This window comes from Pelagicoccus sp. SDUM812002 (assembly GCF_031127835.1).
Lineage (GTDB): Bacteria > Verrucomicrobiota > Verrucomicrobiia > Opitutales > Opitutaceae > Pelagicoccus.
The window spans coordinates 1-55587 of sequence record NZ_JARXHX010000011.1 but is presented as its reverse complement, the minus strand read 5'-3'; the positions used below and the strand labels follow the sequence as shown (position 1 = coordinate 55587).

52 protein-coding genes and 1 pseudogene (1 of these 53 only partly in view) are annotated in these 55587 nt (G+C 55.1%); 26 read left to right on the top strand and 27 right to left on the bottom strand.

The window, feature by feature from the left end; genetic code table 11:
• Positions 1–1828, bottom strand: partial view of a DNA translocase FtsK gene (locus QEH53_RS15755; protein WP_309024177.1) — the 5' portion only. Its footprint begins 29 nt before the window's first position; 1828 of the gene's 1857 nt are visible here — the first part of the coding sequence; its start codon is at positions 1826–1828; its stop codon lies off the left edge, out of view.
• Positions 1829–2010: 182 nt separating this feature from the next.
• The gene (purN, locus tag QEH53_RS15750) at positions 2011–2604 is read right to left on the bottom strand and encodes a phosphoribosylglycinamide formyltransferase (protein WP_309024176.1); all 594 of its coding nucleotides are present in this window, start codon (positions 2602–2604) and stop codon (positions 2011–2013) included.
• Positions 2605–2773: 169 nt separating this feature from the next.
• On the opposite strand from purN, the gene QEH53_RS15745 reads away from it, so the two are divergent.
• The gene (locus QEH53_RS15745) at positions 2774–3448 is read left to right on the top strand and encodes a hypothetical protein (RefSeq protein ID WP_309024175.1); all 675 of its coding nucleotides are present in this window, start codon (positions 2774–2776) and stop codon (positions 3446–3448) included.
• Between the two features lie 85 nt (positions 3449–3533).
• Here the strand turns inward: QEH53_RS15745 and QEH53_RS15740 are convergent, their stop codons facing one another.
• The 3 genes and pseudogenes from QEH53_RS15740 to QEH53_RS15730 all read right to left on the bottom strand — a co-directional run bounded on the left by QEH53_RS15740 (position 3534) and on the right by QEH53_RS15730 (position 5802).
• Positions 3534–4322 (bottom strand): undecaprenyl-diphosphate phosphatase, encoded by a 789-nt coding sequence (locus QEH53_RS15740; RefSeq protein WP_309024174.1) that lies wholly within the window; start codon positions 4320–4322, stop codon positions 3534–3536.
• 60 nt (positions 4323–4382) lie between these two features.
• Positions 4383–5252: pseudogene (locus QEH53_RS15735) on the bottom strand (fructosamine kinase family protein).
• Positions 5253–5325: 73 nt separating this feature from the next.
• Positions 5326–5802, bottom strand: a complete 477-nt coding sequence (locus QEH53_RS15730; protein ID WP_309024173.1) for a low molecular weight protein-tyrosine-phosphatase — start codon at positions 5800–5802, stop codon at positions 5326–5328.
• 129 nt (positions 5803–5931) lie between these two features.
• On the opposite strand from QEH53_RS15730, the gene QEH53_RS15725 reads away from it, so the two are divergent.
• The 4 genes from QEH53_RS15725 to QEH53_RS15710 all read left to right on the top strand — a co-directional run bounded on the left by QEH53_RS15725 (position 5932) and on the right by QEH53_RS15710 (position 9733).
• Positions 5932–6261: a hypothetical protein gene (locus QEH53_RS15725; RefSeq protein WP_309024172.1), complete on the top strand. Its 330-nt coding sequence runs from the start codon at positions 5932–5934 to the stop codon at positions 6259–6261.
• 95 nt (positions 6262–6356) lie between these two features.
• Positions 6357–8015, top strand: a complete 1659-nt coding sequence (locus QEH53_RS15720) for an AarF/UbiB family protein (protein ID WP_309024171.1) — start codon at positions 6357–6359, stop codon at positions 8013–8015.
• Between the two features lie 123 nt (positions 8016–8138).
• Entirely contained in the window at positions 8139–9245 is a 1107-nt protein-coding gene (gene holA / locus QEH53_RS15715) for a DNA polymerase III subunit delta (RefSeq protein WP_309024170.1), read from the top strand.
• A 5-nt stretch (positions 9246–9250) separates the two neighbouring features.
• Entirely contained in the window at positions 9251–9733 is a 483-nt protein-coding gene (locus QEH53_RS15710; RefSeq protein ID WP_309024169.1) for a hypothetical protein, read from the top strand.
• Between the two features lie 7 nt (positions 9734–9740).
• On the opposite strand, the gene QEH53_RS15705 is transcribed toward QEH53_RS15710, so the two are convergent.
• Both QEH53_RS15705 and QEH53_RS15700 read right to left on the bottom strand, forming a co-directional pair.
• Positions 9741–11162, bottom strand: coding sequence for a tetratricopeptide repeat protein (locus QEH53_RS15705; protein ID WP_309024168.1), 1422 nt, complete (start codon positions 11160–11162; stop codon positions 9741–9743).
• Positions 11163–11220: 58 nt separating this feature from the next.
• Entirely contained in the window at positions 11221–12498 is a 1278-nt protein-coding gene (locus tag QEH53_RS15700) for a VCBS repeat-containing protein (RefSeq protein WP_309024167.1), read from the bottom strand.
• Between the two features lie 216 nt (positions 12499–12714).
• Here QEH53_RS15700 and QEH53_RS15695 point away from each other — a divergent pair, with 216 nt between their 5' ends.
• Entirely contained in the window at positions 12715–13065 is a 351-nt protein-coding gene (locus tag QEH53_RS15695) for a hypothetical protein (protein ID WP_309024166.1), read from the top strand.
• A gap of 131 nt (positions 13066–13196) precedes the next feature.
• On the opposite strand, the gene QEH53_RS15690 is transcribed toward QEH53_RS15695, so the two are convergent.
• Genes QEH53_RS15690 through QEH53_RS15680 form a run of 3 tightly spaced genes read right to left on the bottom strand, consistent with a single transcriptional unit; the run spans position 13197 to position 17571 of the window.
• On the bottom strand, positions 13197–14288 hold the full coding sequence (locus QEH53_RS15690) for a lipocalin-like domain-containing protein (protein WP_309024165.1): 1092 nt from the start codon (positions 14286–14288) through the stop codon (positions 13197–13199).
• Positions 14285–16882: an FtsX-like permease family protein gene (locus QEH53_RS15685; RefSeq protein WP_309024164.1), complete on the bottom strand. Its 2598-nt coding sequence runs from the start codon at positions 16880–16882 to the stop codon at positions 14285–14287. Before QEH53_RS15685 ends, QEH53_RS15690 begins: the two co-directional genes overlap by 4 nt.
• A gap of 2 nt (positions 16883–16884) precedes the next feature.
• The gene (locus tag QEH53_RS15680; RefSeq protein WP_309024163.1) at positions 16885–17571 is read right to left on the bottom strand and encodes an ABC transporter ATP-binding protein; all 687 of its coding nucleotides are present in this window, start codon (positions 17569–17571) and stop codon (positions 16885–16887) included.
• 190 nt (positions 17572–17761) lie between these two features.
• Between QEH53_RS15680 and QEH53_RS15675 the strand changes: the two genes are divergently transcribed.
• From QEH53_RS15675 to QEH53_RS15655, 5 genes are read left to right on the top strand one after another with little or no spacing between them, the layout of a single operon-like run.
• On the top strand, positions 17762–18217 hold the full coding sequence (locus tag QEH53_RS15675) for a DUF4174 domain-containing protein (protein WP_309024162.1): 456 nt from the start codon (positions 17762–17764) through the stop codon (positions 18215–18217).
• The gene (locus QEH53_RS15670; protein ID WP_309024161.1) at positions 18214–19584 is read left to right on the top strand and encodes an MFS transporter; all 1371 of its coding nucleotides are present in this window, start codon (positions 18214–18216) and stop codon (positions 19582–19584) included. Before QEH53_RS15675 ends, QEH53_RS15670 begins: the two co-directional genes overlap by 4 nt.
• Positions 19581–20324 (top strand): SDR family oxidoreductase, encoded by a 744-nt coding sequence (locus QEH53_RS15665; protein ID WP_309024160.1) that lies wholly within the window; start codon positions 19581–19583, stop codon positions 20322–20324. The genes QEH53_RS15670 and QEH53_RS15665 overlap by 4 nt, the downstream gene beginning before the upstream one ends.
• An 11-nt stretch (positions 20325–20335) precedes the next feature.
• Entirely contained in the window at positions 20336–20881 is a 546-nt protein-coding gene (locus QEH53_RS15660; RefSeq protein ID WP_309024159.1) for a lipocalin family protein, read from the top strand.
• A gap of 59 nt (positions 20882–20940) precedes the next feature.
• Positions 20941–22014: a mechanosensitive ion channel domain-containing protein gene (locus tag QEH53_RS15655; protein ID WP_309024158.1), complete on the top strand. Its 1074-nt coding sequence runs from the start codon at positions 20941–20943 to the stop codon at positions 22012–22014.
• Positions 22015–22016: 2 nt separating this feature from the next.
• Here QEH53_RS15655 and QEH53_RS15650 read toward each other — a convergent pair whose 3' ends face one another.
• Positions 22017–22775, bottom strand: a complete 759-nt coding sequence (locus QEH53_RS15650) for a hypothetical protein (RefSeq protein ID WP_309024157.1) — start codon at positions 22773–22775, stop codon at positions 22017–22019.
• Between the two features lie 108 nt (positions 22776–22883).
• On the opposite strand from QEH53_RS15650, the gene QEH53_RS15645 reads away from it, so the two are divergent.
• Positions 22884–23762, top strand: a complete 879-nt coding sequence (locus tag QEH53_RS15645) for a hypothetical protein (RefSeq protein WP_309024156.1) — start codon at positions 22884–22886, stop codon at positions 23760–23762.
• 801 nt (positions 23763–24563) lie between these two features.
• Here the strand turns inward: QEH53_RS15645 and QEH53_RS15640 are convergent.
• From QEH53_RS15640 to QEH53_RS15630, 3 genes are read right to left on the bottom strand one after another with little or no spacing between them, the layout of a single operon-like run.
• On the bottom strand, positions 24564–27647 hold the full coding sequence (locus tag QEH53_RS15640; RefSeq protein ID WP_309024155.1) for a transglutaminase domain-containing protein: 3084 nt from the start codon (positions 27645–27647) through the stop codon (positions 24564–24566).
• A complete protein-coding gene (locus QEH53_RS15635; RefSeq protein WP_309024154.1) occupies positions 27644–28714 on the bottom strand; it encodes a DUF58 domain-containing protein in 1071 nt (356 codons plus the stop codon). The genes QEH53_RS15640 and QEH53_RS15635 overlap by 4 nt, the downstream gene beginning before the upstream one ends.
• Positions 28715–28766: 52 nt before the next feature.
• Positions 28767–29711 carry a MoxR family ATPase gene (locus tag QEH53_RS15630; RefSeq protein ID WP_309024153.1) on the bottom strand — a complete coding sequence of 315 codons (945 nt, stop codon included), beginning with the start codon at positions 29709–29711 and terminating at the stop codon, positions 28767–28769.
• 194 nt (positions 29712–29905) lie between these two features.
• Between QEH53_RS15630 and QEH53_RS15625 the strand changes: the two genes are divergently transcribed.
• Both QEH53_RS15625 and QEH53_RS15620 read left to right on the top strand, forming a co-directional pair.
• Positions 29906–31102, top strand: a complete 1197-nt coding sequence (locus tag QEH53_RS15625; RefSeq protein WP_309024152.1) for a glycosyltransferase — start codon at positions 29906–29908, stop codon at positions 31100–31102.
• Between the two features lie 84 nt (positions 31103–31186).
• Positions 31187–31831: a DUF2959 domain-containing protein gene (locus tag QEH53_RS15620; protein ID WP_309024151.1), complete on the top strand. Its 645-nt coding sequence runs from the start codon at positions 31187–31189 to the stop codon at positions 31829–31831.
• A 30-nt stretch (positions 31832–31861) separates the two neighbouring features.
• Here QEH53_RS15620 and QEH53_RS15615 read toward each other — a convergent pair whose 3' ends face one another.
• Entirely contained in the window at positions 31862–32734 is an 873-nt protein-coding gene (locus QEH53_RS15615; protein ID WP_309024150.1) for a hypothetical protein, read from the bottom strand.
• Between the two features lie 295 nt (positions 32735–33029).
• Between QEH53_RS15615 and QEH53_RS15610 the strand changes: the two genes are divergently transcribed.
• The 9 genes from QEH53_RS15610 (at position 33030) to QEH53_RS15570 (ending at position 42233) form a co-directional block, all read left to right on the top strand.
• Positions 33030–33662 (top strand): hypothetical protein, encoded by a 633-nt coding sequence (locus tag QEH53_RS15610; protein ID WP_309024149.1) that lies wholly within the window; start codon positions 33030–33032, stop codon positions 33660–33662.
• A gap of 19 nt (positions 33663–33681) precedes the next feature.
• Entirely contained in the window at positions 33682–35124 is a 1443-nt protein-coding gene (locus QEH53_RS15605; RefSeq protein WP_309024148.1) for a methyl-accepting chemotaxis protein, read from the top strand.
• A gap of 176 nt (positions 35125–35300) precedes the next feature.
• The gene (locus QEH53_RS15600; protein WP_309024147.1) at positions 35301–35681 is read left to right on the top strand and encodes a cupin domain-containing protein; all 381 of its coding nucleotides are present in this window, start codon (positions 35301–35303) and stop codon (positions 35679–35681) included.
• Between the two features lie 9 nt (positions 35682–35690).
• Positions 35691–36050 carry a rhodanese-like domain-containing protein gene (locus tag QEH53_RS15595; protein ID WP_309024146.1) on the top strand — a complete coding sequence of 120 codons (360 nt, stop codon included), beginning with the start codon at positions 35691–35693 and terminating at the stop codon, positions 36048–36050.
• Positions 36051–36863: 813 nt separating this feature from the next.
• Entirely contained in the window at positions 36864–37166 is a 303-nt protein-coding gene (locus tag QEH53_RS15590) for a DUF3817 domain-containing protein (RefSeq protein WP_309024145.1), read from the top strand.
• Between the two features lie 202 nt (positions 37167–37368).
• Positions 37369–39645: a formate C-acetyltransferase gene (pflB, locus tag QEH53_RS15585; protein WP_345785733.1), complete on the top strand. Its 2277-nt coding sequence runs from the start codon at positions 37369–37371 to the stop codon at positions 39643–39645.
• A gap of 32 nt (positions 39646–39677) precedes the next feature.
• Positions 39678–40454, top strand: coding sequence for a pyruvate formate-lyase-activating protein (pflA, locus tag QEH53_RS15580; protein ID WP_309024143.1), 777 nt, complete (start codon positions 39678–39680; stop codon positions 40452–40454).
• Positions 40455–40466: 12 nt separating this feature from the next.
• Complete coding sequence (locus QEH53_RS15575; protein ID WP_309024142.1) at positions 40467–41717, top strand: OFA family MFS transporter; 1251 nt, start codon at positions 40467–40469, stop codon at positions 41715–41717.
• 174 nt (positions 41718–41891) lie between these two features.
• Positions 41892–42233 (top strand): pyrimidine/purine nucleoside phosphorylase, encoded by a 342-nt coding sequence (locus tag QEH53_RS15570; protein ID WP_309024141.1) that lies wholly within the window; start codon positions 41892–41894, stop codon positions 42231–42233.
• A 16-nt stretch (positions 42234–42249) separates the two neighbouring features.
• On the opposite strand, the gene QEH53_RS15565 is transcribed toward QEH53_RS15570, so the two are convergent.
• The 8 genes from QEH53_RS15565 to QEH53_RS15530 all read right to left on the bottom strand — a co-directional run bounded on the left by QEH53_RS15565 (position 42250) and on the right by QEH53_RS15530 (position 48918).
• Positions 42250–42978, bottom strand: coding sequence for a DUF2071 domain-containing protein (locus QEH53_RS15565; RefSeq protein ID WP_309024140.1), 729 nt, complete (start codon positions 42976–42978; stop codon positions 42250–42252).
• Positions 42975–43397, bottom strand: a complete 423-nt coding sequence (locus QEH53_RS15560; protein ID WP_309024139.1) for a hypothetical protein — start codon at positions 43395–43397, stop codon at positions 42975–42977. Before QEH53_RS15560 ends, QEH53_RS15565 begins: the two co-directional genes overlap by 4 nt.
• Before the next feature lie 10 nt (positions 43398–43407).
• Positions 43408–43851 carry a plastocyanin/azurin family copper-binding protein gene (locus QEH53_RS15555; RefSeq protein ID WP_309024138.1) on the bottom strand — a complete coding sequence of 148 codons (444 nt, stop codon included), beginning with the start codon at positions 43849–43851 and terminating at the stop codon, positions 43408–43410.
• A gap of 223 nt (positions 43852–44074) precedes the next feature.
• A complete protein-coding gene (locus tag QEH53_RS15550; protein ID WP_309024137.1) occupies positions 44075–44962 on the bottom strand; it encodes a mechanosensitive ion channel domain-containing protein in 888 nt (295 codons plus the stop codon).
• A 194-nt stretch (positions 44963–45156) separates the two neighbouring features.
• Positions 45157–45465 carry a hypothetical protein gene (locus QEH53_RS15545; RefSeq protein ID WP_309024136.1) on the bottom strand — a complete coding sequence of 103 codons (309 nt, stop codon included), beginning with the start codon at positions 45463–45465 and terminating at the stop codon, positions 45157–45159.
• Positions 45466–45558: 93 nt separating this feature from the next.
• A complete protein-coding gene (locus tag QEH53_RS15540; protein WP_309024135.1) occupies positions 45559–47634 on the bottom strand; it encodes an endo-1,4-beta-xylanase in 2076 nt (691 codons plus the stop codon).
• A gap of 135 nt (positions 47635–47769) precedes the next feature.
• Complete coding sequence (locus QEH53_RS15535; protein WP_309024134.1) at positions 47770–48156, bottom strand: DUF2809 domain-containing protein; 387 nt, start codon at positions 48154–48156, stop codon at positions 47770–47772.
• A 75-nt stretch (positions 48157–48231) separates the two neighbouring features.
• Complete coding sequence (locus QEH53_RS15530; protein ID WP_309024133.1) at positions 48232–48918, bottom strand: hypothetical protein; 687 nt, start codon at positions 48916–48918, stop codon at positions 48232–48234.
• A 99-nt stretch (positions 48919–49017) separates the two neighbouring features.
• Between QEH53_RS15530 and QEH53_RS15525 the strand changes: the two genes are divergently transcribed.
• Positions 49018–50205, top strand: a complete 1188-nt coding sequence (locus QEH53_RS15525) for an MFS transporter (protein ID WP_309024132.1) — start codon at positions 49018–49020, stop codon at positions 50203–50205.
• A 7-nt stretch (positions 50206–50212) separates the two neighbouring features.
• Here QEH53_RS15525 and QEH53_RS15520 read toward each other — a convergent pair whose 3' ends face one another.
• A complete protein-coding gene (locus QEH53_RS15520; protein WP_309024131.1) occupies positions 50213–50698 on the bottom strand; it encodes an FKBP-type peptidyl-prolyl cis-trans isomerase in 486 nt (161 codons plus the stop codon).
• Positions 50699–50746: 48 nt separating this feature from the next.
• The gene (locus tag QEH53_RS15515; protein ID WP_309024130.1) at positions 50747–52228 is read right to left on the bottom strand and encodes a nitronate monooxygenase; all 1482 of its coding nucleotides are present in this window, start codon (positions 52226–52228) and stop codon (positions 50747–50749) included.
• 341 nt (positions 52229–52569) lie between these two features.
• Here QEH53_RS15515 and QEH53_RS15510 point away from each other — a divergent pair, with 341 nt between their 5' ends.
• Positions 52570–52998 (top strand): hypothetical protein, encoded by a 429-nt coding sequence (locus tag QEH53_RS15510; protein ID WP_309024129.1) that lies wholly within the window; start codon positions 52570–52572, stop codon positions 52996–52998.
• A gap of 178 nt (positions 52999–53176) precedes the next feature.
• On the opposite strand, the gene QEH53_RS15505 is transcribed toward QEH53_RS15510, so the two are convergent.
• Positions 53177–53719: an energy transducer TonB gene (locus tag QEH53_RS15505; RefSeq protein WP_309024128.1), complete on the bottom strand. Its 543-nt coding sequence runs from the start codon at positions 53717–53719 to the stop codon at positions 53177–53179.
• A 499-nt stretch (positions 53720–54218) separates the two neighbouring features.
• On the opposite strand from QEH53_RS15505, the gene QEH53_RS15500 reads away from it, so the two are divergent.
• Positions 54219–55208, top strand: coding sequence for a hypothetical protein (locus QEH53_RS15500; protein ID WP_309024127.1), 990 nt, complete (start codon positions 54219–54221; stop codon positions 55206–55208).
• Here the strand turns inward: QEH53_RS15500 and QEH53_RS15495 are convergent.
• Positions 55191–55587, bottom strand: a 397-nt coding sequence (locus tag QEH53_RS15495; protein ID WP_309024126.1) for an integrase core domain-containing protein, incomplete at its 5' end; no start/stop codon positions are given. The two genes, QEH53_RS15500 and QEH53_RS15495, sit on opposite strands and share 18 nt — an antisense overlap.

Sequence of the window (55587 nt, the reverse complement as noted above, 5' to 3'; positions counted from 1 at the left end):
AGACTTCGCGGGGGGTGGAGCCGTTTTGGGGGCCGATGTGGAAACGGTCTTCCATTTCCTCGATAAGCGTCGCGGCGCGGTTGTAGCCGATGCGCAGGCGGCGTTGCAAATAACTGGTGCTGGCTTTTTGGGTTTCGGCCACGATGGCGAGGGCCTGCATGTAGAGGTCGTCAGCTCCGTCGGCGAGGGACTCGGCGGTGCCTTCGGCCTTGGATTCGAAGGCGGCGAGATCGACGCGGTTGCGGTCGGGCTGCTCGGAGGACACGTGGGTGACGACGCGGGTTAGCTCCTCGTCTTGCACCATAGGACTTTGGATACGTACGAGGCGGGCGAAACCAGGTGGATTGAAGAGCATGTCGCCTTGGCCGAGGAGAGACTCGGCGCCTTTGCAGTCGAGGATGGTGCGGGAGTCGACGATGGAGGAGACTTGGAAGGCGATGCGGGTCGGGTAGTTGGCTTTGATGACGCCGGTGATGACGTTGACGGAGGGGCGCTGGGTGGCGATGATGGTGTGGATACCGACAGCGCGGGAGAGTTGAGCGATACGGGCGAGGGAGGCTTCTGCCTCACCTTTGGAAGTCATCATGAGGTCGGCCAGCTCGTCGATGATGACGACCATGAAAGGCAGCTTGTCGAATCCTTGGGCTTCGGCCTTGGCGTTGTAGCTGGCGATGTTGCGGACCTGCTTCTCGGCGAGGATCTCGTAGCGGTTCTCCATCTCCTTGACCACCCACTTGAGCAGGAGGACGGCGGTCTTGGGATCGCCGACCACGGGATGGATGAGGTGGGGAACTTCTTTGAACAGTCCGAACTCGACGCGCTTGGGGTCGATCAGTACGAGCTCCATTTCCGCAGGGGAAAATTTGTAGAGCAGGCTGACGATGAGGTTGCTCATGCACACGGACTTACCAGAGCCGGTGGCGCCTGCGATGAGGAGGTGCGGGGCTTTGGCGAGATCGGCTACGATGATTTTACCCTGGATGTCCATGCCGATAGCGAGCGGGATGGTTTCGCTGCCGTGCTGCCAGGCCTTGGACTCGAAGACGGAGCGAAGGCGGATGGGCAGGGTGTTGCCGTTGCCGATTTCCACGCCGACGAAGGGTTCGCCCGGGATGGGGGCTTGGATGCGGACGTTGGTTTGGGCGAGGTTGAGGGAAATGTTCTTCTGTAGGCCGCTGATCTTTTCGACGCGCACGCCGATGCCGGGGCGAATGCGGAACTGGGTGACGCGGGGACCCACCACGGCGTCGTAGACCATGGCGTCGACGGCGAAATTATCGAGTACGCCTTGCAGTTTGAGCTCTTGTTCTTCGAGGGTTTCTGGGGAAACGAGAATGGCGTCTTCGATGCTGGATGCTTCGAGCAGCTCTAGGGTGGGAGTGTGGTAAGGACCGGCGGGTATGGGCTCGGCGATTGGCACGGCTGGTGCCTCCGGCTCTTCTTCGGCTTCCTCGGGCTCCTCAATTGGAGGTCGGCCAGCCAGCTGGGCCTTGGCGCTTTCGAGCATGAGCTTGAAGCGGGACTGGCGCTCGGTGGCTAGGTCGGCGAAGTAGGCTTGGCGTTCTTCGCGGTCACGGAGTGTGGCCTCGAGCTCGCTGCGCCATTTTTCGATTTGGCGGTGTTCGGCTTCGAGGTTTTCGCTCTCTAGTTGGGCGATGCGGACGAGGTCGTCGGGGAGGTCATTGGTGTCAACGACGGGGGGCTCGCTCCTTTGGGCTTCCTCGTCGTCAGCTTCCTCTTGCTCTCCAGCCATGGTTTCGAGAAAGCGGCGGACACCGTCTTTGACTCGTTTGATGGATTTCTGGGATTGCTTGGTGGGACCGGGCATCTTGGCTGTTCGAAGGGAAGTCGATGACGCTGTCGAAGCCGGGCGTGGATTCAAGGATTAGTTGAGGGAATTTTGCGGGCACGATTTTCGCTGGGGTGGACGCTGAAATCGTGAACGTGGAAGTCCTTAGGGGGCCGATGATTTAGATCGGAGAGTTGGGAATCCTGCCTCGCTACAGCTTCCTACGGAAGCTGGATATCGCCTCTGGCGATTTTGGCGATGGTGTCGGGGTAGAGCTGATGCTCTTGGGAGAGAACGCGGGCTTGCAGGGTTTCGGGTGTGTCGTTGGAAAGGACAGGAACGCGTGCCTGTTGCAGGATCGGACCTTGGTCGTATACTTCGTCGATGAGGTGCACGGTGGCGCCGGATTCGGTTTCGCCAGCAGAGATGACGGCTGTATGCACGTGCATGCCGAACATGCCTTGGCCGCCGAACTTGGGAAGGAGGGCTGGGTGAATATTGAGGATTCGGTTTTGGTAGCTGGCGAGGAGCTGGGGTCCGATTTTCTTCATGTAGCCAGCGAGGATGACGAGGTCGACTCCAGCGTTGCGCAGGGCGTCGAGGATGGCGGCGTCGAGGTCCGACGGATCGGGGTGGGTCTTGCCGTTGAGGACTCGGGCTGGCATGCCGGCGTTCGCGGCGCGATCTAGGGCCCCCGCTCCGGGATTGTTACAGATGAGGAGGGCGGGGGTCGCGGGAATGCTGCCTGCAGCGCATCCGTCAAGGATGGCCTGCATGTTTGAACCGCCGTGTGATGCGAGGAATCCGAGTTTCATTTTAGAGGAATGAAAGAAGAATGCAGATGGGGGAAAGGGAAAGCGTTAAAACCGCAAAGGGCCGGATTGAGGAAGGGAATGAGGGGATTCCGAGCGCGAGCCGAGGGGAAGGAGAATATTTGGGGGTAGGGCGGAGGATGTCGTAGGTTGGGCGCTAAGTTCGTGTAATATGGTTAGCGAGCGAGTGGAGAGAGTGAAGAGCGGTGAGTCTAAACAGCATCAAGAGCTGAAGGGGTTGTCGCTGGAGTGGCTGAAGGCGCAGGGATGTCGGGCGAGGGCGACGGAGGTGCGATTGCCGCTTTCGCCCTATCGGGTGGACGTTGCTGGTTATCGAAACTCTGGGAGAATGGGTGCTTTAGGCGAAACCTTTGTTTTGGAGTGTAAGCAGAGTCGGGCGGATTTCTTGAGGGATGCGAGCGTGGAAAAAGCGGTGGCTCATGAGCAGGCTGGCTTGGCGGAGGATGTCGAGCGTTTGCGGGAGCTCCTAGGGATGCATCTGCCGGAATGTCGGCAATGGGTGTCGTTGTTTAGCGAATACGATGAATACGACTTCGGCGAGCTGAGGCACGAGCGCTGGCGGCGGCTGGTAAGCCGGCTGAGCTTGCTGGAACGCAAGTTGGCGGATGGGGTGAAGTTTTCGCGGATCGCCCGTTATGGGGCGTCGAACTTCTGCTACCTCGTGGTCGATGAAGGGGTGCTGAAACGCTTTGATGAGATTCCGCTGGGCTGGGGCTGCCTTGTGCGGGAGGAGGAATGCTTGCGGTTAGAGCGGGTAGCGAAACGGCTGGTCAGCGCAGACGCGGCGAAGCTGGCGTTTTTGGAGAGGGTAGCTGCGAGGAGGTAGGGCAACCCTGCAGCACGGTCTGCAGCGAGCTGCAAGCCCATGGATTGGCGATCTTGCAGGGAGGACGGAGTGGAAACCGTCCCTCCTAGGCGAGGTAGTGCGCAGCGATGGCGATGGTGCCGGCGGTGAAGCAGTAGTACGCGAAGTAGATGAGCTTGCCGCGAGTGACGACGGAGATCATCCATTTGCAGGCGAGCACGCCAGATAAGAACGCGGCTATGGCTCCGGCGATGAGAGGGAGCGGCGCTACAACGGAGTTGGCCATGCCGCCGTCGATGATGTCTTTGCAATTGGCCCCGATGATGGGGATGAGAACCATAAGGAAGGAAAAGCGGGCGACCTTGCTTTTGTCGACGCCGAGTAGAAGTCCGGTGGCGATGGTAGAGCCGGAGCGGGAGATGCCGGGCATGACGGCGATGGCTTGGGAAATGCCGATGATGATGGCTTTTTTGAAGGTGACTGGGCCGCCTTCTTTGGGCGAGTAGTACGTGAAAGATAGCAGGGCTCCGGTGACGAGGAGCATGCAACCGACGAGGAGAACGTTGCCGGTGAAGAGGCTTTCCACCTCTTCCTTGAAAAATAGTCCAACGATGACGACGGGGATCGAAGACCAGAGGAGCAGGGCGATATAGGTTTTGGATTCATTCCAACTGGACGTGAAAAGCCCTCGAAGAAGGTCGAGGATGTCACGCCAGAAGATGACGATGGTTGAGAGGACGGTGGCACCGTGTACTACGACGGTGAAGGTGACGTCTTCGGTCGTTTCTATGCCGAGGATCGCTTTGCCTAGCTCGAGGTGGCCGCTGCTGCTGACGGGAAGGAATTCGGTGAGGCCTTGGATGATGCCGAGTAGGATGGCTTCGAGTAGGGACATGGGTGGGAGTTGTGGAGAGTGAAGCGTGAAGAGTGAAGTACTTTTCGACTTGTTGGAGACTTATTTTGAGAGCAGTTGACGGGCCATGTGCTCTGCTTGGTGGGCGTAGCTCGCTCCAAACAAGTAGAGGTGATTGAGGCAATGGTAGAGGTTGTAGAGCGTTTTTCGCTGCTCGTATCCGGAATCCAATGGCTATTCTTTTTGGTAGGCGCGGTAGAACTCTGACGGGAAACCTCCGAAAAACTCAGTAAATGCGAGGTCGGCTTCTCGGTCGCCGTAGTAGCTGGCGGGATCGTAGACGAAAGGAATTCCCTCGCTGGTGAAGGAGACGTTGCCGGACCAGAGGTCGCCGTGCAGGAGGCTGGGACTGGGCTCGTGGTCTACGAAGAAGGAGGGGACGGCTGCGAGAAGTTTGTCAGCGAAAGGTAGCTGGTAGCCTCGGCTAGAGCAGAGCTTGAGCTGGTGCTCGAGTCGGTATGTTCGGAAAAACTCGGACCAAGAATCAGTCTTTGGGTTGGGTTGTGGTGTAGCACCGATGCTGTTGTCTTCTTGCCATCCAAAGTGCGCTTGTTGGATGCGGTGGAGCTGAGCGAGCTTGCGGCCGAGGGACTTCCAGTTTCCGGAGCTTGAGGGGCGGGGCTCGATGTATTCGAGGATCAAGTACGATTGGGTTTCGCCCTCGATAAGATCGACGACTTCTGGCACTCGGATGGTTTCCGTCGCAGCGAGTTCGCGGAGGGCGTTGGCTTCTGAGGCGAAAGCGTGCAGAAAGGACGTTTCGTTGGCTTTGACGAAGAATTGTTGGTCGTCACCTCGGACTCGGTAAGCGTCGTTGATGCAACCACCTCCGATTGCTTCTTGGGCCTCGATGGTGAAGAGGCGTCCGCTGTGGTGAGAGATTGCGTCTTCGATGAGGTCGCGGTCAGGCATATTTACGGCTAGCGAACTTCTGCGGGCGTGTTGCAATTGAATTTGGAGCCCTGACGGGTGATCCTCAGTTATCCTATCTTATTTGCTTCAGGATTTGGCGGCAGCCGTCTTCGAGGAGGTCGAGTACGTGTTCGAAGCCTTGGGCACCGCCGTAGTAGGGGTCGGGGACTTCGGTATCCGAATGCTGGATGCAAAAGTCACAGAAGCGTTTGATCTTATGGCGGTTATCAGGATTGGAGAGACGCTCTAGGTCTGCGAAGTTCTCGTTGTCCATGGCAAGGATGAGGTCGAAACGCTCTAGGTCGTCCGCGGTGACTTGGCGAGCGGAACCGGTCATGGGGAGACCGCGCTTGCGACCAGCGGAGCTCATGCGGGGGTCAGGCGGATTGCCGGTGTGGTAGCCGATGGTGCCGGCGGAATCGCAGACCACACAGTTGTTGAGGCCGGCATCTTCGAGCAGCTTACGCATGACGTTTTCTCCGGAAGGCGAACGGCAAATGTTGCCCATGCAGACGAAGAGAATGGAAGAGATCGAATTTGCTTCAGCCATGCTAGGGAGGAATAGGGGATAGATGGGGTGGAGCAATTGGTTTTTTTGAGATCTGGATCATAGGGAGACTCGTCTGAGGGTGGAATTTTGCGTTGCTGTCGTCTCCGCTTCCTGATTAGGTTTTGGTCTATGATCGATGCCATTAAGAAAGTAATGCTTGCTGGAGTAGGTGCAGCGGCGATTAGTACGGAAAAGGCAGAAAAGGCCCTTAACGAATTGGTCGAGAAAGGAAAGCTCTCCGCGACTGATGCGAAAGACGCTGCCAAGAAACTGGCCGACGAGGGGAAGCAGGAGTTTGACGAGGCTTCCAAGTCCTTGGAAGAGCGTTTCGACTCTATGCTCAAGAGGTTGGGACGTGGACAGGCGGAGCGTATCGAGAGCTTGGAGACTAAGTTGGCTGTTCTGGAATCCCGACTCGCCGTGCTCGAGAAGAAGGACGCCGCAGGGGTCGCCGAATAGCCCTACTGTTGCCAGCTAATAATTTCCTTTTGTAACGACGTGGGTCGAATGTGATTCCACGACGCTGATTTTGTGTATTCCCCAGTCCCGCAGGTATGTCATTAACGCCCTTTGAGTTCATTGCAAATGCGGTGAGAGCCAAAGAAATCGTAACCGTTTTGGCCCGTTACGGTTTTACGGATTTACTGCAGAAGTTGGACTTGCCGCCTCGCTTGATGAGCGCTCTCGGCAAGATGGGTGCAGAGAAGCAGAGCCAGTGGGAGCGGCTGCGAATCGTGATGGAGGAGCTGGGGCCAACGTTTATCAAGTTTGGGCAGCTTTTGAGCATGCGGCCTGACGTGGTGCCCGAGGCCTTGATCAAGGAACTACGAAAGCTGCAGGAGGAAGTGCCACCTGTATCCTACGAACAGATACGTCCCATTCTGGAGGAAGGGATAGGGCAGGATTTAAACTCCGTCTTCTCCGATTTCGACGAAGCCGCGGTTGCGGGTGCTTCCATGGCTCAAGTGCATCGTGCTCGGCTAATTTCCACGGGCGAGTGGGTAGCGGTAAAGATTCAGCGACCCGGTATAGAGAAGGTGATCGATGCGGACTTCGACATATTGATGTGGTTGGCCAAGCAAGCTCACGAGCGGATCGAAGACCTGCGTCCGATCAATCTACCCGATGTGGTGGAAGCGATGCGAGATGGCTTGGAGAGGGAGCTAGACTTTCGAAGGGAGGCGAGAGGGCTTTCGTTCTTCTCGCGGAGAAACGCCTATCCCGAAGAGGTTTGCTCACCGAAGATATTCGAAGATTTTTGCACCCGGCGCGTGTTGGTGATGGAGTGGATAGACGGTCGTCGTCTGGAGTCGATCATCCCTGGTAGCGAAGAGGCGAAACGCCTCGCTAAGGCGGGCGCCCGTTCGATGTTTCACCAGATCATGATACAAGGGTATTTCCATGCGGATCCGCACGCTGGAAACATTCGCGTGATGCCGGATGGAAAACTTTGCTTTTTAGACTGGGGAGCGACGGGGCAATTGACCCAGCGCATGCGCTATGGGTTGGTGGACCTTTTTCGCGCTTTCGTGAAGGCCGATGCGGAGCAAGTGACGAGGATCGGTATAAATTTAGCGGATACAGGAGAGTCGATCGACCGGCGGCGCATGGAACGTGATGTCAATCTAGCGATTCGCCAACACTACAATGCGGATACGGGCGAGGGCGATGTGGGCCGTGCCATTTTGAGCCTGCTTTATGTCTTTGGCAGGAACGGGATCGATCTGGCTCGCGACTACTCCTTGATGGCGAAGGCGATCCTATGTGTGGAGGAGACAGGGACGACCTTAGATGAAACGTTTAACATAAAGGATGAGTTTGAGCCTGTGCTCAAGAAACTGATATTGGAGCGCCGGAATCCTAAGAGGGTGGCTGCGGCTTTTCGCGATTCCCTTTTCTTGGGGATCGAGCAGTTGCAAGGAATACCGGAGGAAGGGCTGCGGATTCTTAAGAAAATTGAAAAGGATAACCTTAAGATCAATCTGCAGCATCGAGGCTTGGAGGATCTGGATGACGCTATCAGCGATGCGAGCAACAAGATCACGCTCGGCATCATTATCGGTTGTTTGCTGGTGGGATCTTCGCTAATTGTGACCTCCAATACGCCACCCATTGTATTTGGATTTCCGATACTTGGAATCGTTGGCTATGTGCTCTCTTTCTTGCTCGGGTTGTACGTGGCCTTTGATATTTTGAGGGGGCGACCTAAGTAGGGCCTGCTGCGGCCGAGGTTGGAAGCTTTATGCTTCGGTTTGATCCTGAGATTTGGCCGAGGTGGCACTCGTCCCTCCAGATTTTTCTTTTCTCAGCTGGAGGTGTGGGCATTGTTCGGTGCCATGTCTAGCGCTCCCTTCATCTACGTTTCCGGTCCCGATGACTACTTGGCCAATCGGTTGGCTAAGGACATCTGGGCGGAGATTAAAAAGGATGTGACGGATGACTTTTCTATCGAAGTCATCAGCGGCCAAGCAGGAAAGGTGGACGAGGTAGCCGATGCGGTAAACCGTTTCCGCGATGCCGTCCAGACTTTGGGACTCTTTGGTGGCAGGCGCGTTGTGTGGTTGAAAGACATCACTTTCGTTGCCGACAACCAGGTCGGACGAGCGGAAAGCACCGTGAAGCTTTGCGAGGACCTGCAGGAGGTTTTGGAGTCAATCAATCCGGACGAGGTAGGCGTTTTGATATCGGCGTCGCCGGTGGACCGCCGCAAGCGATTCGCTAAGTTTCTCGAGAAGACAGGCGACTATCGCCCCTCCGGTGGCGTAGATTCGAAAGGCGGCGGCGTAGAGGCGCTGGTGGCGGCGCTCAATCGCGAGTGCGAAGCCATGCAGGTGACTATCGCCAGAGATGCGGTCGAAGTATTGATCAGCAAGGTGAACGGCAATTCGCGGCTTTTGATCGAGGAAACAAGGAAACTCGGCACTTACCTCGGTGAGCCTGGAAAGCAAATTACGAGCAAGCTGATCGAGGAGCTGACGCCCAATTTTGGCGAAGGGGACTTCTTCGAGAGCACGGAAGCTTTTTTCTCCCGCGATATCAACTGGACCCTTTCGGCTTTGCGTCGCCATTTTTTCAGTGGAAACGATGCGCGCCCTGTGATTGCGTCCTTGCAAAATCGAAACCGCCTCTTGATCCAGCTGCGTTCCTTGGTGGACGGTGGTGAAATAACGACCAGTGGGTCGAGCATCAGTAAGCCGATGTTCGAGCGAGCGGCGGCCAAGTACACCGACTTCTATGACGGGCTGAAAGCGAAAAGCGGATACAATATTTTCACCCAGAATCTTTGGTATATGGGAAAGCTTATTGGTTCGGGCAAATTTCCACCTCTGAAGACCTTGATCGATCATCAGCTCGAGTTTATCCGTGCCTTCGAGGAAATTGTAGAGCGGCCCAACGAGCAAGAGGAAGCTCTGCGAGCGATGGCGATTCGCTGTCTGGCTTAATCTCGATGGGGGCTCGTCTCTTCGTGGATGGCAGCTGCGATCCGCATTCAGGAATTGGATACGGTGCTGCCTTGTATCTTCCCGCAGGGTGCGAGGAGGCTGTTGCGGATGAGATGCGGTCGGAGATTGTAGTACGGCGCTTCGCGTCGTGTCGTTCTTCCTCACTGGAACTCAAGGCTTTTCTCTGGGCACTCGAGCGTTGGGGAGGCTCTACCCCCGAATTGGAGGTGCACAGCGATTCGCAAACTATAACTGATCTACCCAGTAGACGTGCTGCGCTGGAAGAGAGCAGCTTTTGCTCGAAAAGCGGAAAACCCCTATCGCAGGCGGGGTTGTATCGAGAATTTTATGACGCTTTCGACCGCTTCGCTCCATCGCTAATCAAGCGAGATGGGCACAAGCGGGCGGGTGAGAAATCCCAGGACGATCTGCTTTTTGCGCTCGTCGACCGGGGAGCCCGAAGGGCGTTGCGCGAGGCGCTTCGTTGAGTCGCACCTATTGGGGTGGCTCGCTGCGGAAGGCTTGACGGTACATGTTCTCCAGCGGGTCGACTCCGGTGACACCGATGCGCGGGAGTTGGCGAACTCTTGCGAACCAGTAGTCAGATTCTTTTTTGTCGGAGCGAGAAATGGCATCGTAGAGCACGGCTGTGAGGGCGATCAGATTGTGCGGTTCTCTTTGCAGGGCTTCCCTCATTTGCTCGACGCCTTCTTCCACGCGATTTTGCGCGAGGTAGGCTTGAGCGAGGGAGATGTAGCCGACGGCTTCCTGGGGGCGCACTTCGATGGATTTCTTGTACGCGGCTATCGCTTGGTCAAATTGTTTTTGGGCGAGGAGGAGGTCTCCTTTCTCTATATTGAGGGACGGAGAGTCGGGTGCGGCTCGCAAGGCGCTCTGGAGGGTTCGACGTACGAGGGTGGGGCTTTGTCGTTGTTTGGCGATTTCGATAAGTCCCAGCCAGGCGTCAGCGAAATCAGGCTGGAGTTTTACGCACAGTTGGTAGTGGGTTTCGGCGTCGTCGATTTGGCCGAGCTTCATATAGACTCCAGCTAGCTGGAAGTGAAGGGTCGAAGAGTCAGGGTCGAGCTTAACGGCACGCTGTACATAGCGCAGACCGGTCCGGACGTCACCTTGATGGACCGTCCATCCACCAGCGATCGATACTTGGTAGGCGTCGTAGGAGTCGTTCATGAGCGAAAGTGACCACGGATCTGGAATGTCGGCGTAGCTTCCCCAGACGATTGTTTGCAGGATGCGATTTTCTAGGTGGGGTAAGTTGAGCCTTTTGTAGACGTCGCCCAACAGATCGGCTCCGATCTGGTAGTTCGTGAGGCTTACTGCCTTTTCTAGATGGGTTCGCGCTTGCGACCAATCTTCGTTTGAGATTGCGACCCGAGCGAGCCCTACAAGGGCGTAAGCGTTCGAGTCGTCTTTCGAAAGGGTATTGGCGTAGACATTTTTGGCTTCCTCGAAGCGATTTTGTTTCAGGAGCGTATCGCCGAGCCGGATACGTGCAGGGATGTAGTCGGGAGCGAGCTCTCTCGCTTTTTCGAAATACGGCGTCGCTTCTTCGAGTTGGCCGTACCCGGCGAGGATGCGTCCGAAGTGATAGGGCCAGCGCGCTTCGCTTGGCTCGGCGAGGACGAGAGCGGCGTAGCATTGCCAGGCTTCCCGTGTGAAGCCGTTTGCGTGATAGAGTCGGCTGAGCTCGGCGAGGCCTTTGACGGCTTCGGGACCTTCTTTGGCCTGTGTGGTAGCAGTTTGGATACGGTTGAGCAACTCTGGGTTCTCGACTGAGGTGGGAATGTCGGGAGTTGCATCAGAGACGAGGGCTGCCGTTTTACTGGCCTTTTGCCAAAGGAGGAATCCGGTAGCGAGACCTGCAAGTACGAGGACGATGGGAATGACTTTCTTCAAGGGAATAGGGAAGGGCTTGGGTTGTATGTGAACGCCTAGGGATTCTTCGTTCGGAGCACTATTGGGGTTGCCAGATCATGAAGCGGCTCATGCGCTCGTAGGGTTGGTAGGCATGGAATCCGCCGGAGACGATGCTTTGTCTCCCGCTTCCATCAAAGTCCCCGACATCGATGCAGAGCAATTGGATGGGGTCGTGGGCGAGGACGATGGATTGGAAGTTCATGGATCCGTCGTTGCAGTATAGCATGAGAGACTCGGCTTTAGGGTTGGCCCAATCGTTGAAGCTGGAGAGAGCGAGCACGTCCATGTCTCCATCGTTGTCGATGTCCACCGCAACGGGTGAGTAGGCGCCGCCGAGGTCGGCGATACGGTGGTACTTGAAGAAGCCGGAGCCTTTGTTTTCTAGCCACTGCACGCCATGCCAAGGGCGGGGGCCTGGTACAGGATTAGGGCCGAAACCGTCTCCATTTGTGAAAACAAGGTCAGGCTTTCCGTCGCGGTTTAGGTCGGCCGAGCACATGCCAGAGATAGCATAGTCGTCGTTGGTTGAACCCCAGATTGCTCGGCTCTTTTTGAAGCCGCCGTTGCCATCGTTTTCGAAGAGGTGAATCTCTTCCCACTGCTGAGAGACGAGGGCCGCGAAGTCGAGCCAGCCGTCGCCATTGTAGTCCTCGATCGTCACGTTGATGGTTCCTGAGAGTTGCAATACGCTCTCGGACTCGAATTTCCAATTGCCAAGATTTCTCATCCAGCGGACTTCACCTTGGTCGTATCCAAATTGCCCTACGACGAGATCGAGGTCGCCGTCCTTGTCTAGATCTGCAGCTCGGGCGTCGGTGACGCGGTCCACGTTTTCTAGAAGGATTCGCTTGGTAAAGTTTTGGGAGCCGTCGTTCTCGAGCACCATGAGGGTGCCGATCTTGTCGTTGTTTGGGAAGACGACATTCATGCAAGAGAGGAGAACGTCGAGGTCTCCATCGCCATCGAAATCATAGGCCTCTGCGTGGACAGGGGCTTGGGCTTGAGTAGCGATGGCGATCTCCTTGAAGCCGCCGCTTGGCAACTGGCGGAGCCAGACGACCTCGCTGTCCTTGGATTCGCATGCAATGGCGTCGAGGAGTCCATCTTGATCTAGATCGACCGAACGTATGTGGGCCACCCATGGGCGACGGTCTCCGATGGTATCTCCGATTTCGCTGCCTACAAAACGAGTTAGATCGACCTGAGTCGTAGCCTCAGGCGGAGGAGGCAACTTGAGGTCGTCAGCAGAAGGAGCGCAGCCTCCGAGGAACAGGAGCGGGAGTGCAGCAGTTATTAGATAGGGGCTTCTCTTCATGGGAAAAGGCAATGCTAGAGGCTTAATGCGTGAGTGTGAATGGCGAACTGGACTTTTTTGGGGATTGGATTGGCTCAAACTTGATTCAGCGGCGGGGGGCTGCGCTTTTTTGATCTGTGAAAGGCGGTTTATATGATTGGCGCGGGCGTTGCTAGACTGAGGGTGCTGAAACGCTAATTTTTTCAGTTCAACTAAAACCAAGTGAAAGGACATCTAATGAGCACGCACGCAATGAAAGGGACCCCAGCTTTAAACGGAACTTCTACCGTTGCGGCCCGACAGGCGAGCGAATTGAAGGATTCCTTGAGCCGACAGTTGATGGGGCTTCTCGACGCGACAATGCGTGAGACTTGGCTCCCGATGGGGTTCCGCGTTTTGGTTGTTCAAGAATTTCCATCGATGCGCCGCATGCTCGAGCGAAACAATTTCCGTTCCTCGCTACGATCGCACGTCGAGCATCTTCTCGAGGAAGCCGAGCCATACGGCGTGTTTTCCAAGAGGTCCGCAGCGCTGCGCGCTCTACGTGGATTGCAGGCTGACTTGCTGATCACCGATTTGGCTGCCTAGCAGTTTGTATAATAATTTCAGTTACGGGGTATAGTGGGTCGTGGTGCCGATGTGGTGCTGCGACCCATTCGTGTTTTCGAGATGGGATTGGGCGACACAGGAGAAACCGCCCCCGAGCAAGAGCCGAAAGCTTAGAATTTCCCCTTTAGGGATTCCGTGTAACCGGTGAGTTCTGTGTAGCCGATTCCGATTTGGACATTCTCTTCGTCGAAGACGCGGCAGGCGCCTTCCCAGTATACGAAGTCTCCGATAGAGCCGGCTAGCTCTTGGTCGTCGGCGAATGGCTCGATGCGTAGCTTGCGGTCTCCCCAAGAGATTTCGTACTCAACGGGATAGGAGGCTTCGGAATGGGGGCTGTTCCAATTGCGGAGGGGAGCCCAGCGGAAGGCTGAGCCCTTGAGTTCGGTCTTCTCTCCGTCGTGGGAGATGAGGGTGAGTCGGGAGTTGGGGTCGACTGCACCATCCTCACGTCGCATCACGTAGGCCATCAACTCGCTTCCATCGTCCAAGATGAGGCTGCTCCAGTTCCAGCCAATTTGGTCCGAGCTGAGCTGGCTCGAGCTGAATTCGTGGTCCATCCAAGCGAGGCCGCTGACGGAGGTAGAGGTTTGCTGGTTTTTGAGCGTTCCGCTCACTTTCAAGCGAGTAAAAGTGATATAGTGGCTGGCAGCTCCTTTTTCGTCGCCTTTCTTTGAATAGCCGTCCTCCCCGAATAAGGTTTTCTGCTTCGCTGGGGTGAGAGTGAGTTCCAGCACGCCGATGTCTTTGAGCGAGAAGCGGGTCTTCATTTGCTCGCTTTGCGGGTCGAGCATTTTTAGGTACCAGTTTCCATTGTAGAGATCGAGGGTCCCGACTTTTGCCGCTGCGTTCCAGTCATCGGAATTGAGTCGCTCTTCGTGGATGAAGCGTCCGCTGCGTTTGTCGACGATTGCGGCATGGGCGAGATATACCTGCTCCGTAGTTGATCCAGGAGTATCCTTGCTGGCAGAGCGAAAAAAGGTGATCTGGAATCCCAGCTCCTGTCCTAGCGAGTCCAGATGTCCGGTGATGTACCACCACTCTGTCTTGAACTGCGGATGACTACCGTGGTCGCGTGGAAATTGTAGCACTGTTTCGGGGCGAGCGATTGCGAATCCAGTATCGGGTTCGACGGGAAAAGGCGTCTCCGCGCAATAGGCTGCGACAGAAGCCCAGCTAACGAGAATGGTTGCGAGCAGTTTCATTCTTCTGACAAGGGTGGAAGTTTGGCGGACCATCGTCCGACGAAGTAGGATACGACGCTGGCTCCGGTCGCCGTCAAAAGGCTGAGCCCTGCGAGGGTGCTCCAAGGAATGGATACGGCAAGGGTCCAGCCGAAGGATTGCTTGTTTATGATAAAAACAAGGGTCAGTCCCAACAGTAGACCAAGGAAAAGGCCGGCGACGATTCCAAGAAACGCCAGGACGAGCCCTTCCCAGAGGCTTGAGAGGGCTATGGTTCGGACGTCGAATCCAATACGCTGCAAGGTGCTGATTTCGCTACGGCGTTCGATAAGCAGGGAGGCGAGCATGGAACCGAGTCCGACCACGGAAATGAGCAAGCCTATACCCTCGAGGGCGTATGTAATCGAGAATACACGATTGAAGATCCTCAGCGTTTCCTCGCGCAGCCAGCGATTGGTCATCACCGCGAGGGCAGGATGGGCTTCCTGAAATTCGCGTGCGAAGGCTTCGATCTCGTCCGAGTTGCCGATATGTAGGGCGACCGCACTCGGACGGGTGATTCCGGTTATGCGTTTAAACGCTTCATCGTCTATGCCGAGGCTGCCGTTCTCGTTTCCGTAGTCGGCCATGATGCCAATGATACGCAGCGGCAAGGGACCATCGCTGGTCGGCAGTTCGATGGTATCGCCGACGGACTTCTGGAATCGACTGGCGAAGGCTTCGTTTACAGTTGCAGTGTTGCCGGATTGAAGGTCGAGAAGGTTGTCTGGGCGGTTGACCCAAGTGGTGTGGTCGATTCTTTTGAGATACTCTGTGTCGAAGCCGATTAATTGGGTCGGAAGATTCTGGATACGGGTGGCTGTGCGGTAAATGATTCCAACGTCGGATACGCGGGAGTCACTCCGCATCGCGTCGATCGTCTCCTCGTCGATTCCGGGAACCTCGTGGGAGGTGCTGACAGATTTTGGGCGGATGAAGAGGTCGGCCTGTAGTGTATTCCCGATCCAAGCTCGCACGGTAGATTCGAAGCTTCCGATGAGGAATATCATGGAAGCGGTCATGCCTACTGAGAGTACGACCCCAGCGAGGGCAAGGCGGTGCCTGGTAACCGGAAGCCGAAATTGGCTCAAGGCCAGACGTAGGCTCGTGTAGCGATTACCCAGTAAGGTGCAGAATCGGCCGAGGGACTCGAGGGAAAGGCAGGCGAGGGTTGCCACGAGTCCGATGAGGAAAATGGCCAAGGCGTAGCCTCCTGCGGGGATGGCGTGTCCATTCTCGGCCCGTAATGGCTGTATCAAATAAGCAACTACGGAAAGGACGGCGAAGACCGCTGCGGCGATCCAGTAGGAGCCTCTCGCGTAGCTCGAGCGATGATTGCCTTGGCGAATCGTTTCGACGACTGGAGCTCGGGCCGCTTGGCGAGCGGGCCACCACCCTGCAAGGGTACAGAAGACAGTGGTAAGAGTCCAAGCGAGCGCTGCCTCGCTGGGAGCGTATTGGTGGAAGACAGCTCCAGCATTATAGTAGAGCGTGTTTATGGTTTGGCCCACCATTTGTGTTGAAACGCGTGCCATTGCGTCACCGAAAATGAGCCCGAGACCTCCGCCGAGGAATCCGATAAGGCAAGCGTCGGCGAACCAAAGAAGACGTGTCAGCTTAGTGGATACGCCGAGAGAGTGCAGGGTTGCTACTTCTCCTTGGCGCCTTGCGACGGTGCTGTCCATGGCTTGGAATACGAGACAGATAGCGACTAGCAGTGAAAGAACGGACAGGGCCCGCAGATTCATGCGCAAGGCCAGCGTCATGGTGGCCCCCGTGGCTTGGCGTTGCCCTTGGGACTCGATGACCCAGTTGCCGGGATTCGCCGTTTCAAGCTGTTTGGTGGCGTATTGTAATTCTGAATCTGTCAATTCCTCCTTGGCCCAGACTATGTCCACCCGGTTAGCGTGCAGCGGTTTGGACTGAAGATCGCTCAAGTCTCGCCAGTCCATAATCAGCACGTTGGAGGCAGCTTGCTGGTCGGTCTCCAGTTCAGGAAGTTCCCCTATCCAAGGGAGTTCAACAATCTTGTCCTCAATGAAAAGGCTCAGGGCGCTCGTTTCACCCCAGGTGTAAGCGGCGGAGGTTTCGGCTTGAGCATACACACCGTTGGGTCGGTCTAGAGGACCGTCGCCGTCAGCGGGATTGGTAGAGAGGAAGGTGTTGTCCGCATCGTGACGGAGGAGAAAGTTGGATGCGGCGAGCAGGTCCATGCCTACGAGGGTGAAGACTGATTCGATATCAGAGACGTCGGGCCGATCGTTGAGGCGGACGCTGGTGACTATCTGAGGGACGAGGGTTGCTTCTGTATCCAGTAGGGCGATACGGATGTTTCGTAGGTCCTCGAGCGAGAGTTCGGCGAGAGTGGGGGTGACGACGAGCTGGCTTTGCCCGGAGACGGTTTGGGCGAAGCGGTCAAAGCTTTGCGTGGATGCCCGATTGGCTAGACCGATGGCCAGGAAGGCTCCAGTGCCGAGGGCGACAATCGAAACCAACAGCACGAGCTTAACCCAATGGCGAAACCAATACCGGATGCCGAAGCGCCATAGGAGGCTCGCGAACAGCGGAGCAGTCATGGTTAGAGGGCGGCGGGGGACGTTTCGGTAAGAACTCCATCGGCGAGATGGAGTTGGCGCTGGCAGATGCGGGCGGCTTCGTCGCTATGTGTTACCATTAGTAGAGCGGCTCCCTCCTCGTCGGTGATCTCCCGCAGTAGTTGAAGCACGCTCGCTCCGGATCGACTGTCGAGGTTGCCTGTCGGTTCGTCGGCGAAGAGGACAGGCGGACGGTGAGCGATAGCCCGGGCAATAGCGATACGTTGCATTTCGCCTCCCGAAAGAGTGGAGGGAAAGGCGTCTGCTCGGTCGGTTATTCCCATGCGTTCGAGCAACGCGTCGACGCGCTGATGCCTCTGTTTTGACGTCTGGCCGAGCAACTGTAGAGGCAGCTCAATATTTTCCCGTGCGGTGAGGGTGGGCAACAGGTGGAAAAACTGGAATACGGTGCCGATTTTCAGGCGGCGGCATTGGGCAAGCTCCTCTCGACCGAGGCTGTCGAGACGCTCGCCACCAAGCCAAACGCTGCCTGAATCTGCTGGCATGACTCCGCTCAGGCAGTGCAAAAGGGTCGATTTGCCGGAGCCAGACGCGCCCAGCAGCGCCAAGCGTTCGCGTGGCCTGAGTACCAGATCGATACCGGAGAATAAGGTCCGGTTGCCGAAGGTTTTGCTAAGTTGTTCGCATCTGAGAGGAGGAGTGGAGGTCATTTAATTGAGAAAACAGTTGTGAACAATGAATGAATTTAGTAAACAGGTCAATAATTCACTTGAATGCGGTAAATGTATGTGGAATTTGTAGATTTGAATTAGGCTTGAACTAGTTGGAGGTTTTGCAGATTCAACTGATGAATCTGACCATTAACTGCGAATTTCTATCCCAAACGCGAGGCTTCCTACTATGATCCATCTTATTTTCGCCTTACTTTCTATGATATTTCATTGGCAATCCTTCGGTAGCGGTTCCGCGGCCGGTTCGCTTGAGAGCGCGCAGTGGAAGCACCGTGTTTTGGCTTATGTGGTTGCTTCAGACACTCAACGCGACGAAATCGAGCGAACTCTTGAAAGCGAGAATGCGGAGCTGGTGGATCGGGATTTGTTGTTGGTCAACTTGGGAGAAATCGAATTGGAGACGCGGCATTCGCTGGAAATGGGTCCGGAGGAAAAGAAGCTCTGGCGGGAATTTTGGGATCTCGGCCTGTCGGAGAGCCGTTTCATACTTATCGGCAAGGACGGTGGGACGAAGGCCACACAGCGTGATAACTTAGAGCTGGAACCGTTTTTCAATCTAATAGATTTGATGCCGATGCGCCGAGCTGAGTTAAGGGCTCGCGACGATTCGTCTCAGCTCAAATGAGCAAGGGTGGAGCTAAGGCGAGCCAATGGTTGAAATCCGGATACGGGTCTGCTGAGGTCGGCCTGGTTTCGATGGAGGTAATGCTGCAGGTATACCTCTTGGAGCTATACGTCTCGGCGGGGTTGAGCCCAGCTTGGGCTGGCACCGCATTGGCACTAGCGGTGGTTTGGGACGCTGTAAGCGATCCAGTGATGGGGGTGCTCTCGGACCGCACTTCCGCGAGCTCGGCTCGGGGTAAGCGGCTTTGGTATGTACTGCTGGGATCGCCGTTTATGGCGGTCGCGTTTGTTTATTTGTTCTCACCTAGTGCAACCGGTGGAGAGCGTTCACTTTTTTGGCAGCTTTTGATTTGGTATCTGCTGCTGAATACAGCGATCACGATGGTGGTGGTCCCTTACTTGGCCCTGATCAACGATCTGTCGAAGGATCCTAAGGACCGCGCAGGATTCTTTGGTTGGCGGTTGGTTTTCAGTGGAGCGGGTTTGATCGTGGGATTAGCTATTCCGCCGTTGGTCGCTCATTATGCTGGGTCCAGCTTAGAAAGTGGCAAACGCCAAGCGCTCTTGGAGAACAGAAGTGAGTCGGCTCTCTGGATCTCCGGAGCAGGACTGCTAGCTACTGTTTTAGCTGTAGCGACGGTCTGGCGGGCTGCCGGTAATGCCCGAGCGGATACGTTCGCAGGAGGTTCTAAGATATTGGATGCGTTTAAGTCCGCGATGTCTTCACGTGGTTTTCGTATGGTAGTGGCGGCGTTCGTCTGCATCGCGATGGGGCGTGCGGTGAATGGCAGTCTCGCCCTCATTTTCTACAAGGGTACTTTGCAGTTCACAGACCAACAGGTGGCGATGGCGCTGATCGGACTCTCACTCACGGTGATGGCGGCAACGCCGCTCTGGGTGCGGTTTGGCGATAAGCTTGGAAAGCTTCGTCTTTCGGTTTACGGTTCTCTCGGTCTTACGGTGCTGACGGCAGTGGCGTATCCTTTGATGCCTCCTCAAAGCGTGGGCCCCGTTTTGTTCGTAGTGGTAGCGGGCGGAGTGGTCGCCTCGAGTGTGGTTTTGTTGGAAGCCCTTTTTTCGGATGTAGTACAAGACGACGGTGACGCCTCCCAACTTTCCTTGAGCGGGGCCTACTATGGACTTTGGCGAACCGCTACGAAGATGGCGCGTGCAGGAGGACTCGCAGTTTCGGGGCTCTTCCTGTGGATGATCGGTTTTGAGGAGGGAGGCGGCCCGCAAACGGAAGAAGTCTATCGTTCGGTTGCGTGGGCTTTTGGCCCAGGCGTGGCTCTCTTTTTCGCCGCGGGGACATGGGTCCTGTGGCAAACGCAGAAGCAAGGAATAATAAAGGAAGGAGAACAACAATGAGTGACGGAAACAACTTTGTAGTAATTGGAGGCAACGGGGCGATCGGTAGCACGTTGGCAGAACGACTGCTAGGCGCCGGTAATAAGGTGGTGGCAACGGTTCGCGACCAGGATGAGGCAAGCCAAAATGCGAAGTTGAAGGGAGCTCATCTCATAGAGCTCGACGCGACTGATTGGGATGCGTATCCAGATATCTACGACGAGGCTGAATCGGTTTTCGGGCCGATTGACGGAGTCGCGGTCTGTGTAGGCAGCATCCTTTTGAAGCCGGCTCACCTGACCAGCAAGGAAGATTTTGACTCAGTAATGTCGCTGAACGTTTCGACCTGTTTTGGGGCGATTCGATCGGTGGCAAAACGCATGATGAAGTCTGGCGGTTCGATCGTGCTTTGTTCCTCTGCAGCGGCACGGCACGGGTTTCCGAACCACGATGCGATCGCAGCGGCGAAGGCTGCTGTGATTGGTCTGACCCTTTCGTCCGCAGCGACTTACGCCAGCTACGGGATCCGTGTGAACTGTGTGGCTCCCGGGTTGGTGCACTCTAAAATGTCTCGTCCGATCACCGGCAACGAAACGGCCCTGAAGGCTTCCCAATCGATGCATGCCTTGGGGCGAATTGGCGAGCCTTCGGATGTTGCCAGTGCCATGGCCTGGTTACTGGATCGGGAGCATAATTGGGTATCCGGACAAACAATCGGCATCGATGGCGGGCTTGGTTCGTTGTTCAGTAAGAAACGATAGGACAACTCAGAATGATGAAATGGATACTAATAATAGCAGCGGTCGCTGCCGTAGGAGCACTGTTGGTCGCTTGTACCGGTGACGATGACAAGGAGCCGAACCAAACGTTGGCGGAGTTCGTGAACGTCGAACGTTTCATGGGCACTTGGTACGTACACGGCTACACGCCGACTCCGATGGACAAGAACGCTTACAACGCGACCGAAACTTACGAGTTGGAGGAGGACGGAAAGATCCAAACGACTTACCGTTTTCAGAAAGGTGGCTTTGACGGCAAATGGAAGACCTTGAAGCCCCGCGGTTGGGTGCACGATACTGAATCTAACGCAGAATGGCGGATGCGTTTCTTCGGGATCTTCACCTCTCCATACTACATCCTCTACGTATCGCCTAATTACAGAGAAACGGTGATCGGACACCCAGATAAAGATTTGGCGTGGATCATGACACGTTCGGCGAAACTGGGCGATCGCGATTACGAGCGCTTGCTTCTGGAATTAGCTCAGCGGGATTACGAAATGGATAAGGTAACTCGAGTGCAGCACAACGGCGACTAGCGGAGCTATCCGTAGGGATTAGGATTGGCGCTATGGGTTAGGGGGATTTGAGTGTTCGGATGCCCGACGCAGTCGACCTTGTTGAATCCTTTCCCAGTTACATCCCCTTGATTTTGACCCTCAGCGTGGTCGCTGTCGTGCTATTGGGGGCGCGATTGTATTTCTCGAGGCGCGAGGTGAAGTTCGGCAAGCAGAACAATTTTTCGCGGCCGATCGTGATGCTGGTATTGTCGGCGTTCGCGCTGGTGGCACTAATCATCGCCTTGCCATTGGAGAATGGAACAAAGGATCAGCTCTTGGGGTTGTTCGGTTTGGTGATGACCGGGATAATCGCACTGTCTTCCACGACCTTCGTGGCGAATGCGATGGGAGGGTTTATGATCCGTTCTATCGCCTCGTTCCACTCGGGAGACTTTGTGCGAGTGGGGAACACATTTGGTCGCGTATCGGCTCGCGGACTCTTTCATACTGAGATCCAGACAGAGGATCGCGATCTGACGACGTTGCCAAACCTTTACCTTGTCACCAATCCGGTGACCGTGGTTCGGAATTCGGGCACGATTATCTCGGCGAGCGTTTCGCTCGGCTATGACGTGCACCAAGCAAAGGTGGAGCCGTTGCTATTGGAGGCGGCTCGAAATTCCGGTTTGGAGGATCCTTTCGTTCGCGTAATGGAGCTGGGAGACTTTTCGGTCTCATACCGAGTTGCTGGCTTGTTGACGGAGGTGAAACAGTTGGTGAGCCGGCGTTCGCAGCTGCACGTCCAAGTTTTGAATACGCTACACAATGCGGGAATAGAAATCCTCTCGCCTACCGCTATGATGCAGCGTCCTCTAAAAGACGGTCAGCAGATCGTGCCGCAATCTAATCCCTCGCCCGTGATTACCAAAGCGAAGGACGATGTCCCGGAAGAGCGTATTTTCGACAAAGCTGAAGAAGCCGAAACGGTGGAACGACTCGTTTTTCAGAGAGAGCAGTTCGTAAAAGAAAAGATCGAGACTGAGAAGGGCTTGGGCAGCTTAGCGGAGGATGAGAAAGCAATTGCGGAGAAGCGTATACGATTTTTGGAGACAGAGATCCTACGAATTGACGCCCATCGCGAGGCGATGGGGGGTCAGGTGAAAGAAGAGTGATCTCACTCGGTAGTGGTAATGGATTCCTCTTCAGGTGAGGCTTCTTCTTCGATTGTGAGCACTTCGGACTCGGCTTCGAACTCTAGGATTTTGTCCATGAGAAGCTGCGCGGGTTTCAGATCGTCGTCCCAGGAGAGAGCGTATAGAAGCTCGGTTTTGGCTGCGTCGTATTCTTGGTGGAAGTAGTAGAAGTATCCCAATACGAAGTGGGCCTTGTAGTCGCGCGGGTAGCGCTCGACCCATTGCTTCAATTGCGTTGTGTGTTGTTTAAGGTCTTCCGTCCGGGAGTAGATCTCGCTCAGGTTAACGTAGGCGTCGGCCCACTCAGGGAAGAGGTCCATGCCTCGGACGATATCGTCGAATGCGGAGCGGTAGTCTTTGACGGCGATTTGGGCTTGGGCGCTGGCGAGGTGTATGAGAGCATTTTGGGGCTCCATCTGGCTTGCTCTCTTGAACTGCACGAGGGAGTCGTAGTAGCTGCCTTTAGCGAAAGCTGCATAGGCTTTGGCGAGTGGTCTGTTCGACTGGAAAATGTCAGTGGGGCTGGCATTGTCGAGGTACTCCATGTAAGCCCAGTCTGGGACGTTGCGATTTTGGTAGTCGCCGAGGTCGACGAAGAAGAAGAGGCTATCCGATCGATTTATAGTGTAGTAGCTGCGTGGATACGCATGCCAACGACCTGAGAAGCGGTAGTGCCCGCAGGTGTCGGTGTGAACATGCGTGTCTGAATTTACGATGAGCCAACGGCTTCCGTCGTACATGTGCTCGCAGTATTCTGAGTGTACGTGGGCGCGAGGGAAGTCGTTCCAGCGACCATCGTAGTAATGGTGTCCGCAACCGGGCCCGTGGATGTGGTAGCAGGATGTATTATGCCAGAATCCGTCGTAGTAGTAGTGACCGCAGCCGTGATGGTGACGGTGGCGGCTTCCGGAGTGAGAGAGCCAAACGCCGCTGTCGAAGAAATGTCCGCAACCGATGCCATGTACATGGCCTATGGTGAAGGAGATCCAGGCGCCGGAATGGCGGTGGTGCCCGCATCCATCGTAGTGGCGGTGATGGCTAGGAAAGTCGTGCCAGCGGTTTTCGTAGAAATGGTGTCCGCAGCTTTTGCTGTGTACGTGGCGGTGGCGATCAATGCGGTGATGACGGGTGGTGTGGTTGCCATGGCGATCGTTGTGCGGACGTTGGTCGTGGTGGGCGTGGCTTCCATGATCACCTCGGCGACCGTGGTCTTCGTGATCATCGAGTTCTTGGCGAATGGCCATCTTAGGATGGACCTTCTCGTGCTCGCCGCCTCTGTTTTCGAGGTTGCGGACCACCCGTTGGCGCTCTTGCTCTCGTCTGCGATTGGCGGCGGCTTCGGTACTGCGTCGTCTTTCGACATAGATGGTTTGGGCAACGTCACGGTTTTGCTCGTAGCTTGTTTCGACCGTATGTCGACGGCTCGGGCGGTTACTCGACTCGGAGCTTTCGCGGTTGGGTTGTTCTCTGCGGGGGCGAGTGAGTGCTGGCGTGCTAATGCTAGTAGTCGTTCTTTGGGTACGGTTCGTGGTTGCTATATCGCTGCGGGTGGTGTTCGTCGCGGAGCGGTCTTGTTGGACGCGGTTCGACCGCGTGACCGTCGAGATGGTGTTGCGCCGGACTTGCGTGGAATTGGTTTCGGGACGTTGGGGCCCGATGCGAGTTTGTGTCGTGGAGCGAGTGACGGTAGTCCTGGGTCGAGGAGTGCTTCGTTGGGGCTGGCGTGAAATCGTGGCGGTTGGGTTCGGACGTTCTTGGGGACGTCGGCTTACATTGGCTCGGTTTTGAGGGGTGCGGTTGTTATTAGCCGCAGTGGAGACGCGGTTTTGCTGGGGACTCGTGCGGACCGGTGGTGTCACGCGGACCTGAGGGGTGGTGCGCACTTGAGGTGTAGTCCGAACGGGAGGAGTGGGTCGCACTGTGGGTGGCGTTCTCTGTGGCGCGGGGCGCTGGGTCGTTTGAGTGCGGGAAGGCGGTGGCGCCGCGCGAACAGGTGGGGGCGGGGGGGGGCGGCGATGGGAATTGGCGGCTCCGCTATTGTTGTTGCTCGAGCTGGGGCTGCTACGGTTCGTGTTGCGGCTATCGTTGCTGGGAGCGGGTGGTGGGGGCGTGGGCTTGGGTTGCGGACGGCGGTGGGCGTTGCTGGCTGGGGGACGTTGCGATGTGTCGGACTTGCCTTGGGTGGTTCTAGAGGCGCCTCCAGCTTCTAGAGAACTGTGTGGAAGAGGCAGGAGCAACATTGCTAAGGCGCAGACTACGAATGCTTTGGGGCTGCAGAGAGTGCTTTTGAGAGCTTGTTTTTGCATGGGCTTGAATTCCGTTATGAGGTCTTGCTCTAACTTTACTGGCTTAGATGAAGCGTCGGCTGTCCTATCGGGTTGGGGTGGCGAGAGCTTTTGCCGACAGACGGGTCGACAAAGAATAGACGATGCCTCCGAAGGCTTTATTCACCCGTTTTATGAGAACTTTTAAGAGGTCGAAAAGTTCCCCTATGGCCAAGGGAATGAGCGGCAAGGCGAGGTTCGCCGCTAGCTCTTCTTTCGTTTGGAGAGAAGGCCGACTTTGATTGCCAAGTCTTGCACCAGGATGGGATTGGTTTCTCGTCCGTAGCGTTGCTCGGTGAGCGTTTGGCGGGTTTCGATCCAGATGGGATCTTGGGTGAGTTCGTGTTGTTGCAGAAGCTTATCGAGCTCGGCAAGGAGCCTGCCCGCTTGTTGACGGAGTTGGAGTTCAGGGCTCTCTGGGTTGGTCTTTTTGAAGCGCATGAGATAGGCGATGCCAGGGATTAATATTGCTAGGATGGCCAACAGGACGAGCCAAGGCGGGTTTTGCCGGTTCGTCTCAGAAGGTACTGCTGGGTTCGCTTGTGCGGGCTTCGCGGTCTCGAGAGGTTCGAGCGGGACGGGTTCAGCACTTTTCTCGGTAGATGGAATTTGTTGCGGCTCTCCTGACGCGGTGCTCGTAGAAACGGCGTTTTTCTGTGGCTTGGGGGTGGTTGAGGGACTGACCGAATTTTGCGGGTATGTTTCCGCACGCTCGCTTGTTGGCGAAGATTCGGAGAGTTTTTCTGTAAGGACCGACTCAGCTTCGGTTGGTATTGAGTCTACAATCTGATCCCTGTCTCTCGCGTCGGAAGTCTGGGCTTCCTTTGCTAAAGCTGGGTCTTCTTGAGTGGCTGTTGCCTCGCTCGCTATGAGCCGCTGTAGACTTCGAGAATTTCCTGATGTAACATATTGCTCTGCTCGCAGAATTTCTGCTTCGCTGATTCCCGGGGTTGGATCGAAGCGTACCCAGTTATTGGATTCGTCCATGTATTCGACCCAAGCGTGCGCATTGCGCTGCCGCATGATAAAACGCCCTTCTTTATTGTCGAATTCGTTTGAGGCAAACCCTCCCACCACGCGGGCGGGTATGCCGCGGCTTCGAGCGAGAAGGGTGAATGCTGCTGCGTAGTTCGAGCAAAGTCCGGGGCTTTCGTTTTCAAGCCAACGTACGACGGAGTGTCCGGAACCAGGGGGGATGGTGACAAAGTAGGAATAGGGATGCCTATTTGCGAAGTAGTTGGCGAAGCGATACGCGAACTGTCGAGTAGGAGAGCGACTGCCACCGACGCGTTTGGCGAGCTTTTCAAGGTAGTTTCGGTCTTGTCGGTTCAAAGGGACCTCGAGCATGCGGTCGCGATAGTCGTCGCTAGGGGCGTTGCCTTTTCGTTCGCGATCTGTGATCTCCAAATCAGCTTCGTAGAGTCGGTAGGTGATCGGTTCCAAGGATCGTGGGGTGTGAGCGACTCTTTCCTCTGGGTAGACTTTTAGGGTTTCTGTATTGAAGATCTGGATCCGACTAAAGGACTCAGGGAGAGGTAAGGTTGGACTGCGGCTTTGGTTTGACGTGATGGTGATGTCTCTTCCTTCACTCTTGCTCTGACGGAACGTACGTAGGGTGAGAATCTTGTCGTCTGCAACGGGTAGCTCTACGCGTCCTTCTGTGCCCCGGGTGCCTCCCATTCCGTACCTATCTACCGTATCCAACACGTTGCTACGGAGGTAGAGGCGACGTGGGGCGGAGCGGTTTGAGTCGAGTTTGACTATGGCCAGCGCCTCCTCGCTCAAGAGCGCGGAAACATCGCTTCCTTCCAGATTGAGAGCTTGGGAGATCGCTCTCTCTGGTTGTTCGAAAGCGTCGAGGAAGTTGTCGAAGTCAGGGGTCGGCGAGTTCTGCTCGGGTACGAATGAGTCCTCTGGGTCGTCGATGGATCCTGCACCGTGGGAAGTCGCGGATGGGGTGGCTGCGAAATCGGATTGGGGGCTGTCCGAAAAGCTGCTGAAGTCGGTATCGATCCCGTCGGGGATTCCTTGCGTCAAGCCTTTGGGTGTCGGCGGGTTGCTTAGATCGGTTGTCTGGCGGGCTTCATTGTTCCATCGCGACTCGGAAATCTGCGGCAACTCGGAGCCGACTCCATCGCTATCGTTGCGATTGAAGGTGTCCGCAGGTGGAGCGCTTGCTCTATCGCGAGCGAAGGGACCGAGTCGGTATTCAAAGTTGTTGGAGTCGTAGGGCCGAGTGTTTGGATTTGGGTTGGCCCTCCTCTGCGAGTTCGAAGAAAGGCTAGGTTCTCGAGCTGATTCGACAGCCGCTGGTTCCTGTTTCTCTCTCTTCCAGCTTTGGGTTAACTGGGTTGCTTTATCTCGGATGAATTCCGGGTCGACTACCTTGCTGGTCACTTCGGAAATGGCTTCGTCTTCAAGGTCGGCCGCCTCGGATATAGTGGCTGCTTTTTGGGCGATCGACTTGGCTAGGTAGGGGGCGTCGTGCGGCAGGAGGTTCCCCCAGAAGGGAATTTGTAGGGCAGTTAAATAGAGGAGGCTCGCGGCGACCAAAGGAACGATTGCGAGGACGGCAGTTGTCTTGCTTTTTCCGATCCGGCGAGGGCTGGGCGATATCAAGGTGGCGGCCTGAGTGTGTTCGTTGGCAATTTTTGCGAGCTCGTGATTGCGGACCAAAAAGGAGATGACAGGTAACGAGGCGAGGACTAGGCCGAGCGGGAGGGAGGTGAAGTTGAAGCTCGCGACAAGGGCGACGATCAGCCCGAAAACGAGCTCGGGATGTGGGTTGTCTTGGCTTTTAGTGAAGCGAGGTGAAAGGGCAATTTCCATGAGGCCAACGAAGGCGAGACCGAGGGAAAGCTCGTCGATTGGGGCCTTGAATTCGAAGTAGAGAACAATGTTTCGGATGAGGAGTAGGAAGGCTATGGCAGCGATACTGGTGACCCCGCGACTTCCGCCGTAGCTATGGCGATTGAGGGCAGCGATGAGGGCGACGGCAACGACTGAAAAGATGGGGCTGTAGAAGTAATCAGAATACGAATTCGGCCAAAGAGGAAGAAGAGCGTACAGGTAAGTTGTCAGCGTAAAGGCGAGCTGCGCGCTGTAGCGCAACGATTTGGGAGCTGAGGGTGATATGCACTTTAGTCCAATCGCTGAGGTGCCAATGATGAGCGCGAAAAGGAGCTGGTCTGAAACGATCGCAAATGAGATTAAGGCCGAACTCAGAGCGAGCCAGTAGCTAAGGGTGATGCGGGGGCGGCCGAGCGCTTTGCTTAAACGAACTGTCACCTGATGGCCTTCCTTTCGAATTTAGGAGCTGTTTGTGGGGCGAGCAGGATCCCGGAATTTGGAGCAGGAAGAATCCAAAGGTGGAAGCGTCGAGGCGGGGCAGGTACGTCTACTGCTTGGGAGCCAGGTCTTGCGGTGGCAAGGGAGTCGTAGAATCGGATGAGTTCTCGATTGTTGGTGAGCGGGTAGTGAACGTGGTCTAGGGTGATGCCTTGGGTTAGCTTTCGTCGCGAAAGTTCCGATACGAGAGCCGTAACTTGCCTGAGCATACGTTCGAAAGCGAGTTCAGTTGGCCAGAGTTCCTTGGAGAGCTCGAGGTGAAGCTCGTAGCGTTCTTGGCGCTCATCGCGGGGTTCGATGATAGTGAGTTTGTCTCGTTTGGCGGAGAGCTTCCAGTTGATGCTGGGTTTTGGGTCGCCTGCTTGGTAGTCGCGGATGCGTGAGGCCTCAATTGTTTTTGAATGGAAGGTCAGTTCGCCCGAGGTTTCAAAGCGGTATCGTGGAGGATCGTTGAGGAGAGAGTCGACGTCGAGAGGTTCGGAGCGGGGCCAGACGATTATCTCCGCAGATTTGGATCGTGCGTTTGATCTGGCGAGGTGGAGGGCGAAAGGGAAGTGGGAGCGTGGCGAAGTCGCCTCGAGGTAACGGAGACCGCGAAGGTTTAAGCTCGGATCGACACTCAGCGTAACCTCTTGCCGAGGGAGGACGATGCCTCGGAACTGAAAGGCCTGAGTGCGGCGGGTCTCTTTTTCCCGAAGTGATACAGTGGGGTAATATATAGGGAGTATTTTATTTTCGTTTTTAAGCCTCAGACGGGCGTCTATTGGTTCGTTACATCTAGTGCGTAGTTGTTTGGTGGATATGTTGATTCTTAATCCGGACAACGAAGAGCGGGCGAGCAGGGAGGATGACCAATAAACGCCAAGCAGGGAGCAAGCTGTGATGGCGAGAAAGTCGATCTGGAAAAGCAGGTAGATAACGAAGGCGACGATGCCTAGCCGTAGCACGACTCGCCCTGATTCTTGGGGAGTGATACTTATGTTGGGTGGCTTTTCGCTCGGTGGCATTTCGAGATTTGGAGAATACAAACGCGGTGCGCTCGTCCTCACTGTTTTTCCACTAATCTTTTTGGTGAGGTTGTGGTAATTCGCTTAGGACTTCTTCGATAAGCTCGGCAGCGGCGTTCCAGTCGAGGTCGAAACCGTGCCTCTCATGCAGGCGGAGCCGATGAGCGAGGCAGGGCTTGGCGAGACGGCGAATGTCTGCGGGGGTGACGAAGTCGCGTCCGTCAACGAGGGCGGCCGATTGGATGGCTGTCTTAAAGGCGAGGGCACCACGCGGGCTGACTCCGACTTCCACAGCGTGGTGGGCACGCGTTTTGGCGACGATGTCGTGGATGTAGTCATAGGTGGTTTCTTCGATGAAGATCTCTTTTGCTAGAACTTGGAGATCGGCGATGTCTTGTTTTTCAACTACAGGTTTAATGTCGATATCGTCATAGTGCAGTGCTCCACTGCGGAGCATCTCTTTTTCCGATTTGGCATCTGGATACCCCATGGATATGCGCATGAGGAAACGGTCGAGCTGGGCGTTGGGAAGGGGGAAGGTGCTCTCGAAGTCGACGGGGTTTTGGGTGGCGATGACGATGAACGGGCGCTCGATCGGATGTGATTCGCCGTCGACGGTGACGAGTCCGCGCTCCATGGCTTCGAGAAGGGCAGATTGGGATTTAGGCGAGGATCTGTTGATCTCGTCAGCCAGCACGACGTTGGCAAAGATGGGCCCCGGATGGAAGACGAAGCGGGCCTCTGGCTTTTGGTAGATGGAGACTCCGATGATGTCGGAAGGGATGAGGTCCGAAGTGAATTGGATGCGGTTAAAGTCGCTGTGCAACGCTTTGGAGAGCGCGTAGGCGAGGGTAGTTTTCCCGACTCCTGGAACGTCCTCAATGAGGATATGTCCACCAGCTATGAGGCATGTGATGACTGAGTCGATAGCAGCCGGTTTGCCATGGATATGGGTGGTGAGAGATTCGCGGATAGCGGCGATGCGTGGGTCGAGCATTAGTGGAGACTGAACGGTGAAGGCTTTAGGGTGAAGGTTTTATTGGGTACCCGGTTTGGGGTAGCGAGTTCCAAGGACGTGGGGATTTGGGAGATGGAGCTCGGATTCGGAGCTTGCCCGTGGTTTGGGCGAGTGGCAGATTTTGCGGCTTTGTTTTCTGGAGCCCCCGCCGTAGGAAAACGACGCAGTCCCTCATGAGAATTTGCCTTTTTACAGATAGTTTCTTGCCGTACATATCGGGTGTCAGCTCAGCGGTTTACAACCAGGCTAACGAGATGGCACGTCGCGGTCACAGCGTGAGCATCTTTCATCCTCGGGCTAGCAAGGCGGACTCTTTTGAGACAATCCCTGGTTTGGATCCGAGCGTGTCCGTCTTCGGGCTTCCGTTTTCGGTGCCGACTTTCAACATCCCCAAGCTGCGTTGGTCGATGCCGCTGTTCCTCTACTCCTATCGGCGCTTGCGTCAGGATCCGCCGGATTTGGTCCATGTGCACACGGAGTTTGGCTGCGGGCTGGAAGGAATGCTTTTGGCTCGCTGGAAAAACGTGCCGATCGTGGGGACTTTCCACACTTTCTTTGCTGAGCCAGACTATTTGAGACAGTTTTATCTGCCGGCTTACGGGTGGACGCAGAAGCTGATGTGGAAGTACTCGGTGGGCTTCTTTAATCGATGTAACCAGATCGTGAGTCCTTCGGTCTCGGTAAGGGACCATTTGGTTTCGCGTGGGATGTTTCGTCCGGCAACAGTTCTCTCGAACGGAATCGAGCGGATGACGATGAGACCTCCAGAGGAAATCAAGGCCTTCCGAGCGTCGATGGGGATCAAGGATTTTGCATTTATTTATATTGGGCGTGTGTCCCCTGAAAAATCTTTGGAGGTGGCTTTGGAGGCGTTCGCGCTGACCTTAGAGGAGAACTCGAAGGCTAAGTTTGTTTTGATCGGCAATGGGCCGGGAGATGCGCCAGTAGACGCGAAGATCGCGGAGCTAGGAATCGGTGACTCGGTGGTTCGCACTGGACGGGTCGAGCGTGATGTCTTGATGAAGGAGAACTACCCGCTACTGGGCGACGTGTTCGTCACAGCGAGTAAAACGGAGAACCAGCCGGTGAGCATTTTAGAAGCTTTGGCGTTCGGTTTACCTTTGGTCGGACCGCGAGCCAAAGGAATCCCCGAGCTGGTGGACGATGGCGTGAACGGTTTGATTTTCGAGCCCGACGATGTGAAGGAAATGGCGGAGCGAATGATACGCTTGATGCAGAACAGCGAATTACATGCCCGTATGAGACAGGCTTCCTTGGAGACTGCAGCGACGCATGACCTGCAGAACGTAGGGGATCAGCTAGAAGCGATCTATCAGCTGGCGGTCGATGAAAAGGCCCGAGAGATCTGAATTTGGACTACTGATTCCGTGTACGGGATTGTGGCTGGGAAGCTTTGCAGTTGTTTTTGGGCGGTCGGCGCATAGGTTTGAGAAATGAAATCGCTGCCGCTTTTGTTGACCGCCACTTGTCTGCTGATGTGTTCGTGCCAGAGCGCCTACTATGGCGCGATGGAGAAGTTTGGCGTACACAAGCGGGACATTCTAGTAGACCGCGTGGAAGACGCCCGGGAGGCGCAGGAGGAGGCGAAGGAACAGTTCGAGAGCGCGTTCGAGGAGTTCTTGGCAGTTTCGGAAGTAGACGTGAGCCAGCTGAAGGTGACCTACGATCGTTTGCAGGCAGCCTTCGATGACAGTGAGTCTAAGGCTAACGCGGTCAAGAGTCGCATCGAGGCCATTGAAGAAGTTTCCGAAGCGCTCTTCAAGGAGTGGGAAGGGGAACTCGACCAATACACGAGCAAGGAGTTGCGGGCGGTGAGCGCGGGACAACTGGAGTCGACCCAGAAATTATCCAAGAACCTGATACAGGCGATGGATAGCGCAGCGTCGAAAATGGACCCGGTCTTGAACGCGTTTCGCGACCAGGTCTTGTTTCTCAAGCACAATTTAAATGCGCAGGCTATCGCGGCATTGAACAAGACGTCGCTCGCCTTGCGGGACGAGGTGGAAGTGCTGATCAAGCAAATGGAGGCTTCTATCGATGAAGCGAACGCGTTCGTAGCCCAGATGCGTTCTGAGTAGGTGGGTTTGGAAGTCGTACCACCTGTGATTCTATTGTGGATACTTCGCGTCGATTTCGCCTAGGAGCGTTTGCTTGGACTCGTCGAGGCTGGGGTGGTCGAGCTGGCTGATGAGCTTGCGGGCGGCGGTATGGTGACCTAGCTCGAAGCGTACGCGGGCGGTGTAGAGCCGCACGACTTGTTGCTCGTACTCGGAGCCGGCGGCTTTGTAGAGTTCTTGCCAGACGCCGAGGGCAATTTCCCAGTCCGGATTTTCTATGTCGAAGAAGGCTTGGGCGTAACGCATCTTGTAGGATATGTCGTCAGGGGCGCGGCGTGTTGCGGAGCGAAAATGTTTGATGATCTGGTCGTCGATTTCCTCCCAAGCGAATAGGCCGTCAGCGACGAAGTATTTGCGGTAGGCGACGAGCAGGTTCCCGAGCTGCAGGTGGTAGAGAGGTTCATCGGGAGCGAGGTCACGGGCGAGCATGTAGAAGCCGTAGGCTTCGGTGTATTTACCCTCTTCGGCCATGTAGTTGCCGAGCTGGTTCTTCACGACGGGCTGCAAGGGATCGAGCTGGTCTGACTTTAAGAACATGGCGTTCGCTTCGTCGCGGTTCCCGGTGCGCTGGAGCATCAGGCCAAAGGAGGTGTAGGCAGGAGCGTAATCGGGCGAGTCGGATATCAGCTTGTCGTAGCCGTCGATGATGGACTGCAGCTCGCGGCGGACTTGGTCGACATCCTCTTCGGCGACGGCTGTCTCGTAGCGGTCGTAGGCCTCCTGTTCGCGCTCGTTGAGCTGTTTGAGCAGATAGATGGCAAGGTTGGTTTGGGGAATCGCGTCCTTGTCCTTTTTCTTGGCGGAAAGGGATTGGGGGAGCAGGCCAAGAAGAATACTAACGATGAGGATAATTGGTAATTTCACGTCTAGTTTAGACCGTAGTGGCTAGGATTGTTGCGCGTCGATCAGATTGTTTTCAGTTAGATTTTCGTGAAGAATCTGAATTGGGTTCGTTATCTGTTGGACTGGGTCTGATTCAGGGGTTGTCAGTAAAAAGGTGTGATGAATAACTTTTGAATCAGTTCGAGGTAATTGCCGCGACGTTGCGAAATCTTATGAGAGATGGTTACTTTTGAACCATTGGATTTCGAATTGGGTAAAAATGCTGAACAGGTTTCGGATTAAGGGTTCGGATGCTGTGTCGATGTCTATCGTTAAGATGACTAAAAGCCCGTCCAGTGATCAATCACGCCAGCATCCCGATGAACTGGTCGCTTCGAAAAGGCGTCGCACGGCGTTCATGGCGGGAGGCTTCGCGCTGTGGGCAGTGTCCATCTCTATCCCTTTGGGACTTTTTTCGGCTGCCCATCAAGCAGTGTTGCCGGTTACCCAGGAATCGCTACGAGAAGGGATTTCGGCGAGCCAGGATGGGTGGGCGCTGGTGCACGTGCTGGCCGAGGACTGTGCTTGTTCGCGTAGTGTGTTGGAGTACTTGCTCGAGCGCGGAAGTTCGAGCGACTATGCGGAGGAGGTTATTCTCGTGGATGGCAGCGAGTATTTGGCTAATCGTCTTACGACCGCTGGTTTCACTGTTTCAAAGGTGGAAGCCGAACAGCTCTGCTCGGACTTTGGGTCGGAGGGAGTGCCATTTTTCCAGGTAGTTGAGGGCGGAAAGGAGCCAGCGTATAGCGGTGCTTATTTTAACTCCGCATTTCGCGGTACGAACGGATTTTTGGATTTGAGCACGGCAGAGCGGCTCTCCTCAGGAGGCTTCGTTTTGAGTCGTCCCGTTTATGGCTGTGCGACCTCGGAGAGACTCAAGGCGGTTCTCGACCCGTTCGGGTTGAAATAAGTAGGACCAAATTTTTATCATGACTAAAGACACAAAATTTGAAGCAAGGTTTAACGATCGAGTCCACAAGCTCGCGGTGATGGCCTTGGCGGCCCATCTGCCGGCGATGGCAGGGATGGGTTATTACTTCGAGACAGGATTGGCGCTTGCTGGCATCTTGACGCTGGCGGTTTGCGCGGGACCAGTCGCTCTTTTCTTGGCGAATCCTCGGTCCATACTGGTTCCTATTTCGATCGGCATTGCTGCGACCTCTTTGTCGGCGCTCCTGATCCACCTCAGCCGAGGCATGATCGAGATGCACTTCCATATTTTCGTAGCTATAGCGGCCTTGATCGGTCTTGGCTCGCGAGCTGCCGTTTTAGCGGCAGCGGTTACGACTGCTCTTCACCATATTGGCTTCTACTTCATATTGCCGGACAGTATCTTCAACTACGATGCGAGCTTCGGTATTGTTGTGGTGCATGCGGTTTTCGTAGTGGTTATTGCAATACCTTCCGTTTTCGTAGCGGGTAGGTACCGCAGCTTTGTGGGGGCGCAGGGGATTATTTCCGAGCACCTCAGCGAAATTGCCAGCTCGGTTGAGAACCAGACTAGCCAATTGAGTCACTCAGCAAGAGAATTGGCCCAAGGCGCGAGCCGTCAAGCAGCCTCGATCGAGCAAACGAGCGCTTCACTGGAGGAGCTTTCTGTGACGACAAAGGGCAACGCCCATAGCGCTCAGGAGGCAAACGAACATGCTTCTCAAGCTCGTAGCATTTCCGAGCAAGGTGCGGCAGAGGTCGAGACATTGACGAACGCGATGGACGATATTCGACAGTCGAGCGGGAGCATTGCGACCATCTTGAAGACGATCGACGAAATCGCATTCCAGACGAACATTCTTGCATTAAACGCTGCAGTTGAAGCGGCTCGAGCAGGTGGAGCAGGAGCAGGATTTGCTGTGGTGGCTGACGAGGTTCGTAGTCTTGCTCAACGAAGCGCGAAAGCTGCCCAAGAGACGGCTAAGCAAGTGCAGGAAGCAGTCTCAAGCAGCGAGCGTGGAAGCGAAATTAGCCAGTCGGTGGCAAATCGTCTCAAGGACATATTCAAGCGGACGTGCGAGGTTGATCGCTTGGTCGCAGATATAACTGAGTCTTCATTGCAGCAGAGCCACGGCATTGAGCAGATCTCTCAAGCGGTGACTGAGATCGACAAGGTGACGCAACTAGCGGCCTCGAATGCATCGAGAACGGAGGATGATTCCAGCGAGCTCAATCGTCTCTCGAGCCGGCTTGTAGATGCGCTAAGTGAAATTGAGGATCGTTTGGGACAGGTCCACGCTTCAGATTCACAAAAGAGCCGTTCTTCGACTGTGTCCAACAAGCGGATACGTGGAGCGGGTAAGGCCTTCAAAAATTCAGCTCGCGCGAAACGGGGCCAGAAAGCTGCTTTGGCGAATACAGATACTATCCTGTGGAATTAACCGCGAGTTTGGATACTGTCGTGTGAGCGAAGGTTCGAATCGAATTTCCAGCAGGTAAGCTGCATTCTGCTAGGGGTGCATGCGATGATTGCATTCGAGCGTACAGGAATGTGTACTGTGGGATGTTGCCGCAGCCTAGGGGTGCGTCGTCGTTAGTTATACAAATGTTGCGAATCATGAATCCGAAAAACGAAGTCATTGTTAAGAGTTCCGAGTCTTTCACTCTCGAGCCCGTTGGAGCGGGGGAGGGAACAAGTCGCTCGGTTTTGATAGGCCCCAGCGATGCCCCGAATTTCGCTTTGCGCAAGTTCGTCATGAAGCCGAGCGGTGGGATGCCGCGTCACACCAACACGGTCGAGCACGAACAGTACATCCTCAAGGGCGGCGCGGAAGTGGGGATCGGCGGTGACGTTTACCAAGTGAAGGAAGGCGACGTGGTATTTATTCCTGAAGGAGTTCCGCATTGGTACAAAGCAGATGCGGAAGTGGGCTTCGAGTTCCTCTGTATGGTTCCGAACAAGGAAGACAGGATCGATATACTAGAAGCGGGTTGCTAGGGTTTGGTGATGTCCGAATACGTTTGGATTATCCTAGCCCTTGTTGTTGCAGGCTTTCTCTTGATAAGCCGTCGAGGCCGGATGCCGATCAAGGACGCCAAGACTGCGCTTGTGGATGGCGCTGTCGTCGTGGACGTGCGAAGCGAGCAGGAATTTGCGGGAGGAGCGATTGAGGGAGCGGTTAACGTCCCGCTCAATGGACTGATTCGAGGTGTTACTAAAAAGTATCCAGAGAAGGATACTGTGCTGCTTTGCCATTGTGCGAGTGGGGCGCGTTCAGCGTCGGCCGTGAAACAGTTGAGAGCTGCAGGATACGAGAACGTTCACAACTTGGGCGGTTATGGGCGGGCGGCGAAAGTGTTGGTGTAGTCTTCTCTTGAAGAGTGGCGTACCGGACTTGGCTAGGTACTGGCTAGGAGGAGTAGAGACCTCAGGAGAAAGGCCGGAATTCTTCCCCAGTTCGGAGTAAACTAACCTTAAAGTGGTCCGTTCCGGTTCATGCAACGTGTTCGGCTCCGTTATTTTTGGAAGGCTCGACGAAGTATTCCCCATGAAATCACTTTCTCCCCACATCAAAGTCATAATCGGATTCGCGATCGTGATGGCGGCTGCAGGAGCCCTAGCGGCGGCTTCTGTCTATTTGATTTATGACCTTGGATCTTAGGCTCAGAACTGGATCGAAGATTCAGCAAGCCAAGGTGAGGCAGCAGAAGCGGTGGAATTGGCAATTTATAAAATCCTGGGATTGGGTTTCGCGGGAACGGTCGTCTCTCTACTTGCGATGATCTTTGTGCGAGGTATTTTCGGCAAGACCCTGCGAGTCGTTGCCGATCAGCTGGAGAGCAGTTCGAGGGAATCGGCCAGCTGAGGCGTTCGGTGTTCGCGATTGACGATGACACCCAGCAAAATGCAGCAGTCGCAGAAGAGACTGCTAGCTCGACTCAAGGGCTGCGTCACGGAGCTAATGTCGTCAGCCAAGCTGTCGCCTAGCTGCAACTCCTTGTCGGAGCGCGTATTTCGAGGTCGACGAGTGTGACTCTTGCGGGTGAGAAGCCAAAGGGGCGTTTTTCCGAGCCGAGTGGACGCTTGGATTTCTATGACAGCGAGGACGTTTGGAGCGCTTCGTCGCGCTAGTGTCCGGTAGGGCTTGCCTTGCGGCTGGGCCGTCTTTTTGTGGGGTCTATGAGCAACGAATCTTGCCTGCTATGGTTTTGCCGGATCGCGTTCTGGGAAGGCGTATCCACCGTTATCTTGTTCGGTATTGCAATGCCGCTGAAGTACGCGGCGGGCATGCCTGCGGCCGTAACTTACGTCGGTTGGGTTCATGGCCTGCTATTCATGCTTTACATCGGCTTTCTCGCCTTGGCGGCGGTTAAATTGAGCTGGGCGCTTAAGCGGGTTGCCATCTTCTTCGTCGCGTCCTTGGTGCCCTTGGCCCCGTTTTTTGTAGAGCGCTCCCTCCGCAAAGAGGCCATCGCTCGCTAGGGAGGCTCCTCACGCACCGACCGTGCATTCGCAAATGCGCAGCGGATTATAAGAAAATGTAATTAATTACCTAAAGGTAAGTTTATCGTCGATAAGGGCTGAGTTTTGTACCAACTTAGACGTATAAAATAATCTAATGTCTAATCAACGAACGCTCTGCTTTGGGGCGTCGTTTCGCTTCAGGAGATAAACAGCAGTGCCTATCATCGAAAAACAAGAATCCGAAACACAAAACGCCGACGCGTCAGGCTCCCATCCATGGAGAGGATTTCAGCCGGGCGACTGGCAAGCCGACATTGACGTCCGTGGCTTTATCCAGGCCAACTACAAGCCTTATACAGAGGACTACTCTTTCCTCAGCGGCCCTACAGCCCGCACGGAAAAACTCTGGGAAGACCTAAAGGTCTTGCTCGAAGAAGAACGTAAAGCGGGTGGCGTGCTCGACGCTGACGACAAGGTCGTCGGCACCGTGGCTTCCCACGGAGCGGGCTACATCAACCAGGAACTTGAGCAGGTGGTTGGCGTTCAGACTGACAAGCCGCTCAAGCGGGCGTTGCTCCCCTACGGCGGATACCGGATCGCGCAAAAGGCGCTCCAGGCGCACGGGCGCGATATGGATCCCAGCACGCTCGAAATTTTTCAAAAGCATCGCAAGACGCACAACGACGGCGTGTTCGCCTGCTACACGGATGAGATCCGTAAGGCGCGCAGTGCGGGAATCGTTACCGGTCTTCCAGATGGTTACGGTCGTGGCCGGATCATCGGCGACTACCGCCGGGTAGCTCTCTATGGGGTGGATCGTTTGATCGCCGACAAGGTTTCCGTCTTCAAGGCTTCTGACAGCGAAGACTTCAACGAAGATTGGGTAAGAGAGCGCGAAGAGATCCAGAATCAGATCCAAGCTCTCAAGGACCTCAAGACCATGGCGAAAGCCTACGGCTTCGATATTTCCAAGCCTGCCCAAAACGCTAGGGAAGCGGTCCAGTGGACCTACTTCGCCTACCTCGGCGCGGTGAAGGACCAAAACGGAGCGGCCATGTCTTTCGGCCGGACCGCAACTTTTTTCGACATCTACTTCGAGCGCGACTTCGAGGAAGGCGTTCTCAACGAAGAAGAGGCTCAGGAAATCATCGACCATCTGGTGATGAAGATGCGGATCGTGCGTTTCATCCGCACGACTGACTACGATGCCCTTTTCTCCGGCGACCCGACGTGGGTAACCGAAAGCATCGGTGGCATGGGCGAAGACGGTCGCACGCTCGTTACCAAAAGCAGTTTCCGCGTCCTGCAAACGCTTTACAACCTCGGGCCAGCTCCCGAGCCGAATCTCACCGTACTTTGGTCGGAAAACCTGCCGCAAGGCTTCAAGGACTATTGCTCCAAGGTTTCAATCGAGACTAGCTCCATCCAATACGAAAGCGACGATCTGATGCGTCCGTATTGGGGAGACGACTACGGCATTGCCTGCTGTGTTTCCGCAATGCGGATCGGCAAGCAGATGCAGTTCTTCGGAGCTCGTGCAAACCTCGCGAAAGCCATCCTCTACTCGATCAACGGTGGCGTGGACGAAAAGAGCGGCAAGCAAATTGCCCCTGCCAGCGAGCCATTCACTGGCGACTACCTCGAGTACGACGACCTAGTCGAGCGTTTCGACAGGATGATGGACTGGCTTGCCAAGACTTACGTCAAGGCCCTCAACATCATCCACTACATGCACGACAAGTACTCTCCGGAAAATATTATGATGGCGCTACACGATCGCGTCGTTTTCCGGACCATGGCTTGCGGTATCGCTGGTCTCTCCGTGGCGGCTGACTCCTTCTCTGCTGTTAAGCATGCGAAGGTAAAAGTTATCCGCAACGAAGCGGGGATCGCGGTCGACTACGAAGTCATCGGCGACTACCCAAAGTACGGCAACAACGACGATGCGGTTGACTCGATCGCCAACCAGCTCGTCGAAACCTTTATGGACAAGGTTCGCGCCCAGCCAACCTACCGGAACTCCGTTCCCACCCAGTCGGTCCTCACCATCACTTCCAATGTGGTCTACGGACAGAAGACCGGTAGCACTCCGGACGGACGCAAGGCAGGCGAGCCTTTCGCACCAGGTGCGAACCCCATGCACGGTCGCGATACTAAGGGAGCAGTCGCTTCCATGGCATCGGTCGCCAAGCTTCCTTACGAGCATTCGCAAGACGGTATCTCCTATACCTTCTCCATCGTGCCGAAAGCGCTTGGAAAGACCGAAGCGGATCGCGTGGCGAACCTAAGCAATTTGCTCGACGGCTACTTCGCGGAGCAAGGTCACCACATCAACGTGAACGTTTTCGAGAAGGAAACGCTGCTCGATGCGATGGACCATCCTGAGAAGTATCCTCAGCTTACGATCCGTGTTTCTGGATACGCTGTTAACTTCATTAAACTCACTCGCGAGCAACAGCTCGACGTGATTAATCGGACGTTCCACGAACTCCTATGAGCTGCTCATCAAGGCGTGAGGAGGATTGTCCCATGTCTATCACACTCGCAGAACCGGACGTTCAGCTATCCACTGAGGAGATGCTCAAAACCCAAGGGCATATCCACTCCGTGGAGACATGCGGCACCGTGGACGGCCCTGGCCTTCGCTACGTGCTTTTTCTGCACGGCTGCCCGCTTCGTTGCCAGTACTGCCACAACCCAGATGCCCAAGGGAAACCGTCGGGCAAGCTGGCCACTGCAGGAGAGGCGCTGGCGGACATCGTCAAGTACAAGAACTTCATCAAGCGTGGTGGACTGACAATTAGCGGTGGAGAGCCCTTGATGCAGCCAGACTTTATCCACGCGATCTTTCGTGGGGCCAAGGAGCAAGGACTGCACACCGCTCTCGATACGTCCGGATTTCTTGGAAACAAGGCTACGGATGCGTTGCTGAAAAACGTGGACCTCGTCCTGCTTGACATTAAGAGCTTCGATCCATCGATCTACAAGAACGTTACCGGCGTGGAGCTGAGCCCAACGCTCGCCTTTGCGGAACGCCTTGATGCGCTTGGTATCGATGTTTGGATACGTTTCGTGCTGGTTCCCGGTCTCAATGACGCGGAGGAAAATATCGACGGGTTAGCCCGTTTTGTTTCGAGCCTTGGTAACGTAGCCAAGGTAGAGATTCTCCCATTCCACAAAATGGGGGAAAACAAGTATAAGCAGCTGGATATACCGTACAAGCTGGCAGAAACCAAAGAGCCGAGCGCCGACGAAGTCGAGCGGGCTCGGTCGATTTTCGCCCGCCGCGGCGTGACTGCGATTTAAGTGTTTTGAGAGATGAAAAAGATAAAGAACCGTTGGCTGATCGCCGCTTCGGCGGTTGGCGTTCATGTATCGATTGGAGCGGTCTACGCGTATAGCGTATTCAAGAAACCATTGCTCGCAGAGCTCGGCTGGGAGCCGACGCAGACAGCCTGGGCCTTCAGTATCGCAATTCTGTTTTTAGGTCTGTCCGCGGCTTTTCTCGGCCCAATGATCGAGCGAATGGGCCCCCGCAAAAGCGGCATGCTCTCGGCCGCTTTCTACAGCGCAGGGCTGATCGTTGCTGGACTTGGCGTTTCGATGAACCAGCTTTATGTATTCTACCTTGGATACGGAGCAATCGCCGGTGTCGGATTGGGTGTGGGCTACATTTGCCCGGTCTCGACCTTGGTGAAGTGGTTCCCGGACCGTCGCGGATTGGCGACCGGCCTCGCGATCATGGGCTTTGGTTTCGGCGCTCTTCTCGCGAGTAGCTTGATCCAGTTTCTCATTACGCACTTCGGAATCGCAGCGACGTTTTACGTTCTCGGCTGCAGCTACTTCGTCATCATGATGGCCTCTGCCCAGTACCTAGCCCCTCCGCCTGAAGGTTGGGAGCCGGAGGGCTTCAGCGCCGCGAAAGCGTCCGGCAAGATCAAGAAGACCGAGGACTTGGAGCAGCTCAATTCGATCGAGGCACTCGGCACCATCCGTTTCTATTACCTGTGGATTATGTTGTTTATCAACATCACCTGCGGTATCGCGGTCATCTCGGTGGCATCTCCCATGTCCCAGGAAATCGCGGGTCTCACGCCGGCGGCAGCTGCGACAATGGTCGGCTTGATGGGTCTCTTCAACGGGATTGGACGCATCTCCTGGGCTTCGTTTTCAGACATCATCGGACGTCCGATGACCTACACGGCATTTTTCATGATCCAGATCGTGGCGTTCTTCGTCCTGCCGAAGACTACGAGTTCATTCCTGTTTCAGGCAGTAGTGTTCCTCATCCTGACCTGTTATGGCGGGGGCTTCTCGTCGATTCCCGCTTACATAGGCGATGTGTTTGGGACGAAGCGGCTTTCGGCCATCCATGGAAACATTCTCACGGCGTGGGCTGCAGCAGGCTTAGTAGGTCCATTGATCGCCGCTCGTGTTCGTGAGACTACCGGCAGCTATGAGCAGACGCTTCAAATTTTCGCCGGTTTCTTCGTCTTCGCCCTTGTTTGTTCGGTGTTGATTCAGGTCAACATCCGCAAAATTCGGGCGATGAAGTTGAGCCAAGCATAAGGTAGGTTTGTTTTCTCGTTTACCCCACCCGTCAGAGGCGGCTCGTTTTAGGCGCGAGCCGCCTTCCTGTTTTCCTAGTGCTGAGCTTCAGCCCGTTTCCACGTAGAATGGATCCTGCAGCGCGGATACTGGCTAAAGCTCGGCGCTACGTGGCAGTTTCGATTCTTCCTTGCCATGATCGCGATGATGCCTGATGCAGGCCGGATGCAATTTGAAAACGTAACTGCACATGCTGAAGCGAACATCTACTTCGACGGGAAGGTCGTATCGCACACCATCGTCACCGCAGAAGGTGACAAGAAGACCCTCGGAGTTATTCTCGGGGGCAAGTTCCATTTCGACACGGTTGCTGCGGAGCGCATGGAAATCCCGCGCGGCTCCTGCGTGGTGACGCTCGACGGCGAGAGCGAATCCAAGACCTACGAAGCTGGAACTTATTTCGAAGTGGGAGCAAACTCAGGTTTCACCATAGATGTTGCCGACACTTGCCAATACGTTTGCAGCTACTTGTCGTAGTTGAAACGTCTATACTCTAGCCGATCCGTCGTGGCCACCAAGCGACAACGGAAAGGCTCTTACTAAAAAGAATGCTCGGGTGCTGTTCTCCCACTGGGAACGCGTCGAGCATGCTGTTTTTATGGACCTCGCAGCGGGCGGTCATAAGGGGCCATTTCGGGTGCTGGACTTCGGCCCGGTAAAGATCCCCTTTCTTGCTTTCGGCGTAGAAGCAGTAGCGCTCAGTTGCCCAAAGATCGAAACTGCCTGCGATGGCCGCGTGCGGTTCGAGACCGTGGTAGCTTGCGTCGAAGCTGCGGTCGCTGCGAACGGAGCGGTAGCATGTCTTCTCGCCTCGGGTTTCGACCGACATCTCCGAGAGAAAATACGGCAGATGGAAAAAGCGTCGGGCGATCCAAACGGGGAGCCGATGCGGAATATCAAGGCTGAAGAACCAGACACCCGGTTTGCCGTCCTTAATGACATAGGTACGGATATTGATTTCGGGAAAGTCGCTGATGGCTCGCGGCTTGGGGCAGGCTCGCGGGGCGACACCCCGCATGGAGAAAGGCACGACGGCGAGCCAGGCACGTCCGTCGTAGGTATCGATTTCCAATTCATTGGGAATGAGCGACCGCAGGTCCTCCACGGCGATTTCCCAATGGATGAAGAGCAAGTTGAGCCACTCCTGCTGGAGAACCCAAGGCCGTTCGGGCGGAGCCCAAGGCCGGTGATCGGTTTGACCGAAGGCGGGATGTTGGTTCATCGTTTCGCGAGGTCGGCAAGGCTGATTCCAAAGATAGTTGTCCATGCCGCAGTACGAGCCCAATTAGTGGATACAAGCTTGCTGATTATTTCTTGGCGCCTTCCTCCCATGTGTAGCTTGTTGTGAAGAGGCACGGAAACCAAGAAAGTCGTGATCCATGTGAAAGCGACGAGCGTGAAATGGAGGAGACGAAATAAGTCCGTCGGGGAATCGAAAAGCAGGGTGCTCGTCGCTGAAAGCTGAGCAATCATCAAAGGAGCTGCGATAAAGCCCATCGCCCTGGTGTATCTCCGGTGACGTTGCTCGAACGCTTTCGCTTCTAGGTAGTGGAAATTTGGATAGATGACGGCCTGCACGATCCAAATAAGAACGAGCAGGCCGAAGTCGATTGTAAGGGAAACTGTATGGAGGTGAGGCAAGGCCGTTTCCTCACTTCACCTGCAACACGCCTTTCATAATGGCCCAGTGTCCAGGAAAGGAGCAGATGAACGGGTACTCGCCCGGCTCTGCTATGGTGAAGCTAACGGAGTCACTTTCGCCCGGCCCCAGCACCTTCGTGTGGGCTATGACTTGCTGTGCGAACGTTTCCTCGGTGGGAATATAGTCGTTCCCTGCCGCGGCGATGGCGGCGTTGCCGAACGAGGCGAGGTCGGTGCCTGGTTTCAGAACGACGAAGTTGTGGCCCATAGCTGCTTTAGGAAGCGTGCCGACGTTTTTGAAAGTCACGGTCGTTTCTTCGCCGACGGTCGTTTCGAGTTCCGTCACGTTGAAACGCATAGTGTCGTTTCCAGTGATTTCGAGTTCTGCGGCGGCCAGAGTGGAAGCGGTGGCCAACGCGAGTGAGAGGACTAGTTTCTGTAAGATGTGTTTCATAGTAGGTTAGTATGGTTCTTCAAAACTAACGGGTGGTTCCATTATCTATTGCTACGGATCGGTGGGTATTAGCTAATGAATAGGGCGCTATAAGTACGCCCACGTAAAATGGCTTGGATTATTTCAACTGGGTCGAGAGCCCACCAGTTGATACGCCAAACGCGGACGGAGCTTGAACTCGCGCCCGCGTCGATGCGAATTTTTTCTTTGCGTGAAGCTTCGCCTACTTCTGTTCGAAGAGGTGAACGTCGCGCTGTGGGAATGGGATAGTGATGTCTTCCTCATCGAAACGAATCTTTATTTGCTCGTTGAAGTGGAAGAAGAGGTCCCAGTAGTCTTCGACTTTTACCCAAGGGCGAAATGCGAAGTTGACGGAGCTGTCTGCCATCGCTGCGACTCCCACGAAGGGCTTCGGTTCGGCGAGTACCCGTGGCTCGGCGGCTATGATTTCCTCAAGCACCTTCTTCACCTTGCGAATGTCGTCTCCGTAACTGACTCCAGGTACTATATCCAATCTGCGGATACCTTTCTTGGTATAGTTTTCAATGACTCCGCTAGTGGCTACAGAGTTTGGAATGATTTGGGTACGGTGGTCGAGGGTGACGACGGTGGTGGTGAATATTCCAATGTCCTCGACGACTCCCTCCGCTCCGCTCGCCACCACGTAGTCACCCACGCGATAGGGTTTGAAAATGATGATAAGCACGCCAGCTGCGAAGTTCGAGAGGGAGCCTTGCAAGGCGAGTCCGACTGCGAGTCCGGCAGCGCCGATTATGGCGACGAGGGAAGTGGTTTGGATGCCGACACGGCTGAGGGCTGCGATGATGACGAAGGTCATCAACAACGCGTGGGAGAGTCCGGTGGCAAAACCGACGAGAGACGGGTCGATTTTGCGTCGCTCCATCACCCCGCGCAGTCCCTTGGTGATGAGGTTCGCGACGAGGCGACCGACCACGAAGATGACGATCGCAGCGAGGAGGCTGAGGCCGTACACGGAAACTTTCTCCGTGAGGGTTTCTCCGATTCCATTTATGTCGATGCCGAGGAATACGGAGGTAGTTTCAGCGACTTCTGAGGCGACGCTGGTAGTTGCAGGATCTTCTTGTGCCATAGTGAGGAGATTTATTTAGTTTTTTGAGGAAGATTAAAGGCGAAGGATGTTGCGAAACGCACCACCCGCAACACCGATCGTTAGGATTTGAGTAACGAAAAGGCGTCTCGCGACTTGGGTACGAAAAAGCCCCGCTACGCGAAAGGGCGCGGGCGGGGCCATGGTTGAAAAGGAGTCGTTTTTAGGCCTTCGAGCTAGAGCCCCTTGAACCAGTCTTGGAAGTGTTCTCCAATAAAGGGCACGGGCTTGCGGGAACCTTCGATGGCGCTAATGAGCCCGATGACCCACAAGACGAATGCAGCGATAGTGCCAAGCGGCCAGATGATAAGGCCCAGAATGGGAATTACTGTCAGCATGCTCGAGGCGAGTCCGATGAGCATGATTCCGAGCATTTGCCGGATGTGGAAAGACGTTTGTTCGTCTTTCGGGGTATTGGTCACGAGGGCTATGACCCAGCCGATGAGCGTAATGTAGGCGATGATGCCACGAGTCTTTGGATCCATATTTTTATAAGGTTGGATTTTGAGGAATGAGGATTTGTCGGCACTTAAAAGGGATTACTCGAACTGCTCAACTCTGAAAGCAATGAGTGGTAATCAGTCTTTAGCGAGGCGGTAGAACACGACGCCGTCGTCGGGCAACGGCATGCGGTAGAGGACATCAGCGGATGTTGCTTTGATTTTATGCAGAGTCGACCACTTTTTGAGATCTTCGGAGGCTTCCAGATAATAGGCACCTTCCTCTGTGTCAGGAAATTCAACTACAGGTCCGGTCGCCGCGCTGCTCGCTCTCAGGTCGCTAGGAGTACGTGGATGGGGAATTCCGAGTAAGACCTGGACTTGATTGGCGCCCCCTTTCCGGAGAGGGAGGGGGAATTGCTGAACTTTTGAACCCTGCGTCACGGTTACTTGATAGTCGCCGTAAAATCCATGCGCAGAAAACTCTCCGTTTGAGTTGGTCGTGCCGGAGAAGTCGTTCCACCACGTTTCTTGAGTGAGCTCCCGCCAAGCGACAGCGTTTGGTTTTTCTCGCCAGTCGGCGGTGTACATAGCGGCGGCTGGCCTCCAATGGGCGTTTTCCCAGAAGCCCCACGCCTGTACGCCTAAGGTGGCAGGATGGCTAAACATGATCGTCAGAAAGTCTCGCGTGTAGTCAGCCTGCATTTCTTCGTCCTCGGTACTCACGTCGAATTCGGTAACGCGAATATCGAGCTCGGGGAACGCATTGTGGAAGCGCTCGAGGATGCTGTAGACAAGCTCGATTCCAGTAGGTGAGGCGCTGAAGTGACCTTGCATACCGATGCCCGTGACAGGGGCGTCGTTGGAAACCAAATACTCTATGGTGTCTTCGAAATGCTGTTGGTGCGCGAAGTCGCGACCGCCTCCAGAGAGTATGCTGTAGTCATTGATGAAGAGCCCATGTTGGGGGAGGTTGGCTCGAGCGCGTTCGAACCAATCGAGCATCACTTCGTCGCCGAAAGCCTCCATGAGGTAGAAGTTATCGTAGGGCTCGTTGAGCACATCCCACTCCTCGATTACAGCTTCGGTGCGACTGGCAATGTCGTCGATGTGATCCAGCACGACTTGCTTAGCGGCGGGATCGGCGTTGGCGGGATCACCTTCGGGAAGGTACTCTTGCATGAGGTTCGGCAGGTTGCGCTTGGAAGGCCAAACCATGACGTGACCGCGGGTGTAGATTCCGCGGTCTTGCAGCCACTGCATAGCGTTGATGGTTTGTTGGGAGCTGTAGAGGTTCCCCCATTCGCCAGCCCAGGGTGCCCATTTCAAGTCGTTCTCCGGTCCGCTTTGGTTGAAAAGGTCGAGGAATTTCTCCCGGTAGAGGATGTCGTCCGGAGCGTCGCTAAAGAGGCGATGGGCGACGATGACCGAACCGAAGTGGTAGGCGTGACGTACGAACTCGACGCTCACTTCCGCATCGGGGAGGGGCGATCCATCTGTATCCAATACCTGGATGCTGAAATTTCCTTTGCGGTGCTGTTCGATGCGCTCCGCGGCTGCGATTCTCCAGCTAGCGTCCGGATCGCGTCCGGCGTAGGTAGGACGAGTGATGGGGAGGTCCGCTACTTCGAGGGAGTTTCCAAAATTGAGCATTTCGATTCCGCCAATTTCCCAGATTTGCGTTTTGGATCCGGCTCCAGCGCCGATTTGCAAGGAGAGCGTGCCGATGGGACGGTTCTCGGACATTTCAAAGGGAAACATGTACTCGACCCAGTTCTTTCCGGCAGTGATCTCGCGCTGAAAGTACTTCGTGTAGTCGGGCTCTGGGCCTTGTGGGAATACGGTTGCGAAACCGACCCCAGATTCGTCCTTCGATTCGATGGAGCGAAAGAAGGCGCGAACGAAGATAACGTCCCCCTGAGAAACAGCAGCGGTGCTGTTGATCTGAAGCGCTCCATTCCAGTATTGCCCGGCTGGGTTACTCACGGTGACGCGCAGCGCTTCGTTGAAGTCGGGATGGTCGGCGGAAACGACCTCTGCGGAAGCAACGGGGCTATTGTTGAAGTTGCCTGGCCAGAAAAAGCTGGTGATGGCGTTACTAGGAATAATGCTCACACCGCCATCGGGAACGGCTGTTTTAGCATGCGCGTGCAATACTGTGCCTAGGATTAGGGTAAGGAGGAGGCCTTGCCTTGTAATTATAGTCGATCTCATGGTCTGGGGGGGGCACTAAAACTCCACCGAATGTAGCCATCTGTGCAAATCTTGGAAGTCGAAACAAGCCGTTCTTTTGTGCGAACAATATTATCCAGTTCGCGGCCTTTTCGTATTCAGGACGAGGATCCTGAACTACTTCGGGATAACGACCCGCACACAGAGCGATCCGAGGAAGCAACCGATCGCGTAGGCGACAAGGTCTTTGGGATCGAAACCGGAACCGAGGACGAGCCTGCCGGGCAAGGTTTGGCGAAGGCTGTCAATCCATGGCGCCTGGTAGAGTTGGGCGAATTCGACGCAAACTGCTGTGGTGGCGGCCAAAAGGAGGTGGAGGAGATAGGGCCGACGCGGTAGGAGGAAGGTCCAGAGAAAATATACTAAGGTAGCCCAAAGTGCGTCGCCTGGGTAGTTGCCAGCGATCGGATAAAGTCGGGAGAGGAGCCCGAGGATCACAGTGATGATAGCGAGGAACGCTAGGCGGGTTCGTACCAGCTTTGGGGTGTTAGAGAGTCGGGTCACAATTCCAAAGCTCTCAGATAGCTCGTCTGCGAGCAAGCGTGATGAATTACGTATAACCAAATAGTGGATACAAGCCTAGTAAACGGTCGGGTCTGGATTAGCTAGGATTCGTAGGAAGTCTGTGGAGAGGTCTGGCTCGGCTTTGTCCAGGGCTACGGTAAGTTCTGGAGCAGTGGGTGCTTGGTTCCAGTGGTCGCAAGAGTACATGACTCCGATAGGTGTTTCTTCGAAGTATATAGCGAAATCTATGTGTGCAAGCATGAGTCCGCAGATCGGGTAGCTGTACGAATCGTATTTCTCTTCCTCGTAGAACGTGTTGCCGTTCTCGTAGGCGTAAGCGAAGTAATATTCTTCGGACTCTGGAAGGATTTGGAATCTGTCGTGTCTCTGTCCAGTGATCGGTTCTACGACGGTGAAGACGCGTTCCTTGATGAGTCGATTGGTGAGCCGGTCCAGCTCGAACCTTAGCTCAGGTGGCGTTTCCCAGTAGGAGACGACTTTCTGGTGATGATGCGATAGGTAGTGGATGAGTGAGTCGGAAAATCCGTTTTCGTAGGCGGCGGTGATCGCGGGTAGGAGGGGGAACTCGAATTCGGCCTTGGCAGTGAACTTTAGAATCGTGCCGGATTTATGGATACCAAGTGGGGTGTCTTGGTAATGCTCTGCGTTGAGCTTGGCAGCGAGGTATCTCTGTTGCGTTTCGTTTCCGAGAATAGCGACACCACAAAGGAGCAGGCCCCAAATGATTGCTTTTAAGAACATAAAGTACTACATATGTAGGAATATCGCTTTTGCAAGCATTTGTGGTAGATTTACAATCATCCTCGCAGTCCGGAGTTGGTCCCGATTATTTGAGGTCGAATGAATTTCGACTCCTTAAAGTCTCTTCCGGCGAATGTATGGATCCTCGCTGCTAGCCAATCTTTGGCAATGTCTATGGTTCCGATGATGATCTTAGTCAGCAGCTTACTGGCGGCCAAGATCGCTCCGGACGAATCTTGGGTGACTTTGCCGATAGCCTTGGTGGTTGTGGGGACGGCATCTTCGACGATTCCGGTGGCCTTCGTAATGAAGCGTTGGGGCCGCAAGAAAGGAGGTTTTGTTGGGTTTAGTTTTGGCTTGCTCGCTTGCTTGCTGGGTTTCCTCGCAGCGCGTTCGGCTTCGTTCCCTTTTTTGCTGGGTTCATCCTATTGCATGGGAGTTGCGTCCGCTTTCGGTCAACAGTTTCGATTCGCCGCGTTGGAGAGCGTGAAGGATCCGGCCAATTACGGTCCAGCCTTGTCAGCTTTCATGACGGGAGGATTGGTGGCGGCTTACCTCGGACCGGAAATCGGGGCCTCGGGGCGGGACCTCTTCGCATCTCCCCATGGGTTTGCCGGATCCTTCGCCCTTCTAAGTGGTGTGTTGGTGTTAGCGATCGTGCTTTTCTCGTTTTTTAAGGAGCCCGAACGGAGGTTCGAAACGAGTTTAGTCGCAGATCGGTCGCTGCGAAACATCGTCAAGTCACCCGCTTTTCTGATAGCTGTCTCAGCAGCTGCCCTGAGCTACGCGGTGATGAGTTTTATCATGACGGCGACTCCGATCACGATGCACGAAGTGTGTGGATTTAGCCTATCGGATACGAAGCGAGTGATCCAAGGTCATATCATCGCCATGTTTTTGCCGAGCCTGTTTTCGGGATGGTTGATGAAGCGATTTGGTCCAGGCAAGCTGATGTTATCGGGCACGATCGCTTACGCGATTGTTTTGGTGATTGGCCTGCAGGGACAGGAGCTGGTCCATTTCTGGGCAGCGTTGATTCTGCTCGGCGTTGGCTGGAATTTTCTCTTCGCCAGCGGTACCGCCTTGCTGCCGATGGCGTACCAGGGGAATGAACGCTACAAGGCTCAGGCCGCGAATGACTTTACGGTATTCGGTTGCCAGGCCGTAGTGGCGCTTTCTGCAGGTTGGTTTCTCTATAGCTTTGGCTGGCCGGTGCTCTTGATGAGTTGCCTTCCGCTCGTATTAGTGGCAGGGGTTGTATCTGTTATACAGATACGGCGCTCCTAGGTTTGTCTCACTGCTTGCCCACTATCTCGAAGAGCTCGATTTCGAAGATCAAGACGGAGTAGGGAGGTATATCTCCCTGTCTGGCGCTCCCGTACCCGAGTTTACTGGGAATGTAGAAACGGTACCTGTCTCCCACGTTCATTAGCTTGATCGCTTCTTCGCAACCTTCGATCAACTTGCTTAGTTTCGTTGATATGGGTTGATCGCGATGTAAGGTACTCTCGAATACGGTCCCATCTAACAGCGTACCTTTCAGGTGGATACTTACGGTGTCACGCCACTTCGGGAAGTGGCTACCTGAACCCTCCCTCAGCACCTCGTACTGCAGCCCGGACCCAGTACTGATGATTCCAGGCTTTGTCGCGTTTTCCTCGAGAAAAGCTTTTTCGACAGCGCGTCTGCTAGGGGTGCGAGGGTGAGCTGGCTTTGCAGAAACCAAGAAGAGCGCTGCTGCGAGCAAAGCGAATAGAAAGCATGTAAAGGGGCGAGCCATGGACGACTAGCCGATGACGTGATCGTCGCAAAGACCAGCCTATTTTTGTTATGCTCTGTAGGCTGGCCCGTTTTGAACTTCGTGGGTTAGCCGTATCGGGAGTTCTGGTTTTGCGGACTTTTCGATACCCAATTCGTCAAGGACGTCATCGGCACTGTAATCGGACTTGCCACTCAGGAAACGAGGTAAGTCGCGCATGATACCGGAGGTGACAAGGGGATACTCGATGCCTCCGCTTTTCATCGCATGGGGAAACCCCGCCGTCGCCAAAAGTCCATTACACAAGCAACGTCGTCCTGCGCAGTCCGCTGGATCGCCACCTTTTCGCGCGTAGTCGGCTTCAGGTTCGGCGGCGCAGCGCCAGCCGATGGTACCGTCAGGTTTTTGGTAAGCGGTGCGCAGGTAGCCATGGTTACAAGCTTGGCGCTCGCGCTCGCTAGCGTCGCGTCCGCCTTCGGTGCCGTTCAGGTTAAGGGTCTTGAAGGGATACCCGGTGGGGGAGCCGCGACCTTCGGTGCGCGTTTCCAAATCTTCAGCGAGTGCGTAGGCGATAGCCCGGCGTCGGAGCGTGGGCTCCATGCCGGATTCCGAACAGAATGCAAAAGCGGTGCCGACTTGGATGCCTTGAGCTCCGAGCTCTTCGGCTTCTGCGATTGAACTGGATGCGTCCTTGCCACCGGCGAGCCAGAAGGGAAGGCCGAGGGCTTTGATGCGGTCGAGGTTGACTTCGTCCTTGGGACCGTAGGTTGGGTCTTCGCCGCTCTCTACTTTCCAGCCCCGTGGACCTGCATTGTGACCGCCAGCGATGGGACCCTCCACTACGAACCCGTCTACCCCGCCAGATCGGGCGAGCGACATTGCGAGAACGTGGGAACTGATAATGGCGAGAAACTTGGGACGCTCGAGGGTGGGAAGGTCGGCCTCGACGATGCTGGGGTCGAAGGGGATGGCGACGTCCTCACCATTTTCGACAGTGAGCCGCAGATCGCAGGGCTCGTGCTGGCACAGCTGGTCCATGAGGCCTGGAATATCACGAGGTATGCCGGCTCCCATAAGGACCGTGTCGACGCCTGCTAGAAGGGCTCCATAGAGTATCGGCAATGTCGGAGCTTGGATTTTCTCGAGCAGATTGATGCCCACCGGGCCTGAGGCCTTGTGCTTGGCGAGCCAAACTTCGCAGAACGAGGCGAAGGTTGCGAGCTCGAGCAGGGACTTCGGTGGGCTGATGCTGAAGAGGGGAACCGGCTTATAAGCGCCGGGCCGGTCGAGCCCTTCCGGCTTGAACCAGCGCTGGAGGACACGGGCGGCGAGACCTTGGTCGGGAAACGACTCCGCTGCTTGCCGGATGCTCCCGTCTTGGTCACCTTCCTGGAGCCTGCATGCGATGACGCGATCGATTGCGGTACCGGAGACGACTCCCAGCTGACCGCGGCTTGCGACGGCGCGAGCGAGTTTCCAGCTGGAAATTGCGATGCCCATGCCGCCCTGGATGAGCTTGGGCAGCGTAGTGGTAGACAGATCTGAAACCATGCGGTCCACTGTGGACCGGCACGCACTCTAATACAGTGAATAAAATACAAAAGGGTAATTATTAGGTGGGCGAATGGAGGCTAGCGCTGAATGCGCTTGTGTTAGGGGAGACGAGAAACAGTCGCTCACGGGCTCCGCTACATTCCCAAGTCGAAATCGCGAACACGGAATCTGAAAGCGTATCGATTACTTAGCATGCGAGGTTTCCGTTGTGGCTTGACGGAATTCGTCGGGGATTCCCCGACTGTTGCTCTTTGAGCTAGGCTTGGTTGGCGCGGCGCGCCTTACTCTTATTTAGCATTTCGCCATCCGCGAAATCTTCGGTTCTCGTTCTCACGGTTATGCAAATCCACCGCCTTTTCCGTTATCCACTGCTCGGCCTACTCCTATCTATCCTTGGGCCAGTACTGTTTGCGGTTTCCGAAAGGGAGGTGGTTGAGGGAGCGATCAACGCAGTCGATCACTACTTGCAAGCGGGTGCGGACAACAATGCGCAAAGAGGGGCGGGTTTGTTGGAGTCTTATGATGACAATGCCCGTCGTGCTGCTTATGATACGCAGCGCTTGTACCGCCGTGAGCAGAACCTGCTTTCCCAGTATCTATCAATTTCCAACTCGCTCTATGGTTACGAGATTCGAAAAGGGCTTCTAGGAACGAGTGTGGAGCTAGAGGGAGGAATTGAAACGCTTTCTGGCGTGAGGGGAGAATTCAAGGCTAGGGTGATATTCAAGAACAAGCGTTGGCGGATCGCTGACCTGGAAATTGACTGATTGCCCCAGATGGCTCTACTCTCAAAAATCGAGCTAGGAAAACTGCTTTGTATCGAAAACTTGGGTACGATATCCTGGCAATGATGCGAGCGCGTGAATAAACGCTGGTAACCGCTCACCGAGAAGAGCTCGCAGAAGCTCTTCTCGGTTTGTTTTCGATTTGTTTTAAGCGAGGGATCTAAGCTTCGAATTTGAAGCTGATCGCGATGCGGGCCTTGACGTTCTTGCCGGCCACTTGAGCGGGCTTGAACGACCATTTCCGCATGGCTTCAACAGCAGCGTCTTCGAGTTCGTCGTGCGTAGATTTAGACACGGCAGCGTGGCTCACTTTACCCGTTTCGTCCAAGATCACCTGGAGGCTGACGAGTCCCTTGAAGCCGGGAGCGTTAAGCTGCGGAGGCGTCACAGCCACGCGACTTCTTACGACACTAGGCTTTTGATCCCATGTTGAATACACGTCACACAATTCAGGATTTTCTTCCATCCATCTTTGGACTGTGGAAGAGCTATCCGAATCGAGATCGGCGATAGCAGCGGAGACGAAACCGCCCTCGCTGGTTTTGAGTGTGACTTCTTTCTCGTTCGCGTAGTCGATGGTTCCTTCGTAGACGTTGCCGTCTGTAGACACTAAGGTTTCCGCGGCTAAGCGAGTGAGAGAAGCCAAGCTTAAGAGAATAGCCGCGAGCGCGACTCTTCTGAGCTGAGTTCCCATAGTAGACATCTTTTTGAATTTTGGTCGCTGCGGTTTTCGCAGCGACAGCGCTTAAATCGGTGTCTGCTCAAACTACTTTATCGAAAAACCAGTGTATCTCGCATGTTTTGCATACACCTTGACGCGTATCCAAAAAGCAAGTATGAGCTGAATCGCTGCCCGAAAGTTAGTTGATGAAAAATATGAGGCGAAAGGACTCGAGGCCTTTGATGACGGGGCCTAGTTGTTACATTTGGTTCGATGCATGGTCTCGGTTTTTATCGAGCTCTTGAGGTTAGGTAGACTGTCTTTGCCTTGAAGTGGGCGATCGTAGCGTACTCTATTTTGCGCACCTTGTTGGTCGCATCTGTCCTGATTTTCGATTCGCCAATTTAGTCGAGAAAAGCTCTTTTCAAGGGGTGGTTTTAGAAAGACACGATAATGAATAGCTTAGTGACTTGAAGCGTCTCATGACGTGGCTAACATCTAGCTCCGCCTGTAACCACTGAACAATGAACCCCTTTCTCGTTTGAAGCACTTTTACCTCTACCTGTTACTATTTTGTGGGCTTCTCCTTCTCTCTGGCTGCGAGACGGGGGAGTCGGCGTTCAAGCAAGGGGATTTCGCAGAGGCGGCTCGCGTGTCGGCGGATCGACTGGCCCGGAAGCCTGAGAACGAGAAGGCAGCTGCCATATTTCTGCGGGCCTATCCACAGGCCCGGACTGAGTGGTTGGGTAGGGCCCAGCAGGCGTTGGAGAACGCGAGCGACCCGTTTCGGTGGGAGCGGGCTCTGGCGGCTTACGAGGTGCTGCAAGGTTTATCCTCGCGAGCGGCCTTGACACCCTTTGTAGGGCGTGAGGGGATCGAGGTAGTCTATTATCACTCCGAGATCGAATCGGCTCGGGCGAGCGCGGCTAAGGACCGTATCCGTTTTGCGGATGCACTGATGCAGGAAGGCGATTTATACAAAGCGCGAGACGCCTACGATCACTATTTAGCTGCCATTCGTTTTGCGGGAGAAAGAGACGATCTGCGTGGAAAGGCACAGGAGGCTCGCCTGGCGGGGACGCTTTTGGTGGGAATCGATCCAGTTCAGGCTCAGGGGCATAGCCTCAACCCGCTTAGCATGATGTCAGTGCTCGTCGCCGAGCTGGAGTCGCATCCGCCGCATGATTTTGTCGATTTCGTACCGAGCAATGAACTTGGAGAGAGGGTCGCTCACCAGTATCTGGAATTGAGTATAGGCGAAGTCTCGGTGACGCGTAGTGAGGCCGAGGTAGGGCAGAAGAGTTATAAACGTGTATTGGAGCCAGAACTACAGAATCCTAATGCGGAGTCAGTGGAGGTGAAGGCTAAGGTCTTCAAGCGGGAAAAACGTATCGATCTGTTCTGTCCAGCTCGGGTTCGAATATTTGAGGGTGCCGCGTGGGAAGCTGTCTTAAATCGCGAGCTACCGGGGCGGAGTGAGCTTGCCTCGCTTCGTTGGACAGTAGTCCAGCTCTTAGTTTCTACTGTTTAGGTTATTGGTTGATTCAGGTTGAGTGTCCAGAGCAACCTTCCCGCAAGGGGATGAGGCCGTAGGCCGAAGAGCCTTGCGGGAAGGTTCGCCGGTAGGATCTTCGAGCTTACGCTTCGGTGACATACCGATGGACGTATGGATCCTTCGCGTATTGTAGAAGCCTTCTATGTATTCAAATATATCGCACCGGCATTGCGCTAAGTCCGAATATTGTTTCGAGCAGATCCATTCTGCCTTGAGAGTGCCGAAGAAGGACTCCATCGCCGCGTTGTCATAGCAGTCGCCTTTTCGGCTCATGCTCGAGATCGCATCGACCTTCTCCAAGGTTTCCATGTAGGCTTTCGCGGTGTAGGTGCTCCCGCGGTCACTGTGATGCAGC

Excerpts from the sequence above, each read along its gene's own strand:
- purN (WP_309024176.1), bottom strand. The coding sequence starts at position 2,604 with ATGAAACTCGGATTCCTCGCATCACACGGCGGTTCAAACATGCAGGCC.
- QEH53_RS15745 (WP_309024175.1), top strand. The coding sequence starts at position 2,774 with ATGGTTAGCGAGCGAGTGGAGAGAGTGAAGAGCGGTGAGTCTAAACAG.
- QEH53_RS15740 (WP_309024174.1), bottom strand. The coding sequence starts at position 4,322 with ATGTCCCTACTCGAAGCCATCCTACTCGGCATCATCCAAGGCCTCACC.
- QEH53_RS15730 (WP_309024173.1), bottom strand. The coding sequence starts at position 5,802 with ATGGCTGAAGCAAATTCGATCTCTTCCATTCTCTTCGTCTGCATGGGC.
- QEH53_RS15725 (WP_309024172.1), top strand. The coding sequence starts at position 5,932 with ATGATCGATGCCATTAAGAAAGTAATGCTTGCTGGAGTAGGTGCAGCG.
- QEH53_RS15720 (WP_309024171.1), top strand. The coding sequence starts at position 6,357 with ATGTCATTAACGCCCTTTGAGTTCATTGCAAATGCGGTGAGAGCCAAA.
- holA (WP_309024170.1), top strand. The coding sequence starts at position 8,139 with ATGTCTAGCGCTCCCTTCATCTACGTTTCCGGTCCCGATGACTACTTG.
- QEH53_RS15710 (WP_309024169.1), top strand. The coding sequence starts at position 9,251 with ATGGGGGCTCGTCTCTTCGTGGATGGCAGCTGCGATCCGCATTCAGGA.
- QEH53_RS15700 (WP_309024167.1), bottom strand. The coding sequence starts at position 12,498 with ATGAAGAGAAGCCCCTATCTAATAACTGCTGCACTCCCGCTCCTGTTC.
- QEH53_RS15695 (WP_309024166.1), top strand. The coding sequence starts at position 12,715 with ATGAGCACGCACGCAATGAAAGGGACCCCAGCTTTAAACGGAACTTCT.
- QEH53_RS15690 (WP_309024165.1), bottom strand. The coding sequence starts at position 14,288 with ATGAAACTGCTCGCAACCATTCTCGTTAGCTGGGCTTCTGTCGCAGCC.
- QEH53_RS15685 (WP_309024164.1), bottom strand. The coding sequence starts at position 16,882 with ATGACTGCTCCGCTGTTCGCGAGCCTCCTATGGCGCTTCGGCATCCGG.
- QEH53_RS15680 (WP_309024163.1), bottom strand. The coding sequence starts at position 17,571 with ATGACCTCCACTCCTCCTCTCAGATGCGAACAACTTAGCAAAACCTTC.
- QEH53_RS15675 (WP_309024162.1), top strand. The coding sequence starts at position 17,762 with ATGATCCATCTTATTTTCGCCTTACTTTCTATGATATTTCATTGGCAA.
- QEH53_RS15670 (WP_309024161.1), top strand. The coding sequence starts at position 18,214 with ATGAGCAAGGGTGGAGCTAAGGCGAGCCAATGGTTGAAATCCGGATAC.
- QEH53_RS15665 (WP_309024160.1), top strand. The coding sequence starts at position 19,581 with ATGAGTGACGGAAACAACTTTGTAGTAATTGGAGGCAACGGGGCGATC.
- QEH53_RS15660 (WP_309024159.1), top strand. The coding sequence starts at position 20,336 with ATGATGAAATGGATACTAATAATAGCAGCGGTCGCTGCCGTAGGAGCA.
- QEH53_RS15655 (WP_309024158.1), top strand. The coding sequence starts at position 20,941 with ATGCCCGACGCAGTCGACCTTGTTGAATCCTTTCCCAGTTACATCCCC.
- QEH53_RS15650 (WP_309024157.1), bottom strand. The coding sequence starts at position 22,775 with ATGTACGACGGAAGCCGTTGGCTCATCGTAAATTCAGACACGCATGTT.
- QEH53_RS15645 (WP_309024156.1), top strand. The coding sequence starts at position 22,884 with ATGCCAGAATCCGTCGTAGTAGTAGTGACCGCAGCCGTGATGGTGACG.
- QEH53_RS15635 (WP_309024154.1), bottom strand. The coding sequence starts at position 28,714 with ATGCCACCGAGCGAAAAGCCACCCAACATAAGTATCACTCCCCAAGAA.
- QEH53_RS15630 (WP_309024153.1), bottom strand. The coding sequence starts at position 29,711 with ATGCTCGACCCACGCATCGCCGCTATCCGCGAATCTCTCACCACCCAT.
- QEH53_RS15625 (WP_309024152.1), top strand. The coding sequence starts at position 29,906 with ATGAGAATTTGCCTTTTTACAGATAGTTTCTTGCCGTACATATCGGGT.
- QEH53_RS15620 (WP_309024151.1), top strand. The coding sequence starts at position 31,187 with ATGAAATCGCTGCCGCTTTTGTTGACCGCCACTTGTCTGCTGATGTGT.
- QEH53_RS15610 (WP_309024149.1), top strand. The coding sequence starts at position 33,030 with ATGACTAAAAGCCCGTCCAGTGATCAATCACGCCAGCATCCCGATGAA.
- QEH53_RS15605 (WP_309024148.1), top strand. The coding sequence starts at position 33,682 with ATGACTAAAGACACAAAATTTGAAGCAAGGTTTAACGATCGAGTCCAC.
- QEH53_RS15600 (WP_309024147.1), top strand. The coding sequence starts at position 35,301 with ATGAATCCGAAAAACGAAGTCATTGTTAAGAGTTCCGAGTCTTTCACT.
- QEH53_RS15595 (WP_309024146.1), top strand. The coding sequence starts at position 35,691 with ATGTCCGAATACGTTTGGATTATCCTAGCCCTTGTTGTTGCAGGCTTT.
- QEH53_RS15590 (WP_309024145.1), top strand. The coding sequence starts at position 36,864 with ATGAGCAACGAATCTTGCCTGCTATGGTTTTGCCGGATCGCGTTCTGG.
- pflA (WP_309024143.1), top strand. The coding sequence starts at position 39,678 with ATGTCTATCACACTCGCAGAACCGGACGTTCAGCTATCCACTGAGGAG.
- QEH53_RS15575 (WP_309024142.1), top strand. The coding sequence starts at position 40,467 with ATGAAAAAGATAAAGAACCGTTGGCTGATCGCCGCTTCGGCGGTTGGC.
- QEH53_RS15570 (WP_309024141.1), top strand. The coding sequence starts at position 41,892 with ATGATCGCGATGATGCCTGATGCAGGCCGGATGCAATTTGAAAACGTA.
- QEH53_RS15565 (WP_309024140.1), bottom strand. The coding sequence starts at position 42,978 with ATGAACCAACATCCCGCCTTCGGTCAAACCGATCACCGGCCTTGGGCT.
- QEH53_RS15555 (WP_309024138.1), bottom strand. The coding sequence starts at position 43,851 with ATGAAACACATCTTACAGAAACTAGTCCTCTCACTCGCGTTGGCCACC.
- QEH53_RS15550 (WP_309024137.1), bottom strand. The coding sequence starts at position 44,962 with ATGGCACAAGAAGATCCTGCAACTACCAGCGTCGCCTCAGAAGTCGCT.
- QEH53_RS15545 (WP_309024136.1), bottom strand. The coding sequence starts at position 45,465 with ATGGATCCAAAGACTCGTGGCATCATCGCCTACATTACGCTCATCGGC.
- QEH53_RS15540 (WP_309024135.1), bottom strand. The coding sequence starts at position 47,634 with ATGAGATCGACTATAATTACAAGGCAAGGCCTCCTCCTTACCCTAATC.
- QEH53_RS15530 (WP_309024133.1), bottom strand. The coding sequence starts at position 48,918 with ATGTTCTTAAAAGCAATCATTTGGGGCCTGCTCCTTTGTGGTGTCGCT.
- QEH53_RS15525 (WP_309024132.1), top strand. The coding sequence starts at position 49,018 with ATGAATTTCGACTCCTTAAAGTCTCTTCCGGCGAATGTATGGATCCTC.
- QEH53_RS15520 (WP_309024131.1), bottom strand. The coding sequence starts at position 50,698 with ATGGCTCGCCCCTTTACATGCTTTCTATTCGCTTTGCTCGCAGCAGCG.
- QEH53_RS15515 (WP_309024130.1), bottom strand. The coding sequence starts at position 52,228 with ATGGTTTCAGATCTGTCTACCACTACGCTGCCCAAGCTCATCCAGGGC.
- QEH53_RS15510 (WP_309024129.1), top strand. The coding sequence starts at position 52,570 with ATGCAAATCCACCGCCTTTTCCGTTATCCACTGCTCGGCCTACTCCTA.
- QEH53_RS15505 (WP_309024128.1), bottom strand. The coding sequence starts at position 53,719 with ATGTCTACTATGGGAACTCAGCTCAGAAGAGTCGCGCTCGCGGCTATT.